Below are 55,697 nucleotides of genomic sequence, written 5' to 3'. Positions count from 1 at the left end.
GGCACGTACACCGTGGCGTACAACGGGTCCGAGGAACGGGCGACCTTCTCCACCGCGGCCACGTTCGCGCCGGTCCTGATGATCTGCCCGATGGTGGCGGCGAGTGCGGTGACGCGGCCCGCGGCGACCGTGCGGACGACCGAGTCGCCCTGGCTCGTACGGACCTTCAGGACGGGCGAGCCGGCGGGCAGCCGCTCACCCTGCCTGGCGAGGACGGCGGTGACCTGGCCGGCGACGGGGCTCTGCAGGATGTAACTGCCCTGCCCGTGCGTGAGGATGGCCTGCGCGCTCACCGTGGAGGCGACCGAGCCGGTCACCGCCCAGACGGAGGCGGCCGCCATCACCACGACGGCGACGGAGAGCGCCAGCCAGCCCTGCGGGCGGGCGAGGCGCACCGGAAGGTCGAGCTCCTCCGGCGACTGGAGTTTGGCGAGGGCCTGTTGGCGGAACTGCACGGAACTTCCCTCACCTGTGGGAGAGGCTGCGCCACGACATGGTTCTGGGCATCCGAGAGTCCCGGAGCCGGGATACGGCTCCGGGACTCAACGGCAGCGAGGTGCGATCAGAGACCGGCGACCAGGCCGGCGACCGGGGCGGTGTTCAGACCGGTGACACCCTCGACGGTGCCGACGGCCGTGTCCACCAGGCCGGAAACCGGGGCAAGGCCGTTCACGGCACCGGTGACGGTGTTGAGGGCGTTCACGGAAAGGCCGCCGGAGACGTTGTCCAGCTCGGCGTCCGAGATCTCGACGGTCTCGACCTGGGGGGTGGAGTTCATGATGGAACTTCCCTTCATACGAATATTTCACAAGGGGGAGAGCGGCCCCCTCCGAGAACAGATGGACGGCCGCGGCCGCGGGCGCCGGGCACCCGTTTCCGGAAGCCCTTCGCGGCTCCCGCGACGCGATGGATCAAAGCACGCACGCGGCGCGCGCAGCCAATCAACCAGGCGTCTCACCTGGGAACTTGACCTTCACCGGAGCCCATCGGTGAGGGCGCGCGCACGGCTTGTCGGCGACTCCTTCACATGGCGCACGGCATCGGCGCAGACGAACGCTTGCCCCCGGGGCGGAGAATCCGGCACTCCGCGCCAAAGGCGCGAGGAGGGGCGCGCGGTTGTGCAGAACCGCCGGACTCGGTGACTTGGTTGAGTATTCAATGTGCAGATTCCCTGAAGCAGGGATTCCGGCCCGAGTGCGGAACGGACCGTGTCCGGCCGGTCGCCGAACGTGTCGGTCCAGCAGCAGCGTGTAGACCGTGTCAGTCCAACAACGCGTGGACCATGTCAGTCCAGTAGGGCGTAGACCGTGCTCGCCCGCGCGGCGATCTGCCCGGAGCCCTCGTCGGTCATCGTGATGTCCGCGAACGCCATCCGTCGGCCCAGCTTGCTCAGCACCGCTTCGATCAGGACATCCGAACCGGCCACCGCACGCTGGAACGACGTCGACTGCTGCACCGTCGTCATCGGGACGAAGCCACCGCGCGCGGCCGACACGGCGATCACCGTCGCGGTGTCGGCGGCGGCCATCAGAGCCTGTCCCGACAGTCCTCCGCCCTCCCGGGAAAGCCGGTCCGACCAGGACAGACGCAGCACCGCACGCCTCTCGTCCAATGCCTCCACCGACAGCCCGAGTTCAAGGACCCAGGGGGCGAAGTTGGCGGAGAGGATCTTGTCGGCTTCGGTGGTGGTCATCGTCATATGGGGGATTGTTCCCGACCGTGCCCCGCGACACGCGCAGCGTGGCCGATTCGCCCTCGCGCAAAGCAAGTTGGCAAACGGAATTGAACACACCGCTCGACCCGTCCGTACCTACAGCCATCCAGGCGCCCCCCGATCAACTGCCGGACACCGGCAGAGGCCCCGTCCCTTGGAGGTCGAGAAGTTTGAGTCACAAGCGAATGCCGAAGCGCAAGGCCGCGATAGCGGTGGGCGGTGTCGCGGCGCTCGGAGCGGCGGCCCTTCTGCTGCCGAACGCGAACGCGTCCCAGGACGGCGCCTCGGCGGATGCCGCCGGCGCCCCAAGGACCATGAAGGCCACGGACGCCTCGGACCTGTCCGCGCAGCTCCAGAAGGCGCTCGGCGACGCCTTCGCCGGTTCCTACTACGACTCCGGCAAGCAGCAGCTCGTCGTCAACCTGGTCGGCGGCGACAACAATCTCATCGTCCAGGCGAAGAAGGCGGGCGCTGTCGTCCGCCAGGTGGAGAACAGCACCTCCGAACTCAAGGCCGCCGCGCAGACCCTGAAGACCAAGGCGACCATCCCGGGCACCTCCTGGGCCGTCGACCCCAGGACCAACAAGGTCCTGGTCACCGCCGACAGCACCGTCACGGGCGCAAAGTGGAACAGACTGGAGTCGACGGTTCAGGGCCTCGGCTCGGGCATGGCGACCATCAAGAAGTCCGCCGGCACCTTCAAGACCTTCGTGTCGGGCGGCGACGCCATCTTCTCCCAGGTGCAGGGCGGCAACGTCCGCTGCTCCCTCGGCTTCAACGTCAAGGCCTCCGACGGCAGCCCCGCCTTCCTGACGGCCGGTCACTGCGGTGTCGCGGCCAAGGACTGGTCCGACTCCCAGAACGGGCAGCCGATCGCGACCGTGGACCAGGCCACCTTCCCCGGCCAGGGTGACTTCTCGCTCGTCAAGTACAACGACGCCACCACCCAGGCGCCGAGCGAGGTCAACGTCGGCAACGGGCAGACCGTCCAGATCACCCAGGCCGTGGATGCCACCGTCGGTGCGACGGTGTTCCGGATGGGCTCCACCACCGGTCTGCACAACGGCCAGGTGACCGGCCTCGACGCCACCGTCAACTTCCAGAGCGAGACCGACCCCAACGGCGTCGACACGGTCACCGGACTCATCCAGACCAACGTCTGCGCCGAGGCCGGCGACAGCGGTGGCTCCCTGTTCACCCAGGACGGCGGCGCGGTCGGCCTGACCTCCGGCGGCAGCGGCGACTGCACCAGCGGCGGCGAGACCTTCTTCCAGCCGGTGACCGCCGCCCTGCAGGCGACCGGCGCGACGCTCGGCGACGCCGGTGCAGGTGCCGGTGCGGGTGCGGGTGACCAGTCCGGTGCGGGTGCCGGTGCGGGTGCCGGGGACCAGTCCGGTGCCGGCGCGGGCGGCGACGCGGTGGGCGGCGGCGACCAGTCCGGCGCCACGGCCGACCCGTCCGCCACGGCCGACCCGTCCGCGACAGCGACCGACCCGGCGGGTACGGGCGACCAGTCCGGCACCGGCGCTGCGAACGGTACGGGTGATCAGTCGGGCACCGGCGCGGGCGACGGCTCGTCTCTCACGCAGAGCCACTGAACCAGGGCTGGTCGACACCGGACCGGCTGAACACGCAGTCCGGTTGAACCCAGACCCGCTGATCGGCCCCACCAGCGGTTCCGGCCGACGGTGGACGGTCCGGCCCTCCGGCGGGAGGGCCGGACCGCGTCGTCGTTCGCGGCGGGTCCGCCGCGGCTCAGGCGCGCCCCAGCGCCCGCAACAGCAGCACCGCCACGTCGTCGACCCGGTCCCGTGCCGCCACGCTGTGCGCGACGAGTTCGTCGGCCAGCTGCTCCAGAGGCCGGTCCCCGATCGCGTTCAGCAGTTCACCCATGTCGGCCAGGGCGTCCTCGATGTCCACGCCGGGTGACTCGATGAGGCCGTCGGTGTACAGGACGAGGACCGAGCCCGTGGCGAGGTCGACCTCGGTCGTCGGGTACGTCGCCTCCGCGTCGATGCCCAGCAGCGGACCGCCGGCCAGGTCCAGGACGCGCACCCGCCCGTCCGGCCGTCTCAGCAGCGGTGGCGGATGCCCCGCCCGGGCCATCACGGCGCGCTCGTTCTCCGGATCGAGCTGCAGATACAGACAGCTCGCGAACAGATCGGCGCCGAGGTCGACGAGCAGCCGGTTGGTACTGCCCATCACCTCCTCCGGCGCCTGACCGCCGGTGGTGAACGCGCGTACCCCGGTGCGGATCTGCCCCATCAGTCCGGCCGCGGTCACGTTGTGTCCCTGGACGTCCCCGATGACCGCCGCCGCGAGCGGCCGGGTCGGCACCATGTCGTAGAAGTCGCCGCCGATCTCCATGCCCTGAGTGGCCGGCAGATAGCGCGCGGCCGCCTCGATGCCGGGCGGTGGCATCAAGGAGCGCGGCAGCAGGGCCTCCTGCAGACCGTGCGCCAACTGGTTCTTGGCGTCGTACAGCAGCGCCCGCGCCAGGGCCTGCGCGATCAGCCCGCCCAGGCTCGTCAGAACGGCCCGTTCGTCCGCGGGGAAGACATGCGGCTCCGTATAGGCGAGCACACAGGTGCCCACCGGCCGCCCGGACGCGATCAGCGGCAGATAGGCCCAGGCCGCGAAGCCGCCCGGCATCCCGGTCAGCCCCGGATACAGGCGGTCCAGCTGCTGCCGGGAGTCGAAGAACGCCGGCACCCCCGTGGTGAGGACGTGGGTGCCGGGCATCCGCTCGGACAGCGCAATGCCGTCGAACCGCTCGACATGGTGCGGATTCGCATACCCGCGGTGCCCCAGCACGTGCAGCCGCCCGCCCTGCGACCCGAGCAGCACCACGGCCTGGCTCCCGACGGACGGGACGATCTCGTCCGCGACCAGCTGCACCACGTCCTGCACGCCCACCGCCTCGGTCAGCGCGCCGGCCAGGCTCAGCACCTGGGAGATGGTGACCAGACGGGACGGTCCCGCACCGGTCTGCGGAGCGGCCCGCCCCATCTCCGCCACCGCGCGGGCCCTGCTGATGCGCACGCTCAGCCCGGTCGTGCTCGGGTAGAGCCGGAACGACAGCCAGTCGCCCGGCGGGCGCAGCGCCACGAACGACGTCACGTGCTGGCTGATCAGGGCGCCCCGGTACCGGTCCTCGTACATCGGGTCGTTCAGCCAGGGCACCGAGGCCCACAGATGGGTGCCGAGGAGCTCACCGGCGGGTGTGTCGAGCAGCTCGGCGGCCGCCGCGTTGGCGAACCCGACCCGGCCGTGCAGATCGAGCGACACCAGCCCGTACGGCAGCCGCGCCACCATCCGCGCGGCCTCGACCGTGCCCAGGGTGCCGGCGACCCCCGTCACGGTCGACGCCAGCAGATCGGGCTCGCGCGGGATCGGCCGTTTGTCCTGCGCGGCCCGCTCCAGGCGCACGGCGAGCCGGTCGCAGGCCGCGGTCAGATGCTCGCGCGCCCGGTCGGACAGCTCCGGCGGATGCGAACCCGGCCAGGTCACGAAGACCGCGCCGTACGCCTTGTCCGCGGTGGCCACGGGCAGGGCGGCCAGCGCGAAGGGATAGGGCAGCACCACCGCGATACGGGGATAGCGCCGGGCCATGTCGTCCTCGCCGCCCACCCAGACCAGCCGCCGGCCGCGGACCGCCTCCGCGACCGGGATCGGCGCGCTCAGCCCCACCCGCTCCCACGGTGCCGCGAACGCCCGGGGCAGCCCCGCCACCACCGCCATCTCCAGTACCGGCTCGTCGTTCGCCAGCAGGTACACCGCACCGGAGTGCGCGTGGACCTCGTCCATCATCGTGGCCAGCGACAGGGAGAGCAGTGGTCGGCCGACCCGCGACCCGGTGGCCCCCGGCGCCTGCGCGGGCCTCTGCCCGTCGGACACGCCGACCACCTCCTCGTACGGCCGCGCGTCGCACCCCCAGGGGTCAAGGCTCTCTCCTGGCGGCGTGCGGCGCACGGCGAGCGGGCGCGCCGGACCCCCGTGAGCTCCACGGAACGGTCGCAGGGGCTGCGCAGGCGGCTCATAAGCGCTGTAATGGCGGACGTGGTCAGTGAGGGCGCTGCGGTACGCAGAACGAGGAGGGAGCGTGCCGAAGTTGCCCTGGAAACGGTCATGACCGACCCTGGCGCACCCGATCGACTGCATCGTGTCATCGAACAGGCACTGGTTTTCGCCGGAGCGTCCTTTGTTGGCGTGTACACGCCGAGCGAGGACGGTGCAGTGCTCCGCCTCGCGGAGTCGGCGGGGCTGCCGCGCACGCTGTACGGGCTGCGCGACGGCTATCCCGCCTCGGCACAGTCCCCGCTCGCCGAGGCCCATCGCACCGGGCAGCCGATGTGGCTCGGCCCCGAGGAACTGGCGGCCTGCCCCGAGGCGCGCCGCACACCGTCCCAGGAGTTCTTCGTGGCGGCCCTGCCGGTGCGCGCGGGCGACGGCTGTCTCCTCGCCGTGAGCGAGCGCGTCGGCGGCTTCGACTCCGAGGACCGCCGGTGCCTCGAATTGATCGCCGACTCGGTCGCCCTGCCCGCCCCGCCCGGGGCCACCGCCACCGGTGAGCTGCCCGCCGACTCCTTCAGCCTGGCCATGGACACCGGCCGTGTGGAGGTCGGCGACGAGATCCTGGAGCTGTTCGAAATCGGCCGGGGCGAGTTCGACGGCAAGGTCGAGACCCTGCTCGGGCTGACCGTGCCCGAGGACCTGCCCGCGCTGATGTCCGTCGTCGAGGCCGACCACATGTCCATCGGCGAACGCGAGCTGGAGTTCCGCATCCTGCAGCGCTCCGGTCCGCCCAGGTGGCTCCGGCTGCGCGGACGGATGGTACCTGGCGGCGAGGGCCGGCCGGCGCTCCTGGTCGGCACCGTGACGGACACCTCCAAGCTGCGCTCCGACGTCACCGACGTGGCCCGCGTCCAGCGCCTGGCCGCGGCGCTCGCCACCGCCGGCACCGTCAAGGACGTCGGTCAGGCCGTGGTCAACGCCCTGCGCAAGCCGCTCCAGGCCGACCGGATCGCGCTCGCCGAGCTGGAGAACGACCGTCTCGTGGTCACCGTCCTCGACCCGCCCGAACCCGAGGTCTGGCCCGAGGTGTGGCGCTCCGAGTGGCGCACGGAGTGGCCCGACGCCCCCGTCCGCGCCATGCCCACCCTCGCCGCCGCCCTGCGCGAGGGCCGCGCCCAGATCTGGCCCGCCGGCACCTCCCTGGAACCCGCCCTCGCCGAGGTCGGCCCCGGTGGCCTCGCGGTGCTGCCGCTGCCCGCCGGCGGCCGCATGGCCGGTGCCTGCCTGATCGGCTGGGACAGCCCGCACGAGTTCGGCCCCGACGAACGCGCCCTGCTCACCGCCTCCGCCGGTCTGGCCGGCCAGGCCCTGATGCGGGCGCACGCCTTCGACGCCGAGCACGAGCTCGTCGGCATGCTCCAGCGCGCCCTCCTGCCGCGCCGTCTGCCCAAGCTGGCCGGCGCGGTCGCCGTGGCCCGCTATCTGCCCACCACCGCCGGGCTGGAGGTGGGCGGCGACTGGTACGACGTGATCCCGCTGCCCGAAAACCACGTCGCCCTCGTCATCGGCGACGTCCAGGGCCACAGCGCGGCCGCCGCCACCCTCATGGGCCAGATGCGCACCGCCCTGCGCGCCTACGCCGCCGAGGGCCACACCCCGGACGTGGTGGTCTCGCACGCCAACCGGCTCCTCATGGACATGGAGTCGGACCTCTTCGCCACCTGCTGCTACGTCGACGTGGACATGGAGGAGGGCACGGCCTGGTGCGTGCGCGCCGGACACCTGCCCCCGGTGCTGCGTCACCCGGACGGCGCAACGGAGATCGCCGAGACCGAGGGCGGCCCGCCGCTCGGCGTGGTCGACCGGGCCGACTTCCCCATGGCCCCGCTGCATCTCATGCCCGGCACCGTGCTCGCGCTGACCACCGACGGTCTGGTGGAGTCCATCGAGGCCGACATCGACGTCGGCATGGAGCGGTTCGCCCACGACCTGGCCGCGTCCGACCCCGCCCACCTCGGCCTGGTCGCCGACGCCCTGCTCGGCAACGCCCACCGCAGCGACGACGTCGCCCTGCTCCTGATGCGCTACGACGGCCTGGCCGTGCGCCCGCTCCGGGAGAGTTGGACGGTGTGGCGGGTGCCGGAGGCCGCCCGGCACGCCCGCCGCTTCACCAAGCGCACCATGCGCGCCTGGGGCGTACCCGCGGACGACCTGGACACCGTGCTGCTCGTGGTCTCCGAGCTCGTCACCAACGCCCTCGTGCACACGGACGGCCAGGTACGCCTCGACCTCACCCTGGTCAACCACCGGCTCCGGGTCGCCGTCGCCGACGCCTCTCCGCGCACGCCGATGAAACCCACCAACATCGGCTGGGAGGCCACCGGCGGCCGCGGCATCCTGCTCGTGGAGGCCGTGTCGGTCGCCTGGGGGACGCTTCCGGTGAGCGGCGGCAAGCAGGTGTGGGCCGACATCGTGCTGGAGGGCTGACCGCCACACGGGTGTGGGTGCGAAAGCCGCACGGCAGGTCGCGAGGGCTCCCGGCGCCCGCCGTGCCTAGGGTCCTTGCCGTGGCACACACCTTCGAAGAGCTCGTGGCGAAGCAGCGCGCGTCGGACATGGCCCACGCGCAGGTCCTGGAACTGCGGGACACCTACGGCCCGCCTGCCGAGGCGCAACTGACCGGTGCCCAGAAGGAGACGTACGAGACCGCCCTGCGGGCCTGGCGCGACCTGGCCCGGGAGGTGCAGACCGCGGTGAGTGAGTACGCGAAGGAAGAGGGCCGGGCGCGGGGCGACGTCGAGGCGGAGGTGGAGCGAGCGGCGGAGACCCCGGAGAGCACGTGACCCGCCCCGACCCGGAGCCCGCCACCGGCGCCGGCGCCGCTCACCGTCCCGCACACCCCGCCGAGCGGCTGGTCGAGGCGGCGGACGCGCGGTTGCCGGTGCTGGAGGGCGGGGCGCTGCTGCGCAAGGCGTTCCCCGACCACTGGTCGTTCCTGCTGGGCGAGTTGGCGCTGTACAGCCTGCTCGCCCTGGTGCTGACCGGAGTGTGGCTGACCTTCTTCTTCAAGCCGGAGATGCGGGAGGTCGTCTACGCGGGCCCGTACGTCCCGCTGCAGGGAGTGCGCATGTCGGCCGCCTTCGACTCCACGCTGCACATCAGCTTCGACGTGCGCGGCGGTCTGCTGATGCGGCAGGCGCACCACTGGGCGGCGCTCGTCTTCGTCGCCGCGATCGGCGTGCACATGCTGCGGATCTTCTTCACCGGCGCCTTCCGCAGGCCCCGCGAGGTGAACTGGGTCATCGGGCTCACACTGTTCGTGCTGGCCCTCGCCGAGGGGTTCGCCGGCTACTCGCTCCCCGACGACCTGCTCTCCGGCACGGGCCTCAGGATCGCCCAGGGCATCATGCTGTCCATCCCGGTGGTCGGAACGTACGTGGCCTTCTTCGCCTTCGGCGGCCCGTACCCCGCCCACGAGATCATCACCCGTCTGTACTCGATGCACATCCTGCTGCTGCCCGGCGCGTTGATCGCCCTGGTCACCGTGCACCTGATCCTGGTGTTCCATCTCAAGCACACGCAGTGGCGCGGACCGGGCCGCTCGAACCGCAACGTCATCGGCAGGCCGCTCTTCCCCCGATTCACGGCCTCGTCCGGCGGGCTGTCCCTCGCCGTCTTCGGCGTGCTCGTCCTGATGTCCGCCGTCGCCCAGATCAACCCGGTCTGGGTGTACGGCCCCTACCGCCCCGACCAGGACTCGACCGGATCCCAGCCCGACTGGTACGTCGGCTTCCTGGAGGGCGCGCTGCGCCTCGTACCGCCGTGGGAGACGAACCTCGCCGGTCACACCCTCATGTGGAACGTGCTGCTGCCGGCCGTCGTCCTGCCCGGGCTGCTGTTCGGCGCCCTGTACGCCTACCCCTTCGTGGAGCAGCGTCTGACGGGGGAGTGGGACCGCGAACGGCATCTGTGCGACCGGCCCCGCGAGCGTCCCGTGCGCACCGGCCTGGGCGTCGCCGGCACCGTCTTCTACGCCGTGCTGCTCCTCGCCGGCGCCAACGACGTCGTCGCCCAGTCCTTCCGGATCTCCGTCAACACCCTGACCTGGGCACTGCGTGTCTCCCTCGTGGTGGCCCCGGTCGTCGCCTTCCTGGTCGCCCGGTGGCTGTGTCTGGCCCTGACGGAGGCGGAGCGGGAGCGGCTGGCGAACGGCGTGCCGACGGGGGACGTACGGCAGACCCTCGCGGGTGGCTATGACAGCGACCACCGTCCGGTCGGCGAGTTCCGCCCCGGTGCGCCCAGGCGGCCGATCACCGGTTCACGTACTGGAAGACCATCCCGAGGACACCGCGCGCCAGCACGCCGAAACCGATGAGGAACAGCCACAGCCCGAACACCACCCCGGTCGCCGCGAGCGCGAAGCCGAACGCGGTGACCAGCGGCCAGATGCTCTCGGCGGGGAAGAACTCCAGGGGCCCCGCGCCGTCGGCCACTTCGGCGTCGGTGCGGTCCTGGGGGCGCCGTCCCTTGCGCAGGTACTGCATCGCGCAGAAGAACGCGATGACCGCGGCCATCCCACCGGCGACGATCAGCGCCGCCGTGCCTGCCGATTCGTGCGACCACACGCCGTAGAGGGCGGCTACGCCCGCGAAGAACAGGGTGACACCGCCGAACAGCAACGCCTCGACCTTCATCGGGTTTCCTCCTCGACCGCCCGCCGGGCGAACTCGGGGTGGTGCAGGTCGAAGGCGGGCGATTCCGACCGCACCCGGGGCAGGGCAACGAAGTTGTGCCGGGGCGGCGGGCAGGACGTCGCCCATTCCAGGGCGCGCCCATAGCCCCAGGGGTCGTTCTCGGTGACCCTCGGCGCCCGGTGCGCGGTGCGCCAGACGTTGTACAGGAAGGGCAGTGTGGAGGCGCCGAGCAGGAACGCGCCCGCGGAGGACAGGGTGTTGAGCAGGGCGAAGCCGTCCTGGGGCAGATAGTCGGCGTACCGGCGGGGCATGCCGGCCTCGCCGAGCCAGTGCTGGACGAGGAACGTGAGCTGGAACCCCGGGAAGAGCAGCCAGAAGTGCAGCTTGCCGAGCCGTTCGTCGAGCATCTTCCCGGTGAACTTGGGCCACCAGAAGTAGAAGCCGGCGAACATCGCGAACACCACCGTGCCGAACAGCACATAGTGCAGGTGCGCCACGATGAAGTACGAGTCGGTCAGATGGAAGTCGAGCGGCGGCGAGGCGATCAGCACCCCACTGAGCCCGCCCAGCAGGAACGACACCAGAAAGCCGAGCGACCACAGCATCGGCGTCTCGAACGAGATCGACCCGTGCCACATGGTCCCGATCCAGGCGAAGAACTTGATCCCGGTGGGCACCGCGATCAGGAACGACATGATCGAGAAGAACGGCAGCAGCACCGCGCCGGTGGCGAACATGTGGTGCGCCCACACCACCGCGGACAGCATGGTGATCGTGATCGTCGCGCCGATCATCGGCAGATAACCGAACAGCGGCTTGCGCGAGAACACCGGGATGATCTCGGAGATGATGCCGAAGAACGGCAGCGCCACGATGTAGACCTCCGGGTGCCCGAAGAACCAGAACAGGTGCTGCCACAGCAGGGCGCCGCCGCTCGCCGGCTCGAAGACGAGCGAGCCGAACTTCCGGTCCGACTCCAGGACCAGCAGCGTCGCGGTGAGCACCGGGAACGCGGGCAGCACCAGGATCGATGTGAACAGCACGTTCCACGTGAACATCGGCATCCGGAACATGGTCATGCCCGGCGCCCGCAGACACAGGATCGTACTGATGAAGTTGACGGCACCCAGTGTCGTCGACACACCGGTGACCACGAGCCCCATCACCCACAGGTCGCCGCCCGCGCCGGGGGAGTGGACGGCGCTGTTGAGCGGCGCGTAGGCGAACCAGCCGAACGCCGCCGCGCCGCCGGGCACCACGAAGCCCGAGACCACCATGAGCCCGCCGAACAGGTACATCCAGTACGACAGCGCGTTCAGGCGGGGGAAGGCCACATCGGGGGAACCGATCTGCAACGGCATCACGGCGTTCGCGAACCCGGCGAACATCGGGGTGGCGAACAGCAGCATCATGATCGTGCCGTGCACGGTGAAGAACTGGTCGTAGCCCTGCTTGCTCAGGAACTGCAGCCCGGGGCGGGCGAGTTCGGCACGCATGCCCAGGGCGAGCAGCCCGGCCAGCAGGAAGAAGCAGAACGCCGTGACCATGTAGAGGCGCCCGATCACCTTGTGGTCGGTCGTCGAGGCCCAGCGCAGCAGGGCCCGGCCGGGCGGCGGCGCGGTGGCGGCGTACCGCTCGGCGATCTCGTACTTCTCCGAAATTTCCGGTAGTTCCGTCATCGCCGGGGAGGCTACTCCGGCGCCACCACGACCTGCCCGCGCCACGCCCTGGTCACCGGGCCGCGTACCCGTAAGCCGCTCGCGGGACGGGGGACGTATTGCCGTAAACGACCCAGCAAAGCAAACATAGGTCCGATCCTGACGATCGCCGATAGGGTGTGGCAGATGAAGGCTCTGGTCCTGTCCGGCGGTGCCGGCACCCGGCTGCGTCCGATCACGCACACGTCGGCGAAACAGCTCGTGCCGGTGGCCAACAAGCCCGTCCTCTTCTATGGCCTGGAGTCCATAGCCGCGGCCGGGATCACCGAGGTCGGGATGATCGTCGGCGACACCGCCGCCGAGATAGAGGAGGCGGTCGGCGACGGTTCGAAGTTCGGCCTGGAGGTCACCTACATACCCCAGGAGAAGCCCCTGGGCCTCGCCCACGCGGTGCTGATCGCACGGGACTTCCTCGGCGACGACGACTTCGTGATGTACCTCGGGGACAACTTCATCGTCGGCGGCATCAGCCCCCTCGTCGACGAGTTCCGCGCCAGCCGCCCCGACGCCCAGATCCTGCTCACCCACGTCCCCGACCCGCGCTCCTTCGGCGTTGCCGAACTCGATGCGTCGGGGCAGGTGATCGGCCTGGAGGAGAAGCCGGAGCATCCCAAGAGCGACCTCGCGCTGGTCGGCGTCTACCTCCTCACCCCCCTGATCCATGACGCGGTCCGCGCCATCAGGCCGTCCTGGCGGGGCGAGCTGGAGATCACCCACGCCATCCAGCACCTCATCGACATCCGTGCCGACGTGCGCTCCACGGTCATCCAGGGCTACTGGAAGGACACCGGCAACGTCGGCGACATGCTGGAGGTCAACCGGACCGTCCTGGAAGGGATGGAGCGGCGGATCGACGGCGAGGTGGACGAGCGGTCCGAGACCGTGGGCCGGGTGGTCGTCGAGGAAGGGGCGCGGGTCGCGAACTCGCGCATCGTCGGCCCCGTCGTCATCGGCTCGGGGACCGTGGTCAGCGACTCGTACGTCGGCCCCTACACCTCCATCGCCGAGAACTGCCGGATCACGGACAGCGAGCTGGAGTTCTCCATCGTGCTGCGGGACTCCTCCATCGACGGAGTGGGCAGGATCGAGTCCTCGCTGATCGGCCGGCATGTGGAGGTGACCCCGGCAGCCGGCCTGCCCAGTGCCCACCGCCTCGTCCTCGGAGACCACAGCAAGGTGCAGATCCGTTCATGAATCTCCTCGTCACCGGCGCCGCCGGGTTCATCGGCTCCACGTACGTCCGTACGCTCCTCGCCGAGGACGCCCCGGACGCGCCGCGCATCACCGTGCTGGACAAGCTCACCTACGCCGGCACGCTCACCAACCTCCCCGCCGGCCATCCCCGCCTGGAGTTCGTCGAGGGCGACATCTGTGATGCCGACCTGGTCGACAAACTCATGGCCCAGGCCGACCAGGTCGTGCACTTCGCCGCCGAGTCCCATGTGGACCGGTCGATCGACGGGGCGGGCGAGTTCGTCCTCACCAATGTGCTGGGCACCCAGACGCTCCTGGACGCGGCGCTGCGCCACGGCGTCGGCCCGTTCGTGCACATCTCCACCGACGAGGTCTACGGCTCCATCGAGTCCGGCTCCTGGCCCGAGACCCACCCCCTTGCCCCCAACTCCCCCTACTCCGCCTCCAAGGCGTCCTCCGACCTGCTCGCCCTCGCCTACCACCGCACCCACGGCCTGGACGTCCGCGTCACCCGCTGCTCCAACAACTACGGCCCGCACCAGTTCCCCGAGAAGGTCATCCCGCTGTTCGTGACCAACCTGCTCGACGGAGCGAAGGTCCCGCTGTACGGCGACGGGCGCAATGTGCGCGACTGGCTGCACGTCGAGGACCACTGCCAGGGTGTGGAGCTGGTCCGCACGAAGGGCCGCCCCGGCGAGGTCTACAACATCGGCGGCGGCACCGAACTGAGCAACAAGGAGCTCACCGGCCTGCTCCTGCGGGCGTGCGGGGCGGACTGGGACCGGGTCGAGTACGTCACCGACCGCAAGGGCCACGATCTGCGCTACTCCGTCGACTGGAGCAAGGCCCGCGACGAGCTGGGCTACGGCCCGCGCCACGACTTCACCACCGGGCTGGCCGAGACGGTCGCCTGGTACCGGGAGAACCGGGCCTGGTGGGAGCCGCTGAAGCAGCGGGAGTCCCGATGAGGTGGCTGGTCACCGGCGCGGCCGGCATGCTCGGCCGCGACACGGTCGAGGAACTGCGCCGGCGCGGCGCGAACGTGACCGGCCTGGACCGCACCGCGCTCGACATCACCGAACCCGACGCCGTACGGCGGGCGTTCGACGAGCGCCGCCCGGACGTCGTCGTCAACTGCGCCGCGTACACGGCCGTCGACGACGCCGAGACCGACGAGGCGCGTGCGCTGCGGATCAACGGCGGCGGCCCCCGGCTGCTCGCCGCTGCCTGCGCGGAGCGGGGCGCCCGCCTGGTCCACGTCTCCACCGACTACGTCTTCGACGGCGAGGCCCGAGGCACCCCGTACCCGGAGGACCACCCGCCCGCCCCGCGCACCGCCTACGGCCGCACCAAACTGGCCGGCGAGCGGGCGGTCCTGGAGGAACTCCCGGGCGCGGCCGCCGTCGTGCGCACGGCCTGGCTGTACGGCGCCCATGGCCGCAGTTTCGTGCGTACGATGCTCGAACTGGAGGCCCGCCGGGACACCCTGGACGTCGTCGACGACCAGCGCGGCCAGCCCACCTGGACCGCGGACGTCGCCACCCGGATCGCGGACCTCGGTACCGCACTCTCCCGGGACGAGGGCGCACACGGTATCTTCCACGCCACCAGTTCCGGCGAGGCCAGCTGGTACGAACTGGCCCGGGAGGTGTTCCTGCTCATCGGCGCAGACCCGACCCGGGTACGCCCCACCACCAGCGCCGCCTTCACCCGCCCCGCACCCCGCCCCGCCTACAGCGCCCTCGGGCACGCCCGCTGGCGGGAGATCGGCCTGGAACCACCCCGGAACTGGCGCTCCGCCCTGCACGAAGCACTGCCCCACATCCGCAAGGAGATGTCTCAGTGAAACGAGCGGATCCGTTCCGGCATGACGGGACATCAGACGGACAACGGCGCTTCGTGGATCGGGCGGTGCGAGGAACTGCGTGATCCACGGGGGCTGTGTTCACCTGCCCGGTTCGGTCGGGAGCCGGCGGATCCGCGCGTAGGTGCAGTCCTTCACGACGTCGCCTGCGTACTCGCACACCTTGATGCAAATGTGGATCGATTCGCTCAGGTCCGCCCCAGCCGCCACCCGTCGTGGTGTACACACCAGCGTCGGCGGCCTGGGACGTACCGGCACCGGCGAACACTCCGGCCGTGACCAGGTCGAGCACGGTGAACGCCTTGCGCAGGTTCTTCCTCGTTGACTGCATGCCTCTCCCCTTGGTTTGGAGGCCGAAAGTGTGGAGGAATAGCCGATTCGCCGATCTTGGAGGGGTATCTCCACCCTGGCGCCGGTCCACAAGAATTTCCCGCGCGGAAACGCCACGAGTTGATCTGTGGATACGGAGCGTGTGCGATGCGGGATCGCGTCCCATCGCCGGGCGGGGGGTGCCTCGGATCTGTTCTGACCGATGTCGTTTGCCGTTGAGTTCGCCGCCCACGCATCCGACTTCGTCACTACGATGCTTCGTAAATGATGCGACGGGACGGACCGCGCGGGCGCGCGAGGCCTTCCCGTTCGTCCGGCGCGTCCTGGTAAGCCGCAGGGAAGGAATATCCCGTCATGTCGATTCGAGCAACCGTGAAGTCCGTATTGGGTGAGGAGAAAGTGCGGGTTCTGCGCCGGCTGAAGCGGCGCCTCTCCGGTAAGTGGACCGGGTCGGCCAAGCCGAGCGGACTTGAAGCGATCTCCAACGATCTCAACAAACTTGCCCTGCATTTCAAGACGGACAAGTGGGGAACACACCGTTACACCCAGCACTACCAGCGTCATCTGCAGCACCTGAAGAACGAGAAGTTCAACCTTCTGGAGATCGGGATCGGCGGTTACAACCGGCCTGGCCAGGGCGGTGCGTCGCTGCGGATGTGGAAGCAGTTCTTCCCGAAGGCGCAGATCTTCGGAATGGATATCCAGGACAAGTCATTTGTCGACGAGGACCGCATCACGACCTTCATCGGCGACCAGTCCGACCCCTCGTCCCTGAACGCTGTCGCCGACAAGATCGGCGAGCTCGACGTCATCATCGACGACGGCAGTCACCGTAGCCCGCACGTGCTCACGACGTTCGCCACACTCTTCCCCCGGCTCAAGGACGGCGGCATCTACGCTGTCGAGGACACACAGTCCTCCTACTGGCCCGAATGGATGGGCAGCGAGGACCGCGACGCCCCGAACACCAGCATGGCGATGCTGAAGAGGCTGGCGGACGGGTTGAATTACGAGGAATTCGTGGACGAGAACTATCAGCCGTCCTACACGGACCTCAACGTCGTCGCCGTGCACTTTTACCACAATCTGGTGATTATCGAAAAGGGCAGGAACGCCGAAGGCACCAACAAGCGCAAGGCGCTGAAGCAGCGCTACGCCAAGTCCTGACCCCGGCTGGTCGAGGGCTGGTCGAACGGGCCCGAGCGCAACCGCTCGTAGTAGGCGGAGCAGTCCGTGTAGGTGGGAAGCAGGCCGGATTGCTCCGCCTCGGCCAGTGTGGGGGCTGCGGCGTCCTTCTCGGAGAGAATGGGCTCGATGCCCTGCGGCCAGGCGATGCCGAGGGCGGGGTCGAGGGGGTGTACCCCGTGCTCGCGGCCCGGTGCGTAGCCGGTGGAGCAGAGGTAGACCACCGTGGCGTCGTCGGTCAGGGCCATGAAGGCGTGCCCGAGTCCCTCCGCGAGGAAGATGGCGTGGTGCGTCTCGTCGTCCAGTCGTACGGCCTCCCACGCGCCGTACGTGGGCGAGCCGACGCGGATGTCCACCACCACGTCGAGCACGGCTCCGCGCACGCACGTGAGGTACTTGGCCTGACCGGGCGGCACGTCCGCGAAGTGCACCCCGCGCAGGACGCCCCGCCGGGACACCGAGCAGTTGGCCTGGGCCAGGTCCAGGTCGTACCCGGTGGCCTCGCGGAACTCCTCGCCCCGGAACCACTCGTGGAAGCTTCCCCGGTCGTCCGGGAACACCTTGGGCTCCAGCACCCAGGCGCCCGCAATGTCCAGTGGTCGCACGCCGTCACGTCCTCCGTGTCATGTTCTGCTACGCCTTCCTACCCCGGACCGCGCCCATGACGCGTCGCGCCTTGCGCGCCAGCCGCAGCATCAGGCCCGGCGCCGCGGGTCCGGCCACGCGGACCCCGCCGGTGCGGGGCACATGCAGGGCGAGCGGCAGTGCGAGGAAGCGAGGTGCCTCCGCCTCCGGGAGCAGGCACACCTCCGTGCGCCACCACGCTCCCCTCAGTTCGCGCACCGGCACGGACGCCTCCAGCAGCGAGCCGGCCCCGTCCGCCGGGGTGAGCGTCCCCGTCTGCCGCAGGGACCGGCCCGTCGCGGGGTCGGTCAGCCGCACCTGGACAGCGGTGCGGTCGGGGACGTGCAGGGGCAGCGCGAGGCTGAGCTGGTGGTCGGCCGAGACCGCCGCGTCCTCGGGGGTGAGCCGGCCCAGACCGAGGGCCTTGCTCGCGCGGTCGACGTCCAGCGAGAAGTTGTCGTACTGCTTCGTCCAGTACGGCAGCACCACACGGCCCGCGACCACACCGGCGGGCGGCGTGGGACGGTCCTGCCGCGGCGCCGGACCGAGGCGGCACTCCTTGGACCAGCCGCCGAGGCCGACACGGACGTACGCGTCCCACAGGCCGGCGTGCAGCGTGGCGCCGCCCGCCGCGGTGCCGGGGTCCACGGTCGCCGTGCCGCGCAGCACCAGCCGGACCCGCCCGTCGTCGGCCGGGACCCGCTCGCGGGTGACCTCCACCGGCTGGAAGAACGAGGCGGAGGTGGCCCGGTCGCGCAGGATCAGATCGACGGTGGCCTTCTCGAAGCCGTCGACGGCGTCCGCGCCCAGCCAGGCCACCGCCTCGTCGGGGTCCCGGGGCGCGGCGTCCGCGGCCGGAGTGCCGGGCCCGTCGGCCGGGAAGGTCAGCGGCTGTCCGCCGGACCTGTACTCGGCGGTGAACGTGACACGCAGGGTCCCGTCCCGCCATTCGACACCGGCGGGGTCGGCCTTGGGCCCCACCCCGGCCTCCCACTGGGCGTAGGCGACGAGGTCGTCGTAACGGTCGTCCCTGATCAGCGATGCCACGATCCGCTGTCCGGGCCGCAGTCCGGGCGCGACGCCGGGGCCGAAGCGCTCCCGGACCACGGCGTGCATCTCGTGGAACAGCTCACGCCGGTAGTCGTCGGGCATCGCGAGCAGCCGGCGGCCGCTCATCCGATCCACCATCTCGACGCGCAGCCAGCGGCGCAGCAGACGGTCGCGCGACGGGCCCGGCTCGGTGTATTGCTCGACGACGTCCAGGGCCTCACGGAGGTTCTTGAAGTAGCCGACCGGCTCGAAGCGCTGGAAGCCCGCGTTGCCGGCGTCGTCCCGTTTGACGTGGTAGTAGCAGACGTAGTCGGAGAGCACCGAGACGTTGTCGGCGCGCAGATACGCCTCGGCGATGAAGACATGGTCCTCCAGGCGGCGCCGGCCCTCGGGGAAACGCAGGCCGATGCGGTCCAGGAAGGCCCGCCGGACCATCTTGTGCGGAGTGAGGCTGTCGATCAGCGGCGCGTTCTCGACGGTGGCGTGCGGATGGTTGCGGCGGAACAGCTCCACCGGCACCGGGCGGCCCTTCCCGGCCATCTTGCCGACGATCACATCGGCCTTGTTCTCCACCCCGTACTCGTACATCCGCTCAAGGGCTTCGTCGCCGAGGTAGTCGTCGTTGTCGACGAACATCACGAACTCGCCCTCGGACGCGGCGATCCCCACGTTCCGTGGCTTGCCCGACCAGCCGGAGTTCTCCTGGTGGATGACCCGGATGTGCGGGTGCTCGGCGGCGAGCGCGTCCAGTCTGGCCGGGGTCCGGTCGGTGGATCCGTCGTCGACGAAGACCACTTCGAACTCGTCGGGCGGCAGCGACTGCCGCAGCATCGAGGCGATGCAGTCCTCGATGTACGGCCCTGGGTTGTAGACGGGGACGATGACGCTGACCTTGACCGGCATCCGGCTTCCAATCCCCCTTGGTTCGCCACCCGTTGCCCAGGCGGCACGTGCGCGTGGCCGAATGCTAACCCGGCCTCTTGCGCGGGCGGAAAAACTCCGCCCGGCACACAGGGGCCGGGGTTCGTCACTGTCCGTCGTGGGTCTTGGCCAGGAGGTCGAGGAGGTCGGCGGTCGTCCCCGACTCGCCCAGCCGCGGGAAGATGCGCTCGACGCTGCCCCGGTGGGCCTCCGGGTCGCGGTCGGACATGGCGTCCGTGGCCAGGGTGACGTGATAACCGTGCTCGTACGCGGCGCGGGCGGTGGACTCGACGCCGATGCTGGTGGCGATGCCCGTCAGGACGATCTGGGTGATGCCGCGGCGGCGCAGCTGGACGTCGAGGTCGGTGCCGTGGAAGGCGTTCCAGTTACGCTTGGTGACCAGGATGTCGCCGGGGTGGCCGGAAAGTTCGTCCACGATGGTGTCCCAGCCCTCGGGGAAGGCGAGGCCGCCCGGACCGCGCTCGGTGCGGCCGGGGACGGCGTCGGCCCCGTCGGGGGCGAAGGACACCCGGACCAGGACCACGGGAAGGTTCCGGGCCCGGAAGGCATCGGCGAGTTCGGCCGTGCGGGCCACCACGTCGGAGGCGGTGTACGGCTGGGTCGGCATGCCCACGATGCCGTTCTGCAGGTCGATCGCGACGAAGGCGGTGCGTGGGTCGAGGGTGGTGAGCGACATGGGTCGATCAGGCCTTTCGGGGGGTGAGGTCGCCGAGTGAACGGTCGGGGAGGGTGGTCGCCAGCAACAGTGCCGAACCGGCGAGCATGAAAAGTGCCAGGGCGTGCAGCCCGGGCGTGTCGGCGCGGTGCGGGAAGAACGCCGCGGTCGCGGCGGAGGCGCCCAGCGCGCCGAGGTACATGAAGGTGCGCAGCAGCCCGGCGGCGGAGGCGATGCGCGCGGGGTCGGCCTGCCGGTACAGGGCGTTCTGGGCGGCGAGGCCGATGAGCCCCTGCGGCACGCCCAGCACGGCCCCGACGGCGAGCAGCAGCCAGACAGGGCTGCCTGCGCCGACCAGAAGCAGTGCGGCGCAGCCGGTCATCTGCACGAGCGCCCCGACGACCAGCTTGGTGCGTACCGCCTGGCGGCGCCCGGTGAGCGTGGACACGGTCAGCGCGGCGACCATCAGCGGCAGCAGCGCGAGCCCCGTCGTGGAGGCGCTCAGGCCGCGGCTCTCCTCCAGCCACTGGGTGTAGCCGTACATGAAGGAGTAGGCGGTGGTGTAGCCGAGGAACTGGCGCAGATACGTGGCCAGCAGCGGGACGTTGCCGCCGAGCACGCGCAGGTCGACGAACGGGTCCGGCACCCGCAGCTCCCGGACCGCGAAGGCGGCGGCCGCGGTGGCGGACAGCACGGGCAGATACCAGCGGTCCGGCCGGGGGCCCATCAGGAACAGCATCAGCGACACCAGCATGACCGCGAACAGGGTCATGCCGGGCAGGTCCACGCTCCGTCCGTCGGTCCCCGGTCCCCTGCTCCGTCCGTCGGCCCGCGATGCGTCCCCGGCCCTGGGCAGCCGCAGCGTCCCCAGTACGAGGCAGGCCGCCGAGAGGGGCACGTTGACGGTGAAGACGGCGCGCCAGCCGCCGACGCCGATGAGCAGTCCGCCGAGCACGGGGCCGACCACGGCCACCGTCTGCCCCGCGACGGCCAGGGCGGTCAGCACCCCCGCCGGGCTGTCCCGGCCGGTGCGTTCGGCCTCGCTGCGCGTCAGGCGCATGGCCGCCGGATACGCGGCCGAGGTCCCGAATCCCAGCAGCACGCGCGCCGCGATCAGCATGCCCAGGGAGGGCGCGAGCGCGCCCATCACACCGGCCACGCCCACCAGGGACGTACCGACGAGATAGAGCCGGCGCGGACCGTACATGTCCACGAGCCGGCCGATCACCGGCTGGCCCACGGCCGTGGCCAGATAGAGCGCCGAGACCAGCCACACCGTCTCGGCCGGCGGGGCCCCGAAGGCGGTCCCGATCGGCACCAGGGCCACGGCGATCATCGAGGAGTTGACCGGGTTGAGGACGGACCCCAGGACCATCGGCGCGATCAGCCGCCGGTCGAACCCGCTGGGCGCGGGGCGTGTGCCCCGTGCGGCGGGTCCCTCGATCCTCGGTATCACTGCCGGGACAGCCGTTCCATCAGCTTCAGCGCGTCGAGGACCGTCTGCCGCTCCTCCTCGGTGAAGCGGTCCTGGAAGGCGCGGGCCAGCCACTCCTCGCGCGCCTGCCGGTTGCCCTCGACACGGGCCCGGCCGGACTCGGTCAGGGTGACCAGTTGCCGGCGGCCGTCGTCGGGGTCGGGGGCGCGGCGGATCAGGCCGTGCTGGTCGAGGGCGGCGAGCGTGGCGGCCATCGACTGCGGTCGCACCCCCTCCGCGGACGCCAGGGCGCTGGCCGTGGCGGCCCCGTGCTTGCCGACCAGGGTGAGCGCCGACTCCTGGGACGGGGTGAGGACGCCCTCGGCCTCGTCCCGCGCGATCTCCCGTATGCGGCGCCGCAGCCGGCTGAAGACCACCCGCAGATCGCGTGCGGCGCGTGCGGCGGAGTCGGAGATGTGGTCCATGCCGCCACCCTAAAACCGTCAGTCCAGACTGTCCAGTCCAACCTGCTCAGTTCACCTGTTCAGTCCGGCCTGCCGAGCCCCCCACCCCGGCCTGCCCCGGCACACACCCCGACTTGCCCACCACGCACCCCGACCTGCCCTAGCCTGACCCTGTGCGCCTGCTGCTCATGTCCGACACCCATGTCCCCGCGCGTGCCGAGCGACTGCCGGAGCGACTGCTCGCCGAACTCCCGCACGCCGACGTGGTGTTCCACGCCGGTGACTGGGTCGACACCGCCACCCTGGACCTGCTGGAGAGCCACAGCCGCCGGCTGATCGGGGTGTACGGCAACAACGACGGCCCGGAGCTGCGCGCCCGGCTCCCCGAGGTGGCGTACGCCGAACTCGGCGGCCTGCGCTTCGGTGTCGTCCACGAGACCGGCCCCGCCGAGGGCCGCGAGGTCCGCAGCGCGGCCCGCTTCCCCGACCTCGACGTGCTGGTCTTCGGGCACAGCCACATCCCCTGGGACACCACCGCCCCCTCCGGACTGCGCCTGATCAACCCCGGCTCGCCGACCGACCGCCGCCGCCAGCCCCACTGCACCTATCTGACGGCGGCCGTCGCCGACGGTGCGCTCAAGGACGTGACGCTGCACCGTCTGCCGCAGCGGTAGGGACCGTGTGGCAGGATGCCGCGATGATCTCCAGCTCAGGCATCCCGCCGGTCGTTCCCGCGGGCCGCATGACCCGTGCCGGCCAGCCCGTCCTGGCGCTGCCCAGCGGCCTGGAGCTGCGGCCGTGGCGCCTCGACGACGCCGACGCGCTGATGGCCGCCGGGCAGGACCCCGCGATCCGCCGGTGGAACCTCTTCACCGTCGAGAGCCGCGCCGAGGCCTGCCGCCGGATCGAGCGCATGCAGGAGCGCTGGCGGGCCGAGACGGGTGCCGTCTGGGCCGTCGCCCGGCCGGGCGCGGCGGCGACGGGGCTCATCGGCTGGAACGACATCGATCTCGCGGGCGGCAGCGCCGAGATCGTCTACTGGGTCCTGCCCGAGGCCCGTGGCGGCGGCGCCGTCGTCGAGGCGACGCGGCGGCTCAGCCGCTGGGCGCTGGACGAACTCGGCCTGCACCGTCTGCGGCTGTGCCACTCCGTCGCCAACCCGGCGTCCTGCCGGGTGGCCGAGAAGGCGGGCTACCTGCTGGAAGGCACCATGCGCGGAGCACTGCTGCACGCGGACGGCTGGCACGACCAGCATCTGCACGCCCTCGTCCGGGGCGACGGCGACGTCTGAACCCGTCTCGCGCGACGGCGGTCAGCGCCGCTTGCGACGCCGTACGCGCGCCAGGATTCCCGCCACCACCAGCGCCACCGCCGCGGCGATCCCCGCCGCGATGCCGGCCCGCTTCGCCACCGGCACGCCGGCCGTGCGGAGCAGGTCCAGCGGCTCGGTCTCGGGAGGGGACTCATCGGTGACGGTGGCCGTGGCCCTGGCCGGTTCGGCCAGGCGTTCCGACAGACAGGCCGCGAACTGGCCCACCACCCGGTCGCCCACCTCCGCCATGACCCCGCGTCCGAACTGGGCCGGGCGTCCGGTGACCGTCAGATCGGTGCGGACCGACACGGCGGTTCCGCCGTCCAGTTCGCTGAGCGTGCCGGTCACCGTGGCCCGGGCCGTGCCCTGGCCGCGGGTCTCGCGCCCGCTGGCGATGAGGACGATGCGATGGGCGGACTCGTCCTGTTCCTCGAAGACGGCGGTTCCCTTGTAGGTCACCGTGATCGGCCCGACCTTGACCTTCACCGATCCGGTCACGGTCTTGCCGTCGTAGTCCTCCACGGTCGCCCCGGGCATGCACGGCGCGACGCGCTCGATGTCGAGGAGCGCCCGCCAGGCGTCCGGGACCGGGACGGGAACGGTGAACTCGTGCTGCAGTTCCATGACTTCCTCCTCGCGTTCGGGCTCCTCGTGGTCAGCCGGATCCGGCGGGGTGGATCGCCCCCGCGGTCAGGGTCAGCGGCGCACCGGTGCCGCCCCAGCGCAGCGCGACGATCTCGGCGGCGACGGAGATCGCGACCTCCTCGGGCGTACGGGCGCCGAGGTCGAGCCCGACCGGCGAGCGCAGCCGGGCCAGTTCGGCCTCCGTGAGACCGGCCTCGACCAGCCGCTTGTGGCGTTCGTCGTGGGTGCGCCGACTGCCCATCGCCCCGATGTAGGCGGCCGGCCGGCGCAGCGCCTCCTCCAGCAGCGGCACATCGAACTTCGGGTCGTGGGTCAGGACACAGATGACCGTCCGCTCGTCGGTCTGCGTGCCGCTCAGATAGCGGTGCGGCCAGTCCACGACGACCTCCACGCCCTGCGGGAACCGCTTGGGCGTCGCGAAGACCGGGCGGGCGTCGCACACGGTGACCCGGTAGCCGAGGAAGTCGCCGAGGCGGGCCACCGCGGCCGCGTAGTCGATGGCGCCGAAGACCAGCATCCGCGGGGGCGGCGCGAAGGAGTGGAGGAACACCGTGACGTCGTCCTCGCGCCGCTCGCCGTGCGGGCCGTAGTGGCGCAGGCCCGTGGCACCGAGGGCGAGTTCACCGCGCGCGTCGGCGGTGACCGCGACGTCCAGACCGCTCGCGCCGAGCGTGCCGGTCACCGTGTCGGGCCAGACGGCCAGCGTGGCCCCGCGCGGCGCGGGCCCGTCGACCACCGTGGCCACCGTCACCGGCTCGCCCGCGGCGACCGACGCGGCGACCGCGCCGAACCCGGGGTCGGACTCGGGCGTGACGGGCCGCACCAGCAGGGTGATCTCGCCGCCGCAGGTGAGGCCGACCGCGAAGGCGTCCTCGTCGCTGTACCCGAAGGTCTCCAGGCGTGCCTCCCCGCTCGCCACCACCTCCTGCGCGAGCTCGTACACCGCCCCCTCCACACAGCCCCCGGACACGCTGCCCACGACCTCGTCGTCGGGCCCCACCGCCATGGCGGCACCGGGGCCGCGCGGCGCGCTGCGGCTGACCGCGACGACCGTGGCCAGACCGAACGGGGTCCGCGCCGCGTACCAGCGGTTCAGCGCCGGCAGAATCTCACGCACGATCCGCTCCTCTCACACCCGTTCGGGTCACACCCGTTCCGAGTCCCGCTCCGCTTGGGCCAGTTCCGCACAGGCCACCTCTGCGGAGGCCGCCTCCGCCCCGCGCACCACCGCCGCGAGCCGCTCCAGTGCCGCGAGGCTGTGTCCCTCGACGAAGGCGTCCACGCTCGGCAGCGCCGCAGCCATCCCGGCGGCCAGGGGCGCATAGCCGGGACGTGCCTTGCGCGGATTGGCCCAGATCACCCGGTGCGCCAGCCCGTGCAAGCGTCGCATCTGCGCCCCGAGCAGCTCCGGATCGCCACGCTCCCACCCGTCCGACAGCAGCACCACCACCGCCCCGCGCGCCATGCCCCGCTGCCCCCAGCGGTTCAGGAACTCGCGCAGCAGCTCGCCCAGCCGCGTACCACCGCGCCAGTCGGGTACCGCGTCCGCGACCGCCGCCATCGCCAGGTCCGGGTCGCGGTGCGCCAGCTCGCGGGTCACCCGGGTCAGCCGGGTGCCGATCGTGAACACCTCCGTCCGACCGCCTCGGGCCGCGGCGTGGGCGAACCGCAGCAGTGCGTCGGCGTACGGCGCCATGGAGCCGCTCACGTCCACCAGCAGCACGACCCGGCGGGGCCGCTCGACCCGCGCGTGCCGCCGCAGCCGGGCCGGCTCACCACCGCGTCGCAGCAGCTCCCGGACCGTCCGGCGCGGATCGACGTCCCCGCGCCGGGCCGGCCGCCGCCGCGCCGTGCGACGTGTCTGCGCGCGCAGCGCGAACGCGGCCAGCAGCCGGTCGAGCTGGGCCCGCTCGGCGGCGTCCAGCCCGGCGACGTCGCGATGCCGCAGCACCTCGGCGGAACTGGCCAGCGTGGCGGTGGGCGGACCCTGGGGCCTGCCGTCGCCGGGGGCACGGGCGCCGGCCGGAGCGTCCCGCGGGAGGGGGCGCAGCCGGGGCGGGGGAGCGGCCCGCAGGGGCCGGCGCGCCCGCTCGCCGCCGGGCCCGAAGTACGCGGCGAACACCCGGTCGTAGCGCTCCAGGTCGTCCCGTCCGCCGCACAGCGTCAGCCGGCCCGCCCAGTACACATCCGTCCGCACCCCGGGCCGCAGCATGTCCAGGGCCCGCAGGAACGCCTGCAGCCGGTCGGCGCTGGCGTCGATGCCCGCCGCGCGCAGGGCACGGGCGAAACCCAGCAGGACGGCATCCGCGGCCGGCACGCCCCTCACGCTCCCTTCGCGGCGAGCACCGCCGCGAGATCGAGCCCCCGCGCCCGCTCGGCGTCCTCCCGGTACTTGAGCACCGACCCCAGCGTCGCCACGGCCAGCTCGGCGTCCACCTCGCTCGCCCCCAGCGCGTCCAGGGCCTGCGCCCAGTCGATCGTCTCGGCCACCCCCGGCGGCTTGACCAGGTCCGCCGCCCGCAGCGCCTGCACCAGGCCGGTGACCTGCTCGGCGAGGCGCGCCGACACCTCCGGCAACCGGCTGCGCACGATGGCGAGTTCACGGGCGAACCCGGGATGGTCGAACCAGTGGTACAGACACCGGCGCTTGAGCGCGTCGTGCACCTCCCTGGTGCGGTTCGACGTCAGTACGACGACCGGCGGCACCTCGGCGCGCAGGGTGCCGAGCTCCGGGATCGTCACCGAGAACTCGGACAGCAGCTCCAGCAGGAACGCCTCGAACTCGTCGTCGGCCCGGTCGATCTCGTCGACCAGCAGCACCGACGGCTGTGTCTGCAGCGCCCGCAACAGCGGTCGGGCGATCAGGAAGCGCCGGTCGTACAGCTCGCTCTCCAGTTGTTCCGCGTCCTTCACCCCGGCCGCCTCGGCGGCCCGCAGATGCAGCAGCTGACGCGGGAAGTCCCAGTCGTACAGGGCCTGCGAGGCGTCGATGCCCTCGTGGCACTGCAACCGGATCAACGGCGCGTCGAGCGCCTCGGCGAGCGCGGACGCGAGCGCGGTCTTGCCCACGCCCGCGTCGCCCTCGCAGAAGAGCGGCCGGTGCAGCCTCACCGCCAGGAAGCAGGCGATGGCCAGACCGTCGTCGAGGAGGTATCCGGTCTCCTCCAGCCGGGCCCGCACCTGCTCCGGGTCGTCCATCCGGGTGATCGGCGCTCACCCCATTCCGGTGGCGGTCAGGACCGCCCGCTTGGTCAGCACCCGTGCGAGGTGCGCGCGGTACTCGGGTGAGGCCGACACGTCCCGCGACGGCTGGGTGCCCTCGGCGGCCGCCTCGGCGGCCCGCGCCACGGCCTGTGGGTCCCCGGCACCGGTAAGGGCCCGCTCGGCCGCGGCGGCCCGCAGCGGGGTCGCGCCCATGTTGGTCAGCCCGATGCGTGCCTCGGCGATGTGCCCGTCGTCGCGCCGCACCAGGGCCGCCACGCCGACGATCGCCCAGGCCTGGGCGACCCGGTGGAACTTCTCGTAGTGGAAGCTCCAGCCGTCCTTCTTCGGCACCCGCACCTCCACCAGGAGTTCGTCGGGCGCCAGCGCCGACTGGAGGTAGTCGAGGAAGAACTCGCTCGCCGGGATCGTGCGCCGTCCGCCCGGTCCGACGGCCACCAGCTCGGCGTCCAGAGCCAGTACCACGGCCGGGAGGTCCCCGGCCGGGTCCGCGTGAGCGAGCGAGCCGCCGAGGGTGCCCCGGTGCCGTACCGCCGGGTCGGCGACCGTGGCCGTGGCGGCCACCAGCAGACCGGCGTGCCGGCGCACCAGCGGGTCGCGGATCACGTCGTGGTGCGTGGTCATCGCGCCGATGACGAGCGTGTCGCCGTCCTCGCGGACCCCGCGCAGCTCAGGGATCCGGCCGACGTCCACGACCAGCTCCGGGAAGGCCAGCCGCAGCCTCAGCAGCGGCAGCAGGCTCTGCCCGCCGGCCAGCACCTTCGCGTCCTCGCCCGCGTCCGCGAGCGTGCGCACCGCCTCGTCGACGCTCGACGGACGGGCGTAGTCGAATGCGGGAGGAATCATGCCGAGGCCTCCTTACCGGAACCCGCTGCCCGCACGGCCTGCCAGACCCGCTCCGGGGTGCAGGGCATCCGTACGTCCTGCACGCCCAGTGGCCTGAGCGCGTCCACGACGGCGTTGACGACGGCCGGTGTCGAGGCGATCGTCCCCGACTCCCCGACCCCCTTGGCCCCGAGCGGGTTGGAGGTCGCCGGCGTCTCCGTCCGGTCGGTCACGAAGTCCGGCAGGTCCGCGGCCGACGGCACGAGGTAGTCGGCCATGGTGCCGGTGACGAGGTTGCCCTCGTCGTCGTACACGGCCTCCTCGAACAGCGCCTGCGCGATGCCCTGCGCGACGCCGCCGTGCACCTGTCCCTCGACGATCATCGGGTTGACGACCCGGCCGACGTCGTCGACGCAGACGTACGACCGGATGGTGGTTTGTCCGGTCTCGGTGTCGACCTCGACCGCGCACAGGTGGGTGCCGTGCGGGTAGGAGAAGTTCTCCGGGTCGACCAGGTGCTCGGCGTTGATGGTGGGTTCCATGCCGTCGGGCAGGTCGTGCGAGGAGAACGTCTCGAAGGCGACCTCCTGGATGGTCCTGCGTGCCTCGGGCGAGCCCTTCACGGAGAACACGCCACCGCTGAAGTCCAGGTCCTGCTCGCTGGCTTCGAGCAGATGGGCCGCGACCTTCCGCGCCTTTTCCACCACCTTCTCCGCCGCCCGGTGCACGGCCGCCCCGCCGACGACCAGGGACCGTGAGCCGTAGGTGTCCATGCCCTGCGGGGCCGCCTTGGTGTCGCCGTGCACCACCTCGACGTCCTCGAACGGCACGCCCAGCACATCGGCGGCGATCTGGCTCCAGCAGGTGACGTGCCCCTGGCCGTGCGGGCTGGTGCCGGTGACCACCTCGACCTTGCCGGTGGGCAGCATGCGGATGCTCGCCGCCTCCCAGCCGCCGGCCGCGTACCTGAGGTCGCGCAGCACCCGGCTCGGTGCCAGGCCGCACATCTCGGTGTACGTCGACACGCCGATGCCGAGGCGTACGGGGTCGCCGCGCTCGTTGCGCTTGTGCTGCTCGGCGCGCAGGTCGTCGTACCCGAACAGGGCGAGCGCCTTCTCGGTGGCCGCCTCGTAGTTGCCGCTGTCGTAGGTCAGCCCGGCGATCGAGGTGTACGGGAACTCCTCGTGCCGGATCCAGTTCCGGCGCCGCAGCTCCACCGGGTCCAGATCGAGTTCGGCCGCCAGTTCGTCCATGATCCGCTCGATGGCGAACGTCGCCTCCGGGCGCCCGGCGCCGCGGTAGGCGTCGGTGGGGGTGCGGGTGGTGAAGACGCCGGTGCAGTTGAACTCGTAGGCGTCCATCTTGTAGATCCCCGGGTACATGAAGGCGCCGAGGATCGGGATGCCGGGCGTGACGAGCATCAGATACGCGCCCATGTCGGCGATCAGGTCCACCTTCAGGCCGAGGAGCCTGCCGTCACGGGTGGCGGCGACCTCGACGTCCTGGATCATGCCGCGGCCGTGATGGGTGGCGAGATAGCCCTCGGAGCGGGACTCGGTCCACTTCACCGGCCGGCCCAGCCGCCGGGCGACCGCGACGGCGATGGCCTCCTCGCCGTACACCTGGAGCTTGGAGCCGAAGCCGCCGCCCACGTCCGGGGCGATCACCCGGAGCTTGTGCTCGGGGACGCCGGTGACCATCGCCAGCATGATCCGCAGGATGTGCGGGATCTGCGTGGCCGAGTAGACGGTGTACTCGCCGGAGGCGGCGAGCGGGGTGACGACCACCGCGCGCGGCTCCATCGCGTTGGGGATGAGCCGCTGCTGGTGGTAGCGGCGCTTCACGATGACCTCGGCGCGCTCCCGGACCGTCTCGAAGCTCTCGCCGGTGGCGAGCGGCCAGAGGTAGCTGCGGTTGGTGCCCTTGTCGGAGTGGACCAGGGGGGAGCCCTCGGCCAGCGCGGCCTCCAGGTCGAGCACCGGGGGCAGCGGGTCGTAGTCGACCTCGATCGCCTCCAGCGCGTCGGCGGCCGCGTACCGGTCGCGGGCCACCACGACCGCCACCGGGTCGCCGGCGTAGCGCACCTCGTCGACGGCGATCGGCGGGTGGTCGGGCAGCACGATGTCCTCGGTCACCGGCCAGGCGCACGGCAGCGAACCCATTCCCTCGGCGAGGTCGGCGCCGCTGAACGCCGCGACGACACCGGGGCGTTCCAGCGCGGGGGAGACATCGACCCGTTCGATGCGGGCGTGGGCCATCGGGCTGCGCAGAATCGCCAGGTGCAGCAGTCCGGTGACCTGGATGTTGTCGGTCCAGTTGGTCTGGCCGGTGACCAGCCGGGCGTCCTCCTTGCGCAGCCGGGAGCGTCCGACCTCGCCTTCGACGGCCTGATCGGTCATGCCGTCACCTCCTCGGCCAGCTGTTCCCCGGAGGCGGCGAGCACCGCGCGGACGATGTTCTGGTAACCGGTGCAGCGGCAGAGGTTGCCCTCCAGGGCGTGGCGCACCTCGTGCGGGGTGGGGTGCGGGTTCTCGGTCAGCAGATCGCGTGCGGCCATGATCATCCCCGGGGTGCAGTAGCCGCACTGCAGGCCGTGCTGCTCATGGAACGCGCGCTGCAGCGCCGTCCACTCGCCGTTCTCGGCCAGCCCCTGGACGGTGGTCACCTCACTCCCGTCCGCCTGTACGGCCAGCACCGAGCAGCTCTTGACGCTCGCCCCGTCCAGGGCGACCGTGCACGCCCCGCAGTTCGAGGTGTCGCAACCGATCGGGGTGCCGGTCAGGCCGAGGCGGTCGCGCAGGTAGTGGGCCAGGAGCAGACGGGGTTCCACGTCGTCCTCGTACGTCGTGCCGTCCACCTTCACCTTGATGTGGGTCATGTGCCCTCCAGACCGTGCGGGCGTGGGAGAGGGAAATCAGCCACCGAACGTGATGTAGGTCACTCTATGGCCACCCCTTGGATGCGGCGAGTGCTGTGACGGGGTTTCGTTGAGCGTTAATCCATTGCCGCTCGGGCCCGGATCCTGCTCCACTGCACGGGACCAGTCGTCACCCGGAGAGGACCAGAAATGCGCGCTGCGTGCATGTCCACCCAGGAAGGAATCCCATCCATGCCGAAGGACATCACGCTCAGTGCACCTGCTCAATCTCGGAATTCTCGCGCACGTAGACGCCGGTAAGACCAGCCTGACCGAACGGCTGCTCCACACGGCCGGGGTCATCGACGAGCCAGGCAGCGTCGACGACGGAAACACCCGGACCGACACCCTCGCGCTCGAACGGCAGCGCGGTATCACCATCAAGTCCGCCGTCGTCTCCTTCCCGCTCGACGGCGTGACCGTCAACCTCATCGACACCCCCGGCCACCCCGACTTCATCGCCGAGGTGGAGCGGGTCCTCGGTGTGCTCGACGGCGCCGTCCTGGTCGTCTCGGCGGTCGAGGGCGTCCAGGCGCAGACCCGCGTACTGATGCGGACGCTGCGACGGCTGCGCATCCCCACCCTGGTCTTCGTCAACAAGATCGACCGGCGCGGCGCACAGGACGAACCCGTGCTGCGGGCGATGGCCCGGCGGCTCACCCGGGCGGTCGTACCGATGGGCACGGCCACCGGACTCGGCACCCGCGAAGCCCGCTTCGTCCCCGGACTCGGCCCGGCCGCGCTCGACGCCCTCGCCGACCTCGACGACGAACTGCTGGCCGCGTACGTCGAGGACACCGTCTCGTACGACCGTCTGCGCGCCGTCCTCGCCGACCGGACCCGGCAGGCACTCGCCCATCCGGTCTACTTCGGCTCCGCCGTCACCGGCGCCGGCGTGCCCGAACTGATCACCGGCATCGAACAGCTGCTGCCCCCGGCCGGGGGCGACCCCCACGGCGAGCTGTCCGGCACGGTCTTCAAGGTCGAGCGGGGCCCGGCGGGGGAGAAGATCGCCTACGCGCGCATCTTCTCCGGCACCCTCCGCGCCCGCGACCGGCTTCTCTTCGGAGCGGCCCCCGAAGAAGGCAAGGTCACCGCGGTGAGCGTCTTCGAGCAGGGCACGGACATCCGGCAGGAGAGCATCGGGGCCGGCCGGATCGGCCGGCTGTGGGGCCTGGGCGGCATCAGGATCGGTGACCCGATCGGGGTACCGAGGGCGGGGCAGCAGCGCCACTTCGCCCCGCCGACCCTGGAGACGGTCGTCGTCCCCGGCCCGGGCGTGGACCGGCGCTCGCTGCACATCGCGCTCACCCAGCTCGCCGAACAGGACCCGCTCATCGACGTGCGCCACGACGAGGTGCGGCAGGAGACCTCCGTCTCGCTCTACGGAGAGGTGCAGAAGGAGGTCGTCCAGGCGACCCTCGCCGACGAGTACGGGCTGGACGTCACCTTCCGCGAGACAACGACCCTCTGCATCGAGCGTCCCGCGGGCACGGGGTCGGCCGTCGAGTTCAACAAGAAGGCCCCCAACCCGTTCCTCGCGACCGTCGGGCTGCGCGTCGATCCGGCCCCGGTCGGCTCGGGCGTGGACTTCCGGCTCGAAGTGGAGCTGGGCGCCATGCCGTACGCCTTCTTCAAGGCCGTCGAGGACACGGTCCGCGAGACGCTCGGGCAGGGGCTGCACGGCTGGCGGGTCACCGACTGCACGGTCACCATGACCCACTCCGGATACTCGCCCCGGCAGAGCCACGCCCACCAGGGCTTCGACAAGAGCATGTCCAGCACCGGGGCGGACTTCCGCGGGCTCACCCCGCTCGTCCTGGTCGATGCGCTGCGCCGCGCGGGCACCCGGGTGTACGAACCCATGCACCGCTTCCGCCTGGAGGCCCCGGCGGACACCCTGGGCGGCCTGCTCCCGGTGCTCGCCCGGCTCGGGGCGGTGCCGCAGACCACCGGGACGCACGGCTCCAGCTGTGTCCTGGAGGGCTCGGTACCGGCTGCCCGGGTGCACGGGCTGGGGCAGCGCCTGCCGGGCCTGACCCGGGGTGAGGGCGAGCTGGAGAGCGCCTTCGACCACTATGCGCCGGTCACCCGGGGCACGGTGCCCCAGCGGCCGCGCACCGACCACAATCCGCTGAACCGGAAGGAGTACCTGTTGAACGTGACGCACCGGGTGAGCGGCTGAGGGGGCGGCGGGGCCGAAGAGGGTGCCGGCCGAAGAGGTCCGGGCCGACGAGGTGCGGCCGAAACGGAACTTACTCTGGAGTCAGCAGGGTTGACGGTGTCCGGAAAGCACCGGACTGTAATGGACATGACGAATATCCGGGCGCGTTCGTTCGTTGTCCTGGTTGTCCTCTGTGGATTCCTGGTGGTGGCCGGCACCTCGCCCGCCGCCGCCGCCCCTTCCGACTCCCTCTGGTTCGACGGCACCGCCCTCACGGTGCAGAACGGCCGCTTCGTCGACGGTCAGGGCCGTGAGGTCGTCCTGCGCGGCTACAACGTCTCCGGCGAGACCAAGCTGGAGGAGAACGGCGGCCTGCCCTTCGCCTCGGTCGCCGACGCACGGAAGTCGGCCACCGCGCTGCGTGCCCTCGGCGGCGGCAACGCGGTCCGCTTCCTGCTCTCCTGGGCCCACGCCGAGCCCGTGCGGGGCCAGGTCGACACCGCGTATCTGGCTGCCGCCACCGAGCAGATGCGCGCCTTCCTCGACGCCGGCATCCGCGTCTACCCCGACTTCCACCAGGACCTCTACTCCCGCCACCTCTTCAACTCGGGCAGCTGGTACACCGGCGACGGCGCCCCCAAGTGGGCCGTGGACCTCGGCAGTTACCCAACCGAGTCCTGCGGGATCTGCTTCTTCTGGGGCCAGAACATCACCCAGAACTCGGCCGTGACGAAGGCGCAGTACGACTTCTGGCACAACAACTACGGCCTCCAGGACGCCTTCCTGGCCACGGCGCAGTCGACGATGGCGTTCCTCGCCCAGCACCTCACGGACACCGAGTTCACGGGCGTAGTCGGCTTCGACCCGTACAACGAGCCGTACGCGGGCAGCTACGACTCCGGCCGGACCAGCCGCACCTGGGAGCAGGACCTGCTGTGGCCCTTCTACCAGAGGTTCCGGGCCCGCATGGACGCGGCCGGCTGGCAGGCCAAGCCCGCCTTCGTCGAGCCGAACCTCTTCTGGAACGCCAACATCTCCTCCCAGAAGCAGGAGGGCGGACTGCTGGACGCGGGCACGCTCGGGTCGCGCTATGTCTTCAACACCCACTTCTACGACCAGAAGGCCATCTCCGGCATCCTGATGTGGGGCAAGGCGGCCGACGGCCAGTACACGGCCGACTTCGGCACGATCCGCGACCGCGCCTCGGCCGCCGGGACCGCGGCCGTGGTCAGCGAGTACGGCCACCCCCTGTCCGGGACGGTGTCGGACAAGGCGCCGACCGTCCTCAAGGCGATGTACCAGTCCCTCGACTCCCGTCTCTCCGGGGCGAGTTGGTGGTCCACCCCGGCGTCCTCCGGCCCGGTCCTGTCCGGCTCCCAGTGGCAGTGGGACCTCTACAACGGACGCCACCACGAGCTGATGAACGGCAACCCGGACAAGGTCCTCACCTCCGGCGACGCCTGGAACGACGAGGACCTCTCCGCCGTGCGGCTGGACGACTCCGGCACCGTGACCCTCCGGCAGGACGCCCGCTTGCTCGACCGGATCTACCCGAGCGCCACCTCGGGCACCACCGCCGCCTTCACCTACGAGGACCGCTCCCGGGACGGCTCGGCCACCCTGACGTGGAACCCGGTGCCGAGCTCGCTCCCGAACGTGTCGCGCCTGGTGGGCTCCGGCCAGTACGGCGTCCTGGTGTGGCGCTCGGGCAGCGGTACGGCACCCACCGAGCTGCATCTGCCGGCCTCCTTCCCGGCGTCGGCCACCACGGTCGTCTCCGACCTGGGCACGGCGTTCGCGCCTCCGTCGTACACCGCCTCGATTCCGGTCGGCGTGGCCCCCGAACCGGGCGGCACCGGCAGCCGACGCCTGCTGCTCACCGACGCGGACTCGGGCGTCCTGCACTACGCGCTGGTGACCAACGGGGCGACGGCACCGTCCGCGGACCTGCTGAGCGCCGCGCAGGCCGAGCTGGCGGCGTGGGCGACGGCCCACTTCTGACAGCGGACCGGCCTCCGGGGCGGTGTGTGTGCACCCCGGAGGCCGGGCGGCGGCTGCGCGCGAGGTCAACTCGACGACGGACCGGTCCAGTCGGACTGGACGTGGCCCAGCCGGACCCGCTGCGGATGGTCGCCGACCGCGACGGACGTCACCTTCTGCCCGGTCGCGAAGTCGATGGCGGTGACCTGGTCCGCGCCGCTCTCGGAGACGATGCAGTCCTTGCCGTCGCCACTGACCGTGGCCCAGTAGGGCTTGGAGGTGGTGACCAGCGGGCCCTCCTGGAGGGTGGCGCGGTCCACCACCGTCGCGTAGTCGTCCATGGTGCCCGCCACGCACAGCTTGGTGCCCGCGGGGTTCATCGAAATGCCGTGGTGGCGCGAGTCGTTGACCCAGGTGGTGCGGTCCTCGCTGGTGGCCGGGTTCTTAGGCAGGGTCTTCATCCGGGTGATCTTGTCGGTGGCGACGTCGTACTCCAGGAAGCCGTTGAAGAACGAGACCTGGAAGTAGAGCTTCGACTCGTCGGGGGAGAACACCGCGGGGCGGACGGCGTCGGAGAAGTTCTTGAGGCCGAAGGCGTCCAGCCGGTCGCGCATGTCGATGACCTTGACCTGCTTGTAGGTCGTCGCGTCCACGACCGTGATGTGCCGGTCGCCCTTCGTCCAGTCCCAGGCCGGGTCGTCGAGGGCGGTGTTGACGTCCCCGATGGACATGTTCCAGATGTACTTGCCGTCCTTGGTGAAGATGTTCTCGTGCGGCTTGTCGCCGGTGGCGAACGACCCCAGCTGCTTGCCGGTGTTGATGTCCAGCACATGCACGGTGTTGGCGGTCGAGGCGGAGACCGCGACCCGTGTGCCGTCGGGGGACACGGCCATGTGGTCGGCGCGGTAACCGGTCACCGGGAAACGCCAGTTGATCTTCCCGGTGGCCAGGTCGATCGAGACCACGTCGGCGAAGCTCGGTCGGGACACCACCACGGATCTGCCGTCCGGCGTGGAGTACATGTCGTCGACGAACTGGTCGTGGCCCTCGCCGACGCTGTTGCGGATGGCCATGAAGTAGATCCACTTGATCGGGTCGGCGTTGATCTCCGCCATCCGGGCGTCCTTGTCCGGGACGACGTTGATCCGGCCGACCTTCGCGAAGTCGCCGCTGGACTTGATGACGTCCGCCGTGCCGTCCCAGTTGTTGCCGACGAACAGCACCTCGCGCAGGGAGGCGGCGTCCGTGGCGGCCGTGGCGGCGGTCGCGGGGGCGGTGAGGGTCAGGACGAGGGCGGCGGCTACGGAGCAAAGGTGCCTGGGTCTGAAGGCAGGCATGACTGCTCTCTCCTCTGGGTGGGGTGTGGCGGGAGCGGTGCCATGACAGGGCGATGAATCTGAACACGTGGGCATTCAGAGTTAACTTACTGAAAAGTAAGGTGGGGTGGCCTTCTCCACAAGACCGCGTGCGCGACAAAATTGGCTGCCTGGTGGGCGAGTTGGGGACGGGAGGGGATCGTGGGGGGCAGGCTCAGGCCGGCGACCGGCCGCTATGCGGGCAAGTCCGCCGAGGAGCGGCAGGCGGAACGCCGACGGCGGTTCCTGGACGCGGCGCTCCAGCTCTTCGGTGACGCGCCCGGCTTCCGAGCCACGACCGTCGCGTCCCTCAGCGAGGCCGCGGGCCTGTCGACCCGCCAGTTCTACGAGGAGTTCCGCACCCTCGAAGATGTCCTCGCCGCACTGCACCTGCAGGTCAACAACTGGGCCGAACAGGCCGTGCTGGCCGCGGCGGCCGAGGCGGAGGGGCTGTCGCTCGCCGAGCGCGCCGCCATGATCTTCCGCGCGTACGCGGCGAACGTCACCGCCGACCCACGCCGCATCCGCATCACCTTCGTCGAGATCATCGGCGTCAGCCCACGCCTGGAGGAACAGCGCCTCGCCCGCCGGGCCCGCTGGGTCGAACTGATCTGCGCGGAGGCGAGGGCGGCCGCCGCACGCGGCGAGGCCGCGCCCCGCGACTACCGCATCGCAGCGGCGGCGTTCATCGGCAGCGTCAACGGCGTACTCCACGACTGGAGCGCGGGCTGGGTGGACGCAACCCTGGACGACGTGGTCGACGAACTGGTCCGGCAGCTACTGGGGATACTGCGCCCGGGCGACTGGCCGGGACCCACCTGAGCCGACGCCGCGGGCCTGGCTGCCAAGCCGCCGAACTGCCGCGCAGGGGGACGACGGTCGGTGCCCCGCCCAGGGAGACCGGTCGGGACGACCAGAAGCCCTCGTCGAACGGGATCGGGACCGGCACGGCCGGCATCCCGGCCCGCAGCCCCGCCGTGGTGGTGCCCGCGCCCGCGTGGTGGACCACCGCGGCCGTCCGGGGGGACAGTGCGGAGTGCGGGACCTCTCCGGTGGTCAGCATGTCGTCGCCGTCGGCCGCGAGCCCGCCCCAGCCCCACTGGATCACCCCGCGCAGCCCGGCCCGCCGCAGCGCCGCGCCGACCTGTGCGCTCAGCCGCCGGGCGTCGGGGACGGTGGCGCTGCCCAGCCCTATGAACACCGGTGGCGGGCCCGCGTTCTGGAACTCCCGCAGATTGTCGGGGAGTTGAGCCTTGTCATCGTACGGCCACCAATAGCCGCAGACGTTCAGTCCCGCTCGCCAGTCCCGGGGTCGGGGGACCCGCCAGCGGGCTGAAGCCGTGGTGTACCGGCCGGTGCTGCCGCTCGCGTACCAGCCTGTCGCCGGCGTTGACTTCGGCCTCGTGCGGTTCTACGGTCGGCGCGCAACGCGTTCGGCTAGCCGATCTGTGTTCGATATGTCGAATCAGCGATGTCCTGATCACGTCCCCACCGCTCGTGGAGGAGCCGCATGTACCCCCCACCCCGATGCGCCGGCAGCGGTTTCGTACGACGCTGCAGAGCCGCCGTCCTACGCGTCCTCGTCCTCGCCCTGACCGCGACCACCGCGCTCCTCTTCGCCCAGCCCGGTACCGCCCAGGCGGCGACCGTGCGTCAGGTCTCCGTACCCGCCGCCCCGATGGGCTGGGCCTCCTGGAACAGTTTTGCCGCGAAGATCGACCACAGCGTCATCAAGAAGCAGGTCGACGCGTTCGTCGCCGCGGGACTTCCGGCCGCCGCATACCAGTACGTCAACATCGACGAGGGCTGGTGGCAGGGCACCCGGGACAGCGACGGCAACATCACTGTCGACACCGGTGAGTGGCCCGGCGGCATGAGCGTCATCGCCGACTACATCCACAGCAAGGGCCTGAAGGCCGGCATCTACACCGACGCGGGCAAGAACGGCTGCGGCTACTACTACCCGACGGGCCGTCCCGCCGCGGCCGGCACGGGCAGCGAGGGCCACTACGACCAGGACATGCTGCGGTTCTCCCAGTGGAGCTTCGACTTCGTCAAGGTCGACTGGTGCGGCGGCGACGCCGAGGGGCTCGACGCGGCGACGACGTACAAGTCCATCAGCTCCGCCGTAGCCAAGGCCTCCGCCACCACCGGGCGCCCGCTCACCCTCTCGATCTGCAACTGGGGCTACCAGAACCCCTGGAACTGGGCGCCGGGCCAGGCCCCCATGTGGCGGACGAGCACGGACATCATCTACTACGGCAATTCGCCGTCGCAGACCAACATGCTGTCCAACTTCGACCAGACCCTGCACCCGGCGTCCCAGCACACGGGCTACTACAACGACCCCGACATGCTGATGGTCGGCATGTCAGGCTTCACCGCCGCCCAGAACCGCACCCACATGGCGCTGTGGGCGATCTCCGGCGCGCCGCTGCTGGCCGGCAACGACCTCACCACGATGACCGCCGAGACGGCCGCCATCCTCAAGAACTCCGACGTCATCGCCGTCGACCAGGACCCGCGCGGGCTCCAGGGCGTCAAGGTCGCCGAGGACACCACCGGCCTCCAGGTCTACGGCAAGGTGCTGGCGGGCACCGGCAACCGTGCGGTCGTGCTGCTCAACCGCACCTCCTCCGCGCAGAACGTCACCGTCCGCTGGTCCGACCTCGGTCTGACCGGCGCCTCCGCGACCGTCCGCGACCTGTGGGCGCAGAGGGACCTGGGCTCGTACGCCACGGGCTACACCACGAGCGTCCCGGCGAACGGCTCGGTGATGCTCAAGGTCAGCGGCGGCACCGAGGCGGCGAGCACGGGCTACAGCGCCACCTCCACCGGCAAGTACACCGGCGTGAGCGCCGCGAGCACCGGCCTGAACGTCCTCGACATCGCCTACACCAACACCGGCTCCACCGCGGTCACCGGCACCCTCCAGGTCAACGCCCAGACCTCCACGACGGTCTCCTTCCCGCCGACCGGAACCGGACAGGGCACGGTCTCGGTCCAGGTCGACCTGTCCAAGGGTTTTGCCAACTCCCTCACCTTCAGCGGAAGTTCACTGCCCGCGCTGGGCACGGTCACCGTCGCCCCGGTCCCCGGCACCAATGGCAACCTGCTCGTCGGCAAGCAGTCCGGCCGCTGCGCCGACCTCTACAACAACACAATCACCAACGGCACCCAGGCGGAGCTCTGGGACTGCAACGGCGGCGGCAACCAGGTCTGGACGTACACCTCCCGCAAGGAACTCGTGGTGTACGGCAACAAGTGCCTGGACGCCTACAACCTCGGCACCACCAACGGCACCAAGGTCGTGATCTGGGACTGCAACGGCCAGAACAACCAGAAGTGGAACGTCAACTCCGACGGCACGATCACCAACGTCAACGCGGGCCTGTGCCTGGACGCCTACAACGCGGCCACCACCAACGGCACCTCACTCGTCCTGTGGACCTGCAACGGCGGCAACAACCAGCAGTGGTCCCGGACCTGACACCGCTGCCTAGGCGGCGGCGAGCACCAGCAGACTCGTCGCCGCCAGCAGGGCACCGCCCAGTACGCACCAGGCCACCAGTCGCTGCCTCAGCGCCCGGTATCTGGCCTCGTACATGTGCCGCAGCTCCGCCGCGCGTTCCGCGGTGCGCCGCCACGAGGTGCGGGCCAGCGCCAGGTACTCCGTCTCGAAGTGCCGCTCCAGGTCCTCCCGTTGGCTGTCGGTGAGCCAGCCCAGCCGGGAGGCCGTACGGGCAGCCGCCGCACGGCCCTCCTGCCGTGCGGCGGCGAGCAGCAGATGGCCCTCGATCTCCTGGACGAGCGTCCGCTCCTCCCCGGTGCTCATCACGCGGTCAGCTCCCGCTCCGCCGGCCGCACCTGCGGATGGTGCAGGTCGAACGCCGGTGACTCGCTGCGGATCCGCGGCACGGTGAGGAAGTTGTGGCGCGGCGGCGGGCAGGAGGTCGCCCACTCCAGCGAGCGGCCGTAGCCCCAGGGGTCGTCGACCTCGACCCTCTCACCGTACCTGGCGGTCTTCCAGACGTTGTAGAAGAACGGGAGCAGGGACGAACCCAGCAGGAACGAGAAGATCGTCGAGACGGTGTTGAGCGTCGCGAAACCCTCGACGGCCAGGTAGTCGGGTACGCGGCGCAGCATGCCCTGGGCGCCCAGCCAGTGCTGGACCAGGAACGTGCCGTGGAAGCCGATGAACAGCGTCCAGAAGGTGATCTTGCCAAGGCGTTCGTCGAGCATCCTGCCGGTGAACTTGGGCCACCAGAAGTGGAATCCGGCGAACATGGCGAAGACGACCGTGCCGAAGACCACGTAGTGGAAGTGCGCCACGACGAAGTACGTGTCGGAGACATGGAAGTCGATCGGTGGCTCGGCGAGGAGGACACCGGTCAGTCCGCCGAAGACGAACGTGACGAGGAAGCCCATGACCCAGAGCATCGGTGTCTCGAAGGACAGCGAGCCCTTCCACATGGTGCCGATCCAGTTGAAGAACTTCACCCCGGTCGGGACCGCGATCAGGAAGGTCATGAAGGAGAAGAACGGCAGCAGCACACCGCCGGTGACGTACATGTGGTGGGCCCACACGGTCACGGACAGACCGGCGATCGAGATGGTCGCCGCGATCAGGCCCAGGTAGCCGAACATCGGCTTGCGGGAGAAGACCGGGATGACCTCGGAGATGATGCCGAAGAACGGCAGCGCAATGATGTACACCTCCGGGTGGCCGAAGAACCAGAAGAGGTGTTGCCACAGCAGGGCTCCGCCGTTGGCGGAATCAAATACATGGGCGCCGAACTTGCGGTCCGCCTCCAGGGCGAACAGCGCGGCCGCGAGGACCGGGAAGGCGAGCAGGATCAGGACGGCGGTCAGCAGCACGTTCCACACGAAGATCGGCATGCGGAACATGGTCATGCCCGGGGCGCGCATGCAGATGATCGTGGTGATGAAGTTGACCGCGCCGAGGATGGTGCCGAAGCCGGAGAAGGCCAGACCCATGATCCACATGTCGGCGCCGATGCCCGGCGAGCGGACCGCGTCCGACAGCGGGGAGTAGGCGAACCAGCCGAAGTCGGCGGCGCCCTCGGGGGTGAGGAAGCCGCCGACCGCTATGAGTGACCCGAACAGGTAGAGCCAGTAGGCCAGCATGTTCAGCCGGGGGAAGGCGACGTCCGGGGCACCGATCTGGAGCGGCATGATCCAGTTGGCGAAGCCGGCGAACAGCGGCGTCGCGAACATCAGCAGCATGATCGTGCCGTGCATCGTGAACGCCTGGTTGAACTGCTCGTTCGACATGAACTGCAGGCCCGGACGGGCCAGTTCGGCGCGCATGAGCAGTGCCATCACGCCGCCCAGGCAGAAGAATCCGAACGCCGTGAGCAGATAGAGCGTTCCGATGGTCTTGTGGTCGGTGGTCGTCAGCCACTGGACGGCCTTGACGTTATTGATCCTCTTCACGCCCCGCCTGTGTCCGCGCCGGCCTCACGCGTCACACTCGGACGACGCGACGAGAATCACGGAAAAGGGTGTGACGATCGTGAGGCTGCCGGACACGAACGGAACATGAGCAACGACGAGATCTTCGCCGCTGCCTATCGCGAGCACTACTGGGCGGTCAGCCGCTATGTCGCGCGGCGACTGGACGGGCGGACCGACGAGGTCGAGGAAGTGGTGGCGGAGGTGTTCACGGTGGCCTGGAGACGCCGGGCGGACCTGCCTGCGTCGCCGCTGCCCTGGCTGTACGGCGTGGCACGCAACTGCCTGGCGAACGCGGTACGCGGTTATGGGCGCCGGCGCAGGCTGGTGGACCGGCTGGGCAACGACGAGAGCGCGCACGGGCGGCAGATCGTGCACAGCCCCGACACCGAGGGGCCCGGCGCCTGGGTGCACGACGCGCTGGCCCGCCTCTCTCCCGCGGACCAGGAGGTGCTCCGCCTGACGGCCTGGGAGGAGCTCGGCATCGACGAGGTCGCCGTGGCCCTCGGCTGCGGCAGCCGGGCGGCGGCGATGCGACTGCACCGCGCCCGCCGCCGGCTGAGGGCCCAGATCGACACCATGCGCCCGACACCGCCACCAGCGAGCGCGACCCCCTCGAAGGAACACCGTCATGGCTGATGAACTCGAACTCCTGCGCCGCGCCAACCCGGTGCCGGTCGACGGTGCCCACTTCGGTGACGGGCCGCTGGACCACCGGGCCGAGCGGCGGCTCAATCGGCTGCTGCACGATACGGAGCCCGGCCGCCGCCGTTGGCGCCCGCGACTGGTGTGGGGTCTCGGTGCCACCGTCGTCGTGGCGGGGACCGTCCTGGCCGTGCTGTTCAGCGGGCCCGGCACCGCTCCCGCCGTCGCCGCGCCCCGCCCGCTGACCGTGCGGGCCCACTCCACCCCCGTACCCCTGAAGCAACTGGCCGAGCTGGCCGAGGCGACCGCCGCGGACGGCTCCCCGAAGCTCCGCAAGGGCACACATGTGCAGTCCTGGAGCCTCGGGATGAGCGAGGACAAGCCGCCCATCACCCTCCCCGAGGAGCGCATCGTGCGCTGGCGGGCGGACGACAGCCACACGGAACTCGTGGTGGCCACCGACCCCCGTCACCCGGGCCGCCCGGTCCTCACCGACGAGGGCGGCGAGCCGCGCATGGTCGAGGACGGTCATGTCCTCGGCCGGCAGACGTATCCGCCGAGCTGGAGCGACGCCCCGCCCGAGGCCACGCCCCCGCACGACGCCGTACGACTGCGCTCGTACCTGGCGGAGACGGTCCGCAGCGAGGCGTTGGCCACTCCCGAACTCCTCGACGCCACCAGGGAGTTGCTGGACCACTGGACGCTCGGTGCCCGCGAGTCGGCGGCGCTCGTCCGGGTCCTGGCGGACGCCAAGGGTCTGCGGGCCGTCGGGCAGGTGACGGACCGGCTCGGGCGGACCGGTCAGGCGTATGTGTACGACACGAAGGGCAACCGCCGGATGCTGGTCCTGGACCCGGCCACCGGCGCCGTCCTCGGACTGGAGTCCACGTTCACCGAGGACGAGCCCGAGTACGGCGTGCGGGCCGGCGACGTCATGGACTACAGCGCCTGGATGCGCTGATCACACCCCCCGGCTGCCGGGCGGCCGCCTCCAGGCGCTGACTGAGCGCCGTACGGCGGTCAGGAGCCGTCCCCGGGAGGCGGTGCTGTCGGGTCCGTCCCGGCCAGGAACGCGGTGGCCTGTGCCTGGAGCCGGCCGGCGCCGATCGCCTCCGCCCAGCGGGCGATCTCCGTCGCCAGCGCGCAGGCTCCGGCCTCGTCGCCGGTGTCACGGGCCAGTACGGCGAGCAGCATCTGCTGGGAGAGCGTGCCGGGTACCGTGCCCACGCGGGCGCCCAGGGCGGTCGCCCGGCGCCAGCGGTCCAAGGCCAGGTCGTGGTCGCCGGCGTCGTGGTCGTGGTCGCCGAGGTGCCGCAGGGCCTCGCGGGCCAGCAGGTCGTCCGGGCCGGCCTCGGCGGACCGCAGGGCGGCCGTGTAGTGGGCGGGGGCGGCGGCGCGGTCGGCGAAGTGGTTGTCGGTGATCAGGCCGAGGTACATCGAGGCCCAGCCCCGGCGCACCTCGTCCGGGGCGTGCTCGTGGAGTGCCCGCGCCCCCTCCCGCAGCGCGGTGAGCGACTCGGGGTCCTTGCCCGCCGGGCCGAGGCTCAGCACGCCGCCGACCAGGAGCAGTCGGCCGTAGTCGCGCCGCAGCCGGAGGAAGGCCATGTCCCAGTCGCCGTCCGGGACCACCTTCTCCGCCTCCGTGATGCGCTCCGCCGCGGTGTCGGTACCGGCGAACCAGTCACGCTCCAGGGCCACTTCGGCGGCGGCGAGGGCGATCCGGGTGCGGGCGGCGGGCTCGGTGACGGCCGCCGAGTCCAGCAGGCGGGCGGCCCGCTCCCAACGGCCCGCCAGCCGCAGCTCGCGAGCGGCGGCCAGGAGTTGGTCGATGTCCACGACCGTGCTGAGGGTGCTCGGTGCAAGTGTCATGCGAGGGAAGGTAGTTATGGAGAAAATCATCCACAAGAAAACTACTGCGGGAGGCAGGCGATGGAGGATTCGGTCGACCGGCATGTGGCCGTCTGGACCAGGGAGTTGGACTGGCTGGACCCCCTCAAGGAGGCGATCGTCGCCCGGCTGGCGATCCTGGCCCGGCACAACGCGCAGGCCCGCCGGGACGCACTGGACACCGGCGGGCTCGAGCACGGGCAGTACAAACTGCTGTTGATGCTGCGCAGGACGGGACCGCCCTACGAGGCGAGCCCGTCACGGCTGGCCGAACTGCTCGGGCTGACCCGTGGGGCGCTGTCCGCACGGCTCGCCCCCGTCGAGGAGGCCGGGCTGATCACGCGTACCCATGAGACGGGCGACCGCAGGCGGGTACGGGTGCGACTCACCACCGCCGGCCATGCCGCGTTCGAAGCGCACGCGGTGTCGGAGGACGCGGGCGAGGGCGCGCTGCTCGCAGCACTGACCGAAGAAGAGCGGCGGACACTAGCCGATTTGCTGCGGAAACTGGTCGTGGCCGCCGAAGCCGGCCACCCCGCGCCCGCCCCGCCACGGCCCGGGCCGAGAAGGTCCAGGTCAGTCGAGACGTGACCTGGACTCTCGCGACCCCTCTGCCTACTCGTCCCATGCCTGGATCATGATCTGTTCGCTGATCTTGCCCTCGCGCAGCGTGATCATCGACTCGGCGAGGACCCGGACGCCGTCGGCGTACTCGCAGGACTCGGTGAAGGCGGCGTGGTCGCCCTGGATGATGCACTGCTCCAGCTTGTGGGTCATGTCGCGGCTGTAGACGTCGTCGAGCAGCTCGGCTATCGCGGGCCGGCCGTGCAGGACCTTGGGATGGCTGGGCTGGCTGTTGCGGTCGATGATGCGGATCTCGGCGTCGTCCGCGTAGAGCGCCAGCAGGGTGTTCCCGGTGTTCCCCTCTATGCCCCGGCGCAGTGTCTCGGTGTCGAAGGTGGAGCCTGTCGCGGTGCCCATGGTGACCTCCTTCGAGAGCCCGCGGCCCGACGGGGGACGAGCCGTGAGGACCCCTGCTACGAGCCTCCTCCGCCCAGGCGGCCTCGGCAAGCGCAGCCGGGCGCTCCGCCTGTCGGGTGAGGGGAGCCGTGCGCCCGTGTCCGCGCGGGGCCGCGGCACGTTGCTGAAAGCATGATCTCAACACGACGTATCGTCGCCGCCGTCGGTCTTGCCGCCGGGGTCACGGGCCTCGCCGCACCGCTGGCGAACGCGGCCGACGCGAGCGCACCGGACAACGGGAAGATCAACCCGATCGCCATGCTCGACTCGCTCGCCGTCAGCGACATCCCGGCGGAGCACCGGGCGGAGCTGCCCCGGGTCGCCGACCAGCTGCAGTCGACGAACCGGCTGAACGACCTGAACCAGCTGCACCAGGTCACCGACCTGGTCGCCCCGGTGACCGGGCTGCTGCCCGCCGTCCAGTAGCCGGCGCCGCGCCGTACCCCCCGCATCGTGGGCCGTCCGGAATCGGGCGGCCCACGGCCGTGTCCGGGAGTGAGGGGCCCATGACCGCATCCGGCACCGAGGGGCGCGGGTCAGCCCGCCGTCGCGAGGAACTGCGTCGCCGCCAGCTCCGCGTAGAGCGGATCGGCGGCCACCAGCTCCCGGTGCGTGCCCACCGCGCGCATCCGGCCCGCGTCCATCACGACGATCCGGTCGGCCATCGTCACCGTGGACAGCCGGTGCGCGACCACCAGGACGGTGGTCGACCGCGCCACGTCCGCGACCGTGTCGCGCAGAGCCGCCTCGTTCACCGCGTCCAGCTGTGAGGTCGCCTCGTCCAGGAGCAGCAGCCGGGGGCGGCGCAGCAGGGCGCGGGCGATGGCGACGCGCTGGCGCTCGCCGCCCGACAGCTTGGTCCCCCGGTGCCCGACCAGCGTGTCCAGTCCCAGCGGCAGCCTGGCGACCAGGTCGTCCAGCCGCGTCGTCTTCACCACCCGCGCCACACTGTCCTCGTCCGCCTCCGGATTGCCGAGCAGCAGGTTGTCCCGCAGCGATCCGGACAGCACCGGCGCGTCCTGCTCCACATATCCGATGGCCGAGCGCAGCCGGGGCAGCTCCCAGTCCGCCAGGCTCCGGCCGTCCAGCGTGATGTCTCCGGACTCGGGGTCGTAGAACCTCTCGATGAGGGAGAACACCGTCGTCTTGCCCGCGCCGGACGGGCCGACGAACGCCGTCATCCCGCGCGCCGGTATCGCGAAGCTGACCCCGTGGTGCACATACGGCAGGTCGTCGGCGTACCGGAAGCGGACGTCCGTGAAGACGAGGGAGGCGGGCTCGGCCCCCGCGGACGGCAGGGGGGCGGGGGCGGCGGCCGGTTCGGCGGGCAGCCGCAGCGCCTCCTGGATGCGGGCGAGTGCCCCGGCGCCCGTCTGGTACTGCGTGATCGCGCCGACGACCTGCTGGATCGGCGACATCAGATAGAAGACGTACAGCAGGAACGCCACCAGGGTGCCGATGCCGATCGCCCCGGTCGCCACCCGTGCCCCGCCCACGGCGAGGACGGTGATGAAGGCGATCTGCATCGCGAGCCCGGCCGTGTTGCCCGCCGCGGCCGACCACTTGGCGGCGCGCACGCTCTGCCGCCACGACTCCTCGGCGGCCGCGTGCAGGGTCCGTTCCTCGCGGTGCTCGGCGCCCGACGCCTTCACGGTGCGCAGTGCGCCGAGGATCCGCTCCAGTGAGGCGCCCATCACACCGACCGCGTCCTGGGCCTGCCGGCCCGCTCGGTTGATGCGCGGCACGATCGCGCCGAGCACCGTGCCCGCGCCCGCGATCACCGCCACCGTGACCCCGAGCAGCACCGGATCGACGACGCCCATCATCACCACCGTGGCGACGAGCGTGAGCCCGCCGGTGCCGAGGGCGACCAGCGAGTCGGTGGTGACCTCGCGCAGCAGGGTGGTGTCCGAGGTGATCCGGGCCATCAGATCGCCCGGCTCGGTGCGGTCCACGGCCGTGATCCGCAGCCGCAGCAGATACGAGGACAGGGAGCGCCGGGCGCCGAGCACGACCGACTCCGCGGTGCGGCGCAGCACATACGAACCCAGCGCGCCCAGCGCCGCGTTGGCGACGACCAGACACGCCATCGCGAGCAACGGTCCGGTGATGGACCGCTCGTGCGCCAGGTCGTCGATCAGTCCCCGGGCCACCAGCGGGAGCAGCAGCCCGGTCGCCCCGGTGACGAGTGCGAGCAGCGCGCCCGTCAACAGGGCCCACCGGTGGGGCCGTACGTATTCGAGAAGGAGCCGCCACACGGGCGGCTCGCTCTCTGTGTCCGTCGCAGCGTCGCTCACGGTGCTCCTCGTCCGGAGTCGGGTGGGGCACTCAGGCTACGTCGGGCGCCTGGAGGGCTGCTGCGGCCCGGTCCCCTGGCAACTCCGCCGGTGCGGTGGATGCGATCCTTCCTGGTGACGGGTGAGGGGCCGGTGCCCCCAGGGGCGGGTAAAATACCCCTGAGGGTATATGAATGGAGTTGGCTGTGGAGCTGCAGTTCGAGGGTGATGAGCTGAAGTCGGTGCTGAACCGGCTGCGCCGGGCGCAGGGGCAGATCTCCGGCGTGATCAAGATGATCGAGGAGGGGCGCGACTGCGAGGACGTGGTGACCCAGCTCGCCGCGGCCTCGCGCGCCCTGGACCGGGCCGGGTTCGCGATCATCGCGACCGGACTGCAGCAGTGCCTGATCGACGCCGACGGGAACCGGTCGGACGGCGAGACGACGGAGCAGATGAAGGCACGGCTGGAGAAGCTGTTCCTGTCGCTGGCGTAGTGGTGCCCCGGATGCCGCGTCGGGAGGCAGGAACGAAAGATCCATGACGCCGTTGCGCTCCGTGCCGTTACCGATCAGTCACGCGTAGGGTCGAAGGACAGGCACAGCGATGGAAGGGGCCAGGCCATGGCGCAGGAAGTACGCGGCGTGATCGCACCGGGGAAGGACCAGCCGCTGCGGGTCGAGACGATCGTGGTGCCGGACCCGGGGCCGGAAGAAGCGGTCGTACGCGTCCAGGCCTGCGGCGTCTGCCATACCGACCTGCACTACAAGCAGGGCGGCATCACCGACGAGTTCCCCTTCCTGCTCGGCCACGAGGCGGCCGGGGTCGTGGAGTCGGTCGGCGAGGGCGTCACCGACGTGGCGCCCGGCGACTTCGTGATCCTCAACTGGCGTGCGGTGTGCGGGAACTGCCGGGCCTGTCTGCGCGGCCGCCCCTGGTACTGCTTCAACACCCACAATGCCGAGCAGCGGATGACCCTGGCTTCGAGCGGCCAGGAACTCTCCCCGGCGCTCGGCATCGGCGCCTTCGCCGAGAAGACCCTGGTCGCGGCCGGGCAGTGCACCAAGGTCGACCCGGCCGTCTCCCCGGCGGTCGCCGGACTGCTGGGCTGCGGTGTGATGGCCGGCATCGGTGCCGCGATCAACACCGGCAATGTCGGCCGTGGCGACTCGGTCGCCGTCATCGGCTGCGGCGGAGTCGGGGACGCGGCCGTCGCCGGGGCGCGGCTGGCCGGCGCCGCGAAGATCATCGCCGTCGACATCGACGACCGGAAGCTGGACAAGGCGCGCGCCATGGGCGCCACGCACACGGTCAACTCGAAGGAGACCGACGCCGTCGAGGCGATCCGCGAGCTCACCGGCGGCTTCGGCGCCGACGTCGTCATCGAGGCGGTCGGCCGCCCGGAGACGTACAAGCAGGCCTTCTACGCCCGCGACCTGGCCGGCACGGTCGTCCTCGTGGGGGTGCCCACCCCGGAGATGAAGCTCGAACTCCCGCTCCTGGACGTCTTCGGCCGCGGCGGTGCCCTGAAGTCCTCCTGGTACGGCGACTGCCTGCCCTCCCGCGACTTCCCCATGCTGATCGACCTGCACCTCCAGGGCCGTCTTGACCTGGAGGCGTTCGTGACCGAGACCATCCGGCTCGACGAGGTGGAGAAGGCGTTCGACCGGATGCACCAGGGAGACGTCCTGCGCTCGGTGGTGGTGCTCTGATGACCACACGCATCGAACGCCTCGTCACCTCCGGCCAGTTCACGCTCGACGGCGGCACCTGGGACGTCGAGAACAACGTATGGATCGTGGGCGACGAACGCGAGGTGGTCGTCATCGACGCCGCGCACGACGCCGAAGCCATCGCCGACGCCGTGGCCGACCGCCGGCTGACCGCCATCGTGTGCACCCACGCCCACAACGACCACATCGACGCCGCGCCCGCCCTCGCGGACCTGACCGGTGCCACCATCTGGCTCCACCCGGACGACCTGCCGCTGTGGAAGCTGACCCACCCGGACCGCGAGCCCGACGCCCATCTGGTCGACGGGCAGGTCATCGAGGGGCCCGGCCTCGACCTGACGGTGCTGCACACTCCCGGCCACTCACTGGGCGCGGTGTGCCTGTACGACCCCGGCCTGGCCACCGTCTTCACCGGCGACACCCTCTTCAAGGGCGGCCCCGGCGCCACCGGCCGCACCTACTCGCACTTCCCGACGATCATCGAGTCGATCCGCGACCGGCTCCTCACCCTCCCGCCCGAGACGAAGGTCCTGACCGGCCACGGCGACTCGACGACCATCGGCGAGGAGGCGCCTCACCTGGAGGAGTGGATCGCCCGGGGCCACTGAGCGCCCCGGCAAAAAGGCGACAGAAGATGTCCGGCTTTCCCGCCAGTGTGGACGGCGACAGCAGTCGTACGGGTACGGGAGGCCGGACATGTCAGGTCCGCTGGAGGGAAAGGCCGCGCTGGTCGCCGGGGCGACACGGGGCGCGGGACGCGGGATCGCGGTGGAACTCGGCGCGGCCGGCGCCACCGTCTATGTCACCGGACGCAGCACCCGCGCCCGGCGCTCGGAGTACGACCGCCCCGAGACCATCGAGGACACCGCCGACCTGGTCACCGCGGCCGGCGGCCACGGCATCGCCGTACCGACGGACCATCTGCGGCCGGCCGCGGTACGCGCGCTCGTGGACCGCGTCGCGGACGAGCAGGGCCGCCTGGACGTGCTGGTCAACGACATCTGGGGCGGCGAGAACCTCTTCGAGTGGGACACCCCGGTCTGGGAGCACGACCTGGACAACGGGCTCCGACTGCTCCGGCTCGCGGTCGAGACCCATGCGATCACCAGCCACCACGCCCTGCCGCTGCTCCTGCGGCACCCGGGCGGCCTGGTCGTGGAGGTCACCGACGGGACCGCCGAGTACAACCGTGACACCTACCGGGTGAACCTCTTCTACGACCTGGCCAAGACGTCCGTTCTGCGCATGGGCTTCGCCCTGGCCCATGAACTGGGCCCACGCGGTGCCACCGCCGTCGCGCTGACCCCCGGCTGGCTGCGCTCGGAGATCATGCTCGAACACTTCGGGGTCACCGAGGACAACTGGCCGGACGCCCTCGACCGGGTCCCGCACTTCGCCATCTCGGAGACCCCGCGCTTCGTCGGCCGCGCCGTCACCGCCCTCGCCACCGACCCCGAGGTGGCCCGCTGGAACGGGCAGTCCCTGTCCAGCGGCGGACTCGCCCAGGAGTACGGCTTCACGGACCTGGACGGCAGCCGCCCCGACGCGTGGCGCTATCTCGTCGAGGTGCAGGACGCGGGCAGACCGGCGGACGTGACCGGATACCGGTGACTCACGGCTGGGGGAGAGGCCAGCGCGCGGAGTGACCGGGCGGCAGCGCAAGATCCTCGCGAACGGCGGCGTAGTAGCCCTCGCGGCCGGCGCGCTGCCGCTCCAGCAACGCCTGCCACGTCTCCGGATCCCGCTGCTCCTCCCGCAGGTACCGTTCCATCTCCATCACCAGCACGACCCACGTCCGGGCCTTCTCCACCACCGCCGGGCTGCCCAGCAGGATCAGCGCCTCCCCGGACGGATCCCGGGCGATGGTCGCCTCGGCCAGCAGCGGCTTCGCCTCCTCGGGCGTCAGGGGATGCGGGTGCGGGTCGATCTCGAAGTGGGCGGCCAGCCGGTACGTCAGCGTGACCGACTTCTTCAGCGTGCGGGCGTAGTCGGCGTACACCGCGAACCTCCGCTCCTCCCAGCGCGCCGCCTGCTCGCGCCGGAACCGGGCCCGATCACCCCTGACGACCGCCAGGTACGAGCCGAGCGCGCCGATCACGACGCCTATCAGGGCGGGGAGTTGCTGCATGAACGCGGACATGTGCGCACGCTAGCGGCCCTGCCGCCCGGCACGGGATTAGGTTTCGCCCATGACTGACCTCAAGCGGTTCGAAGGACACGGAGTTCTCGTCACGGGCGCGGCCCGCGGCATCGGCGCGGCCGTCGCCCGGCGGCTGGCCGAGGAGGGCGGACGGGTGCTGGTGACCGACCGGGACCTGCCCGAGGCGGAGAGGACGGCGGCCGTGTTGGGCGAACAGGGCCTGGCGGTACGGGCGTTCGTCTGCGACGTCGCCGACCGGGGCTCCGTGGAGGCGGCCGTCGCTCAAGCCGTCGCATCCTTCGGCTCGCTCGACGTGCTCGTCAACAGTGCCGCGCACTGCACCCCCGACGTGCCCCTCTTCGAGGACGAGCCCGACGACGCCTGGGCCCGTGACCTCGACATCACCCTCACCGGCGCCTACCGCTGCTGCCGCGCCGCCCTCCCGCACCTGGCCGCATCCGGCCGGGGCGCCGTCGTGAACATCGGCTCCGTCAACGCCGAACAGGACTTCGGCAACCACGCCTACAGCGCGGCCAAGGCCGGACTCGGCTCCCTGACCCGCACCCTCGCCGGACACGCGGCGGCCCGTGGCGTCCGGGTCAACCTGGTGCAGCCGGGCACGGTCCGCACCTCCGCCTGGGAGGGACGGGACGACGAACTCGAAGCCGTCCGCGCCCTGTACCCGCTCGGCCGCGTCGGAGAAGCGGAGGACATCGCCGCCGCCGTGGCCTTCCTCGCCTCCCGCGACGCCGCCTGGATCACCGGCACGACGCTTCGCGTCGACGGCGGACTCACCGCCGTCAACACCGGTTTCCGCACGGCGCTGGGTCCGTCACCGGACGAGTGAAGTTAACCGTTTTGTCACAACCTGACCGGCCCCTGCAACCTATGGGGTCGCCCGCTGGTCTAGCTCTCGGAGACCGTAGACATCGGAAGGAATGCACCCGTCATGGGGGACATACGCAGACGAGGCGTCGTGGTGCTCGGCATCACCGCACTGGTGGCGCCGCTCACCATCGCGCTCACCACGGCACCGGCCCAGGCGGCCGCGAGTTGCACCACGCAGGCCGGGCCGTACCAGAAGCAGGTGGAGAAGTTCCTCGGCCGCCCGGTCGACGGCAAGCAGTCCGCCGCCGACTGCAAGGCCATCCAGGCCTTCCAGAACAAGCACGGCATCACGCCCGCCATCGGCTACGCGGGTCCCGTCACCTGGGGCGTGATGGACCTCATGAACAAGCAGAAGGCCGTCGGGAGCAACCCCAACAAGGACGGCAAGTGCCCCACCAACAAGGGGCGCATCGCCTGTGTGAACCTGACGCTCCAGCTGTCCTGGATCCAGGACGGGAACAAGCTCGTCTACGGCCCGGTCCCGGTCCGTACCGGCCGCAAGGGGTACGCCACCCGCACCGGTCTGAAGAAGATCTACTGGCGGGACATCGACCATGTCTCGTCCGTCTACAACGTGCCGATGCCCTACAGCCAGTTCTTCGACGGCGGCCAGGCCTTCCACTCGGTGAACCTCAGCATGTGGAACCCGCCGGGCTCGCACGGCTGCGTCAACATGACCACCACCACCGCCAAGAAGTACTGGTCGCTGCTGAAGACCGGCGACGACGTCTATGTGTACGGCCGCAAGCCGGGCACCTGACGGCACCCGGCCCGGCGCTTCACAGCCCCTCGGCTCAGTTCTCCGGGGCGGCCTCGAAGTCCGGGATCTCCAGCCTGACACCGCCCTGCCGCGCGGACTCGTGCGCGATGATGCCCGGCAGGGTGTAGCGGGCGGCGACCCACGCGTTGACCGACGGCAGCGTGCGCGCGTTCACGGCCGTCACGAAGTCGTCGACCAGGAAGTGGTGACTGCCCTCGTGCCCGTTGTGCAGGTGGTCGAACTCCCGCGGCAGCCGTGACCGGTCGTGCACCGGCGCCGAGCCGGAGGTGAACGCGGCCCGCAGCTCCGGGGCGATGTGCTGGAGCGACGGATCGTCGGGGGACAGGGTCGGCTTGGGCTCCAGCAGCTCGGAGATGTCCTTCACCCCGTTCTTGTCCTGCCACAGGGCCACCGTCGCGAGCTGCTCCATGCTCGCCTCCGTGCCGAAGAACCGGAACCGGGACTCGCGGATGTGGGACGGGTAGCCCACCCGCCGGAACTCGTTGGTGCGGAACGAGCCGCCGCCCGCCACCTCGAACAGCGCGGTCGCGTTGGAGATGTCGTTGCCGAACTGGCTGACCTCCTGGTCGAACACCCCGTCCCCGCGCTCGTCCCGCACGCCGATCGCCGAGACGCTCACCGCGTGCGTCCGCCAGGCGCCGAGCACCCCGCCCACCGAGTGCGTCGGGTAGAGCAGCGGGGGATAGCTGGCCGTCGCCTTCCAGTTGTCGCCGCCGCTGTAGCGGTAGGCGTCGTAGAAGCCGAGGTCCATGTCGTGGACGTAGTCGCCCTCGGCGTAGAAGAGCCGCCCGAAGGCGCCGTCGGCGATCTGGTTGCGGGCGTGCACGGTCGCCGGGTTGTACTGGCTGGTCTCGCCCATCATGTACGTCAGCCCGGTGGCCCGGACCTTGTCGATGATCGCCCCGATCTCCTCCGTGCTGATCGCCATGGGGACCGCGGAGTAGACGTGCTTGCCGGCGTCCAGGCCCTGGACGACCAGCGGACCGTGTGTCCAGCGCTGGGTGAAGATCGCGACCGCGTCGACCGCCGGCGACTCCAGCATCGCCTCGTACGAGGGAAAAGTGCCGGTCAGGCCCTCGGCGGCGGCCAGTCGCCCGGCGCGCTCCGGCAGGAGGTCGGTCACATACACCTCGCTCACTCCCGGGTGGGCGAGGAACAGCTTGGCGAACTGACCGGAGAACTGGCCGGCTCCGACGATGCCTACAGAGAATGTCATGGCTACTTACTTTTGAGGCAGAACAATCCAGTCGTCAATAGCCGCGTGGATGTCATTCTCATCCGGCCGGTTTCGGCCTAGGGTGGCCTCGTTGCTTCCGAAGTGAAATAAACTCTGCGAGAACATCATGACCACTCATGCCGTCAGCTGGCAGCCGCTGAGTCCCGGGGAGCGCTCCGTGGCGATCGAGGTGCTCGTCAACGGGCCGCTGTCGCGGGCCGGGCTGGCCCGTCGGCTCGACCTCTCGGCGGGCAGTCTCACCCGGCTGACCAAGCCGCTGATCGAGTCGGGGCTGCTCGTCGAGGTGCCCGAGGCGGGTGCCGCCGCACAGGTGCGCCAGGGGCGGCCGTCCCAGCCGCTGGACATCGTCGCGGAGTCACGCCTCTTCCTCGGCTTCAAGATCACCGCCGAGATGGTCTACGGCGTCGTCACCACCCTCAGGAGCGATGTCGTCGCCCGTCTCGACCGGCCGCTGACCACGCATGAGCCCGGTGAAGTCGCCGATCTGCTGGGGGAGATGACCGCTCGGCTGGCCGAGCGCTTCCCGGCCCTCGCGGGGATCGGCATCGGGGCGGGCGGTCATGTGCGGGACCGCGCCGTCGTCGGGGAGTCGCCCTTCCTGGGCTGGCGGGACGTCCCCCTGGCGGCGCTGGTCGAGGAGCGCACCGGGCTGCCCGTGGTCGTGGAGAACGACGTCGCCGCCCTGGTCGAGGCCGAGACCTGGTTCGGCGCCGGGCGCGGGCTCGACCGCTTCGCCGTCCTGACCATCGGGGCGGGCATCGGATACGGGCTGGTGCTGGGCGGCAGACGGGTGCCGTTCGCCGAACAGGACCGTGGCTTCGCCCACCACTGGATCATCGACCCGAACGGTCCCCTGACCCCCGACGGTGAACGCGGCAGCGCCGTGTCGCTCCTCGCGATCCCGAGCATCCGCTACCAGATCCGGGCCGCCACCGGCCGCGACGCGACGTACGAGGAGATCCTCGCGGCCGCCGCCGCGGGCGAGCCCATGGCCTCCCGGGTGATCGACGAGGCGGCGCGGGCGCTGGGCACGCTGGTCGCCCAGATCGCCAACTTCGCGATGCCGCAGCGGATCCTGCTCGCCGGGGAGGGGGTCGGCCTGATGAGCGTGGCCGGCGCCGTCGTGGACGAGGCCGTGCGGGCCCGCCGCCATCCGCTGGCCGCGCCGGTCGACCTGGAGACCAAGGTCTCCGACTTCCACGACTGGGCCCGCGGGGCGGCCGTACTCGCCATCCAGGTCCTGGTGCTCGGTTCAGCCGAGGGGTGAACTCACCTGTGCTCCTTGACAGATGGACGTGATGAGTAACACGGTCTGAAATGTCCGGATCGCTCGTAC

Annotated in this window: 51 protein-coding genes and 1 pseudogene (1 of these 52 running past the window's edge); 25 read left to right on the top strand and 27 right to left on the bottom strand. The window is 71.0% G+C overall.

Annotated elements, in window-relative coordinates; all coding sequences use genetic code 11:
• From ACZ4EG_RS10060 to ACZ4EG_RS10050, 3 genes are all read right to left on the bottom strand, one after another.
• Positions 1-455 carry the 5' portion of an HlyD family efflux transporter periplasmic adaptor subunit gene (locus ACZ4EG_RS10060; protein ID WP_390705871.1) on the bottom strand. Its footprint begins 352 nt before the window's first position, so 455 of the gene's 807 nt are visible here — the first part of the coding sequence; it begins with the start codon at positions 453-455; its stop codon lies beyond the left edge, outside the window.
• Between the two features lie 107 nt (positions 456-562).
• On the bottom strand, positions 563-778 hold the full coding sequence (locus ACZ4EG_RS10055) for a type A2 lantipeptide (protein ID WP_453546057.1): 216 nt from the start codon (positions 776-778) through the stop codon (positions 563-565).
• 507 nt (positions 779-1,285) lie between these two features.
• Positions 1,286-1,699: a PaaI family thioesterase gene (locus tag ACZ4EG_RS10050; RefSeq protein ID WP_453546059.1), complete on the bottom strand. Its 414-nt coding sequence runs from the start codon at positions 1,697-1,699 to the stop codon at positions 1,286-1,288.
• Between the two features lie 200 nt (positions 1,700-1,899).
• Here ACZ4EG_RS10050 and ACZ4EG_RS10045 point away from each other — a divergent pair, with 200 nt between their 5' ends.
• On the top strand, positions 1,900-3,312 hold the full coding sequence (locus ACZ4EG_RS10045; RefSeq protein ID WP_467790265.1) for a S1 family peptidase: 1,413 nt from the start codon (positions 1,900-1,902) through the stop codon (positions 3,310-3,312).
• Positions 3,313-3,469: 157 nt separating this feature from the next.
• On the opposite strand, the gene ACZ4EG_RS10040 is transcribed toward ACZ4EG_RS10045, so the two are convergent.
• The gene (locus ACZ4EG_RS10040) at positions 3,470-5,620 is read right to left on the bottom strand and encodes a PP2C family protein-serine/threonine phosphatase (protein ID WP_467790264.1); all 2,151 of its coding nucleotides are present in this window, start codon (positions 5,618-5,620) and stop codon (positions 3,470-3,472) included.
• A 144-nt stretch (positions 5,621-5,764) separates the two neighbouring features.
• Between ACZ4EG_RS10040 and ACZ4EG_RS10035 the strand changes: the two genes are divergently transcribed.
• The 3 genes from ACZ4EG_RS10035 to qcrB all read left to right on the top strand — a co-directional run bounded on the left by ACZ4EG_RS10035 (position 5,765) and on the right by qcrB (position 10,103).
• On the top strand, positions 5,765-8,215 hold the full coding sequence (locus ACZ4EG_RS10035) for a SpoIIE family protein phosphatase (RefSeq protein ID WP_467790263.1): 2,451 nt from the start codon (positions 5,765-5,767) through the stop codon (positions 8,213-8,215).
• An 80-nt stretch (positions 8,216-8,295) separates the two neighbouring features.
• Positions 8,296-8,571, top strand: coding sequence for a hypothetical protein (locus tag ACZ4EG_RS10030; RefSeq protein WP_453546066.1), 276 nt, complete (start codon positions 8,296-8,298; stop codon positions 8,569-8,571).
• Positions 8,568-10,103, top strand: a complete 1,536-nt coding sequence (qcrB, locus tag ACZ4EG_RS10025) for a cytochrome bc1 complex cytochrome b subunit (protein WP_467790262.1) — start codon at positions 8,568-8,570, stop codon at positions 10,101-10,103. Before ACZ4EG_RS10030 ends, qcrB begins: the two co-directional genes overlap by 4 nt.
• Here the strand turns inward: qcrB and ctaF are convergent.
• Positions 10,039-10,422, bottom strand: a complete 384-nt coding sequence (ctaF, locus tag ACZ4EG_RS10020) for an aa3-type cytochrome oxidase subunit IV (protein ID WP_453546068.1) — start codon at positions 10,420-10,422, stop codon at positions 10,039-10,041. The two genes, qcrB and ctaF, sit on opposite strands and share 65 nt — an antisense overlap.
• A complete protein-coding gene (gene ctaD / locus ACZ4EG_RS10015; RefSeq protein ID WP_467790261.1) occupies positions 10,419-12,101 on the bottom strand; it encodes an aa3-type cytochrome oxidase subunit I in 1,683 nt (560 codons plus the stop codon). The genes ctaF and ctaD (ACZ4EG_RS10015) overlap by 4 nt, the downstream gene beginning before the upstream one ends.
• 165 nt (positions 12,102-12,266) lie before the next feature.
• On the opposite strand from ctaD (ACZ4EG_RS10015), the gene ACZ4EG_RS10010 reads away from it, so the two are divergent.
• The 4 genes from ACZ4EG_RS10010 to ACZ4EG_RS09995 all read left to right on the top strand — a co-directional run bounded on the left by ACZ4EG_RS10010 (position 12,267) and on the right by ACZ4EG_RS09995 (position 16,695).
• Complete coding sequence (locus tag ACZ4EG_RS10010) at positions 12,267-13,334, top strand: glucose-1-phosphate thymidylyltransferase (protein WP_467790260.1); 1,068 nt, start codon at positions 12,267-12,269, stop codon at positions 13,332-13,334.
• Positions 13,331-14,302, top strand: coding sequence for a dTDP-glucose 4,6-dehydratase (rfbB, locus tag ACZ4EG_RS10005; RefSeq protein WP_467790259.1), 972 nt, complete (start codon positions 13,331-13,333; stop codon positions 14,300-14,302). The genes ACZ4EG_RS10010 and rfbB overlap by 4 nt, the downstream gene beginning before the upstream one ends.
• A complete protein-coding gene (gene rfbD / locus ACZ4EG_RS10000) occupies positions 14,299-15,180 on the top strand; it encodes a dTDP-4-dehydrorhamnose reductase (RefSeq protein WP_467790258.1) in 882 nt (293 codons plus the stop codon). Before rfbB ends, rfbD begins: the two co-directional genes overlap by 4 nt.
• Before the next feature lie 702 nt (positions 15,181-15,882).
• Complete coding sequence (locus ACZ4EG_RS09995) at positions 15,883-16,695, top strand: class I SAM-dependent methyltransferase (RefSeq protein ID WP_453546078.1); 813 nt, start codon at positions 15,883-15,885, stop codon at positions 16,693-16,695.
• Here ACZ4EG_RS09995 and rfbC read toward each other — a convergent pair.
• The 5 genes from rfbC to ACZ4EG_RS09970 form a co-directional block, all read right to left on the bottom strand.
• Positions 16,680-17,318, bottom strand: coding sequence for a dTDP-4-dehydrorhamnose 3,5-epimerase (gene rfbC / locus ACZ4EG_RS09990; RefSeq protein WP_453546081.1), 639 nt, complete (start codon positions 17,316-17,318; stop codon positions 16,680-16,682). The genes ACZ4EG_RS09995 and rfbC overlap by 16 nt on opposite strands.
• Positions 17,319-17,346: 28 nt before the next feature.
• Positions 17,347-19,290: a glycosyltransferase family 2 protein gene (locus ACZ4EG_RS09985; protein WP_467790257.1), complete on the bottom strand. Its 1,944-nt coding sequence runs from the start codon at positions 19,288-19,290 to the stop codon at positions 17,347-17,349.
• A gap of 124 nt (positions 19,291-19,414) precedes the next feature.
• A complete protein-coding gene (locus ACZ4EG_RS09980; protein WP_467790256.1) occupies positions 19,415-20,005 on the bottom strand; it encodes a hydrolase in 591 nt (196 codons plus the stop codon).
• A 7-nt stretch (positions 20,006-20,012) separates the two neighbouring features.
• Positions 20,013-21,440 (bottom strand): MFS transporter, encoded by a 1,428-nt coding sequence (locus ACZ4EG_RS09975; RefSeq protein ID WP_467790255.1) that lies wholly within the window; start codon positions 21,438-21,440, stop codon positions 20,013-20,015.
• Positions 21,437-21,883, bottom strand: coding sequence for a MarR family winged helix-turn-helix transcriptional regulator (locus tag ACZ4EG_RS09970; protein WP_363298054.1), 447 nt, complete (start codon positions 21,881-21,883; stop codon positions 21,437-21,439). Before ACZ4EG_RS09970 ends, ACZ4EG_RS09975 begins: the two co-directional genes overlap by 4 nt.
• A gap of 152 nt (positions 21,884-22,035) precedes the next feature.
• On the opposite strand from ACZ4EG_RS09970, the gene ACZ4EG_RS09965 reads away from it, so the two are divergent.
• Positions 22,036-22,536, top strand: a complete 501-nt coding sequence (locus ACZ4EG_RS09965) for a metallophosphoesterase family protein (protein ID WP_467790254.1) — start codon at positions 22,036-22,038, stop codon at positions 22,534-22,536.
• A 23-nt stretch (positions 22,537-22,559) separates the two neighbouring features.
• Positions 22,560-23,153: a GNAT family N-acetyltransferase gene (locus ACZ4EG_RS09960; RefSeq protein ID WP_467790253.1), complete on the top strand. Its 594-nt coding sequence runs from the start codon at positions 22,560-22,562 to the stop codon at positions 23,151-23,153.
• Between the two features lie 21 nt (positions 23,154-23,174).
• Here ACZ4EG_RS09960 and ACZ4EG_RS09955 read toward each other — a convergent pair whose 3' ends face one another.
• The 7 genes from ACZ4EG_RS09955 to ACZ4EG_RS09925 are packed head-to-tail and all read right to left on the bottom strand — an operon-like array spanning position 23,175 to position 30,744.
• The gene (locus ACZ4EG_RS09955) at positions 23,175-23,798 is read right to left on the bottom strand and encodes an SRPBCC family protein (RefSeq protein ID WP_467790252.1); all 624 of its coding nucleotides are present in this window, start codon (positions 23,796-23,798) and stop codon (positions 23,175-23,177) included.
• 31 nt (positions 23,799-23,829) lie between these two features.
• Positions 23,830-24,936: an XdhC family protein gene (locus tag ACZ4EG_RS09950; protein WP_453546097.1), complete on the bottom strand. Its 1,107-nt coding sequence runs from the start codon at positions 24,934-24,936 to the stop codon at positions 23,830-23,832.
• 27 nt (positions 24,937-24,963) lie between these two features.
• On the bottom strand, positions 24,964-26,136 hold the full coding sequence (locus ACZ4EG_RS09945) for a vWA domain-containing protein (protein ID WP_467790251.1): 1,173 nt from the start codon (positions 26,134-26,136) through the stop codon (positions 24,964-24,966).
• 5 nt (positions 26,137-26,141) lie between these two features.
• On the bottom strand, positions 26,142-27,017 hold the full coding sequence (locus ACZ4EG_RS09940) for an AAA family ATPase (RefSeq protein ID WP_390705893.1): 876 nt from the start codon (positions 27,015-27,017) through the stop codon (positions 26,142-26,144).
• 15 nt (positions 27,018-27,032) lie between these two features.
• On the bottom strand, positions 27,033-27,887 hold the full coding sequence (locus tag ACZ4EG_RS09935) for an FAD binding domain-containing protein (RefSeq protein ID WP_467790250.1): 855 nt from the start codon (positions 27,885-27,887) through the stop codon (positions 27,033-27,035).
• A complete protein-coding gene (locus ACZ4EG_RS09930) occupies positions 27,884-30,265 on the bottom strand; it encodes a xanthine dehydrogenase family protein molybdopterin-binding subunit (protein ID WP_467790249.1) in 2,382 nt (793 codons plus the stop codon). Before ACZ4EG_RS09930 ends, ACZ4EG_RS09935 begins: the two co-directional genes overlap by 4 nt.
• Positions 30,262-30,744: a (2Fe-2S)-binding protein gene (locus tag ACZ4EG_RS09925; protein WP_453546105.1), complete on the bottom strand. Its 483-nt coding sequence runs from the start codon at positions 30,742-30,744 to the stop codon at positions 30,262-30,264. The genes ACZ4EG_RS09930 and ACZ4EG_RS09925 overlap by 4 nt, the downstream gene beginning before the upstream one ends.
• A 253-nt stretch (positions 30,745-30,997) precedes the next feature.
• Between ACZ4EG_RS09925 and ACZ4EG_RS09920 the strand changes: the two genes are divergently transcribed.
• The gene (locus ACZ4EG_RS09920; RefSeq protein WP_467790248.1) at positions 30,998-32,968 is read left to right on the top strand and encodes a GTP-binding protein; all 1,971 of its coding nucleotides are present in this window, start codon (positions 30,998-31,000) and stop codon (positions 32,966-32,968) included.
• A 120-nt stretch (positions 32,969-33,088) separates the two neighbouring features.
• Positions 33,089-34,948, top strand: a complete 1,860-nt coding sequence (locus ACZ4EG_RS09915; protein ID WP_467790247.1) for a cellulase family glycosylhydrolase — start codon at positions 33,089-33,091, stop codon at positions 34,946-34,948.
• Positions 34,949-35,013: 65 nt separating this feature from the next.
• Here ACZ4EG_RS09915 and ACZ4EG_RS09910 read toward each other — a convergent pair whose 3' ends face one another.
• Positions 35,014-36,264, bottom strand: a complete 1,251-nt coding sequence (locus tag ACZ4EG_RS09910; protein WP_467790246.1) for a YncE family protein — start codon at positions 36,262-36,264, stop codon at positions 35,014-35,016.
• Between the two features lie 180 nt (positions 36,265-36,444).
• Between ACZ4EG_RS09910 and ACZ4EG_RS09905 the strand changes: the two genes are divergently transcribed.
• Positions 36,445-37,104, top strand: coding sequence for a TetR/AcrR family transcriptional regulator (locus ACZ4EG_RS09905; protein WP_467790245.1), 660 nt, complete (start codon positions 36,445-36,447; stop codon positions 37,102-37,104).
• Positions 37,105-37,132: 28 nt separating this feature from the next.
• On the opposite strand, the pseudogene ACZ4EG_RS09900 reads toward ACZ4EG_RS09905, so the two are convergent.
• Positions 37,133-37,652, bottom strand: a pseudogene (locus ACZ4EG_RS09900) (glycosyltransferase); the annotation flags it as partial.
• 140 nt (positions 37,653-37,792) lie between these two features.
• Here ACZ4EG_RS09900 and ACZ4EG_RS09895 point away from each other — a divergent pair.
• Positions 37,793-39,772, top strand: a complete 1,980-nt coding sequence (locus ACZ4EG_RS09895; RefSeq protein WP_467790244.1) for a ricin-type beta-trefoil lectin domain protein — start codon at positions 37,793-37,795, stop codon at positions 39,770-39,772.
• A gap of 9 nt (positions 39,773-39,781) precedes the next feature.
• Here ACZ4EG_RS09895 and ACZ4EG_RS09890 read toward each other — a convergent pair whose 3' ends face one another.
• Both ACZ4EG_RS09890 and ctaD (ACZ4EG_RS09885) read right to left on the bottom strand, forming a co-directional pair.
• Positions 39,782-40,117 carry a hypothetical protein gene (locus ACZ4EG_RS09890; protein ID WP_453546118.1) on the bottom strand — a complete coding sequence of 112 codons (336 nt, stop codon included), beginning with the start codon at positions 40,115-40,117 and terminating at the stop codon, positions 39,782-39,784.
• Positions 40,117-41,739, bottom strand: coding sequence for an aa3-type cytochrome oxidase subunit I (ctaD, locus tag ACZ4EG_RS09885; RefSeq protein ID WP_467790243.1), 1,623 nt, complete (start codon positions 41,737-41,739; stop codon positions 40,117-40,119). Before ctaD (ACZ4EG_RS09885) ends, ACZ4EG_RS09890 begins: the two co-directional genes overlap by 1 nt.
• Before the next feature lie 105 nt (positions 41,740-41,844).
• Between ctaD (ACZ4EG_RS09885) and ACZ4EG_RS09880 the strand changes: the two genes are divergently transcribed.
• Entirely contained in the window at positions 41,845-42,396 is a 552-nt protein-coding gene (locus ACZ4EG_RS09880) for an RNA polymerase sigma factor (protein ID WP_453546122.1), read from the top strand.
• Positions 42,389-43,363, top strand: coding sequence for a CU044_5270 family protein (locus ACZ4EG_RS09875; protein WP_467790242.1), 975 nt, complete (start codon positions 42,389-42,391; stop codon positions 43,361-43,363). Before ACZ4EG_RS09880 ends, ACZ4EG_RS09875 begins: the two co-directional genes overlap by 8 nt.
• Positions 43,364-43,422: 59 nt before the next feature.
• On the opposite strand, the gene ACZ4EG_RS09870 is transcribed toward ACZ4EG_RS09875, so the two are convergent.
• Complete coding sequence (locus ACZ4EG_RS09870) at positions 43,423-44,271, bottom strand: hypothetical protein (RefSeq protein WP_467790241.1); 849 nt, start codon at positions 44,269-44,271, stop codon at positions 43,423-43,425.
• Between the two features lie 60 nt (positions 44,272-44,331).
• On the opposite strand from ACZ4EG_RS09870, the gene ACZ4EG_RS09865 reads away from it, so the two are divergent.
• Positions 44,332-44,880 carry a MarR family winged helix-turn-helix transcriptional regulator gene (locus ACZ4EG_RS09865; RefSeq protein WP_467790240.1) on the top strand — a complete coding sequence of 183 codons (549 nt, stop codon included), beginning with the start codon at positions 44,332-44,334 and terminating at the stop codon, positions 44,878-44,880.
• Positions 44,881-44,904: 24 nt separating this feature from the next.
• Here ACZ4EG_RS09865 and ACZ4EG_RS09860 read toward each other — a convergent pair whose 3' ends face one another.
• Positions 44,905-45,270, bottom strand: a complete 366-nt coding sequence (locus tag ACZ4EG_RS09860; RefSeq protein WP_453546130.1) for a nuclear transport factor 2 family protein — start codon at positions 45,268-45,270, stop codon at positions 44,905-44,907.
• 171 nt (positions 45,271-45,441) lie between these two features.
• On the opposite strand from ACZ4EG_RS09860, the gene ACZ4EG_RS09855 reads away from it, so the two are divergent.
• Positions 45,442-45,735, top strand: a complete 294-nt coding sequence (locus ACZ4EG_RS09855) for a hypothetical protein (RefSeq protein ID WP_467790239.1) — start codon at positions 45,442-45,444, stop codon at positions 45,733-45,735.
• 110 nt (positions 45,736-45,845) lie between these two features.
• On the opposite strand, the gene ACZ4EG_RS09850 is transcribed toward ACZ4EG_RS09855, so the two are convergent.
• Positions 45,846-47,606 (bottom strand): ABC transporter ATP-binding protein, encoded by a 1,761-nt coding sequence (locus ACZ4EG_RS09850; protein WP_467790238.1) that lies wholly within the window; start codon positions 47,604-47,606, stop codon positions 45,846-45,848.
• 185 nt (positions 47,607-47,791) lie between these two features.
• Between ACZ4EG_RS09850 and ACZ4EG_RS09845 the strand changes: the two genes are divergently transcribed.
• From ACZ4EG_RS09845 to ACZ4EG_RS09830, 4 genes are all read left to right on the top strand, one after another.
• Positions 47,792-48,079, top strand: coding sequence for a metal-sensitive transcriptional regulator (locus tag ACZ4EG_RS09845; protein WP_316754609.1), 288 nt, complete (start codon positions 47,792-47,794; stop codon positions 48,077-48,079).
• A 126-nt stretch (positions 48,080-48,205) separates the two neighbouring features.
• Complete coding sequence (locus ACZ4EG_RS09840; RefSeq protein ID WP_467790237.1) at positions 48,206-49,294, top strand: S-(hydroxymethyl)mycothiol dehydrogenase; 1,089 nt, start codon at positions 48,206-48,208, stop codon at positions 49,292-49,294.
• Entirely contained in the window at positions 49,294-49,923 is a 630-nt protein-coding gene (locus tag ACZ4EG_RS09835; protein ID WP_467790236.1) for an MBL fold metallo-hydrolase, read from the top strand. Before ACZ4EG_RS09840 ends, ACZ4EG_RS09835 begins: the two co-directional genes overlap by 1 nt.
• A gap of 88 nt (positions 49,924-50,011) precedes the next feature.
• Entirely contained in the window at positions 50,012-50,926 is a 915-nt protein-coding gene (locus tag ACZ4EG_RS09830; protein WP_467790235.1) for an SDR family oxidoreductase, read from the top strand.
• 1 nt (position 50,927) lies between these two features.
• Here the strand turns inward: ACZ4EG_RS09830 and ACZ4EG_RS09825 are convergent, their stop codons facing one another.
• Positions 50,928-51,455: a hypothetical protein gene (locus ACZ4EG_RS09825; RefSeq protein ID WP_453546143.1), complete on the bottom strand. Its 528-nt coding sequence runs from the start codon at positions 51,453-51,455 to the stop codon at positions 50,928-50,930.
• 49 nt (positions 51,456-51,504) lie between these two features.
• On the opposite strand from ACZ4EG_RS09825, the gene ACZ4EG_RS09820 reads away from it, so the two are divergent.
• Both ACZ4EG_RS09820 and ACZ4EG_RS09815 read left to right on the top strand, forming a co-directional pair.
• On the top strand, positions 51,505-52,302 hold the full coding sequence (locus tag ACZ4EG_RS09820; RefSeq protein ID WP_467790234.1) for an SDR family NAD(P)-dependent oxidoreductase: 798 nt from the start codon (positions 51,505-51,507) through the stop codon (positions 52,300-52,302).
• Between the two features lie 102 nt (positions 52,303-52,404).
• Positions 52,405-53,103, top strand: coding sequence for a L,D-transpeptidase family protein (locus ACZ4EG_RS09815; protein ID WP_467790233.1), 699 nt, complete (start codon positions 52,405-52,407; stop codon positions 53,101-53,103).
• 34 nt (positions 53,104-53,137) lie between these two features.
• On the opposite strand, the gene ACZ4EG_RS09810 is transcribed toward ACZ4EG_RS09815, so the two are convergent.
• A complete protein-coding gene (locus tag ACZ4EG_RS09810; protein WP_467790232.1) occupies positions 53,138-54,340 on the bottom strand; it encodes a Gfo/Idh/MocA family protein in 1,203 nt (400 codons plus the stop codon).
• A 127-nt stretch (positions 54,341-54,467) separates the two neighbouring features.
• On the opposite strand from ACZ4EG_RS09810, the gene ACZ4EG_RS09805 reads away from it, so the two are divergent.
• Positions 54,468-55,628: an ROK family transcriptional regulator gene (locus ACZ4EG_RS09805; RefSeq protein WP_467790231.1), complete on the top strand. Its 1,161-nt coding sequence runs from the start codon at positions 54,468-54,470 to the stop codon at positions 55,626-55,628.
• Positions 55,629-55,697 lie beyond the last annotated feature (69 nt).

The sequence above is a fragment of the Streptomyces sp. NPDC025638 genome (genome assembly GCF_055558775.1).
The sequence above is the reverse complement of the archived record's forward strand: the minus strand, read 5'-3'. Positions and strand labels throughout refer to the sequence as shown.

Coding starts and splice junctions, on each gene's coding strand:
- ACZ4EG_RS09810 (WP_467790232.1), bottom strand. CDS start 54,340: ATGACATTCTCTGTAGGCATCGTCGGAGCCGGCCAGTTCTCCGGTCAG.
- ACZ4EG_RS10010 (WP_467790260.1), top strand. CDS start 12,267: ATGAAGGCTCTGGTCCTGTCCGGCGGTGCCGGCACCCGGCTGCGTCCG.
- ACZ4EG_RS09835 (WP_467790236.1), top strand. CDS start 49,294: ATGACCACACGCATCGAACGCCTCGTCACCTCCGGCCAGTTCACGCTC.
- rfbB (WP_467790259.1), top strand. CDS start 13,331: ATGAATCTCCTCGTCACCGGCGCCGCCGGGTTCATCGGCTCCACGTAC.
- ACZ4EG_RS09985 (WP_467790257.1), bottom strand. CDS start 19,290: ATGCCGGTCAAGGTCAGCGTCATCGTCCCCGTCTACAACCCAGGGCCG.
- ACZ4EG_RS09935 (WP_467790250.1), bottom strand. CDS start 27,887: ATGATTCCTCCCGCATTCGACTACGCCCGTCCGTCGAGCGTCGACGAG.
- ACZ4EG_RS10045 (WP_467790265.1), top strand. CDS start 1,900: ATGCCGAAGCGCAAGGCCGCGATAGCGGTGGGCGGTGTCGCGGCGCTC.
- ACZ4EG_RS09890 (WP_453546118.1), bottom strand. CDS start 40,117: ATGAGCACCGGGGAGGAGCGGACGCTCGTCCAGGAGATCGAGGGCCAT.
- ACZ4EG_RS09865 (WP_467790240.1), top strand. CDS start 44,332: ATGGAGGATTCGGTCGACCGGCATGTGGCCGTCTGGACCAGGGAGTTG.
- rfbD (WP_467790258.1), top strand. CDS start 14,299: ATGAGGTGGCTGGTCACCGGCGCGGCCGGCATGCTCGGCCGCGACACG.
- ACZ4EG_RS09940 (WP_390705893.1), bottom strand. CDS start 27,017: ATGGACGACCCGGAGCAGGTGCGGGCCCGGCTGGAGGAGACCGGATAC.
- ACZ4EG_RS09915 (WP_467790247.1), top strand. CDS start 33,089: ATGGACATGACGAATATCCGGGCGCGTTCGTTCGTTGTCCTGGTTGTC.
- ACZ4EG_RS09880 (WP_453546122.1), top strand. CDS start 41,845: ATGAGCAACGACGAGATCTTCGCCGCTGCCTATCGCGAGCACTACTGG.
- ACZ4EG_RS09970 (WP_363298054.1), bottom strand. CDS start 21,883: ATGGACCACATCTCCGACTCCGCCGCACGCGCCGCACGCGATCTGCGG.
- ACZ4EG_RS09825 (WP_453546143.1), bottom strand. CDS start 51,455: ATGTCCGCGTTCATGCAGCAACTCCCCGCCCTGATAGGCGTCGTGATC.
- ACZ4EG_RS09860 (WP_453546130.1), bottom strand. CDS start 45,270: ATGGGCACCGCGACAGGCTCCACCTTCGACACCGAGACACTGCGCCGG.
- ACZ4EG_RS09805 (WP_467790231.1), top strand. CDS start 54,468: ATGACCACTCATGCCGTCAGCTGGCAGCCGCTGAGTCCCGGGGAGCGC.
- ACZ4EG_RS09955 (WP_467790252.1), bottom strand. CDS start 23,798: ATGGAACTGCAGCACGAGTTCACCGTTCCCGTCCCGGTCCCGGACGCC.
- ACZ4EG_RS09925 (WP_453546105.1), bottom strand. CDS start 30,744: ATGACCCACATCAAGGTGAAGGTGGACGGCACGACGTACGAGGACGAC.
- ACZ4EG_RS09875 (WP_467790242.1), top strand. CDS start 42,389: ATGGCTGATGAACTCGAACTCCTGCGCCGCGCCAACCCGGTGCCGGTC.
- ACZ4EG_RS09820 (WP_467790234.1), top strand. CDS start 51,505: ATGACTGACCTCAAGCGGTTCGAAGGACACGGAGTTCTCGTCACGGGC.
- ACZ4EG_RS09840 (WP_467790237.1), top strand. CDS start 48,206: ATGGCGCAGGAAGTACGCGGCGTGATCGCACCGGGGAAGGACCAGCCG.
- ACZ4EG_RS10055 (WP_453546057.1), bottom strand. CDS start 778: ATGAACTCCACCCCCCAGGTCGAGACCGTCGAGATCTCGGACGCCGAG.
- ACZ4EG_RS09960 (WP_467790253.1), top strand. CDS start 22,560: ATGATCTCCAGCTCAGGCATCCCGCCGGTCGTTCCCGCGGGCCGCATG.
- ACZ4EG_RS09855 (WP_467790239.1), top strand. CDS start 45,442: ATGATCTCAACACGACGTATCGTCGCCGCCGTCGGTCTTGCCGCCGGG.
- ACZ4EG_RS09910 (WP_467790246.1), bottom strand. CDS start 36,264: ATGCCTGCCTTCAGACCCAGGCACCTTTGCTCCGTAGCCGCCGCCCTC.
- ACZ4EG_RS09995 (WP_453546078.1), top strand. CDS start 15,883: ATGTCGATTCGAGCAACCGTGAAGTCCGTATTGGGTGAGGAGAAAGTG.
- ACZ4EG_RS09815 (WP_467790233.1), top strand. CDS start 52,405: ATGGGGGACATACGCAGACGAGGCGTCGTGGTGCTCGGCATCACCGCA.
- ACZ4EG_RS10035 (WP_467790263.1), top strand. CDS start 5,765: ATGGCGGACGTGGTCAGTGAGGGCGCTGCGGTACGCAGAACGAGGAGG.
- ACZ4EG_RS09870 (WP_467790241.1), bottom strand. CDS start 44,271: ATGACACTTGCACCGAGCACCCTCAGCACGGTCGTGGACATCGACCAA.
- ACZ4EG_RS09930 (WP_467790249.1), bottom strand. CDS start 30,265: ATGACCGATCAGGCCGTCGAAGGCGAGGTCGGACGCTCCCGGCTGCGC.
- ACZ4EG_RS09830 (WP_467790235.1), top strand. CDS start 50,012: ATGTCAGGTCCGCTGGAGGGAAAGGCCGCGCTGGTCGCCGGGGCGACA.
- ctaD (WP_467790261.1), bottom strand. CDS start 12,101: ATGACGGAACTACCGGAAATTTCGGAGAAGTACGAGATCGCCGAGCGG.
- ACZ4EG_RS10050 (WP_453546059.1), bottom strand. CDS start 1,699: ATGACGATGACCACCACCGAAGCCGACAAGATCCTCTCCGCCAACTTC.
- ACZ4EG_RS09895 (WP_467790244.1), top strand. CDS start 37,793: ATGTACCCCCCACCCCGATGCGCCGGCAGCGGTTTCGTACGACGCTGC.
- ACZ4EG_RS09980 (WP_467790256.1), bottom strand. CDS start 20,005: ATGTCGCTCACCACCCTCGACCCACGCACCGCCTTCGTCGCGATCGAC.
- ctaF (WP_453546068.1), bottom strand. CDS start 10,422: ATGAAGGTCGAGGCGTTGCTGTTCGGCGGTGTCACCCTGTTCTTCGCG.